This window comes from Chryseobacterium sp. UF-290 (assembly GCF_058245615.1).
The window spans coordinates 288,357-340,553 of the sequence record NZ_JBSICB010000005.1 but is presented as its reverse complement, the minus strand read 5'-3'; the positions used below and the strand labels follow the sequence as shown (position 1 = coordinate 340,553).

At 37.3% G+C, this 52,197-nt stretch carries 45 protein-coding genes and 2 tRNA genes (1 of these 47 cut by a window edge); 27 read left to right on the top strand and 20 right to left on the bottom strand.

The features are described from left to right. Positions 1-71: 71 nt before the first annotated feature. A tRNA-Met gene (locus tag AC4IF5_RS08650) sits at positions 72-144 on the top strand. Positions 145-182: 38 nt separating this feature from the next. Beyond that, positions 183-255: transfer RNA gene (locus AC4IF5_RS08645), tRNA-Met, on the top strand. A gap of 58 nt (positions 256-313) precedes the next feature. Here AC4IF5_RS08645 and AC4IF5_RS08640 read toward each other — a convergent pair. The 3 genes from AC4IF5_RS08640 to AC4IF5_RS08630 all read right to left on the bottom strand — a co-directional run bounded on the left by AC4IF5_RS08640 (position 314) and on the right by AC4IF5_RS08630 (position 2,595). After that, entirely contained in the window at positions 314-559 is a 246-nt protein-coding gene (locus AC4IF5_RS08640) for an Ada metal-binding domain-containing protein (protein WP_490733576.1), read from the bottom strand. Positions 560-715: 156 nt separating this feature from the next. Then, positions 716-1,429: a 2OG-Fe(II) oxygenase gene (locus AC4IF5_RS08635; RefSeq protein WP_490733574.1), complete on the bottom strand. Its 714-nt coding sequence runs from the start codon at positions 1,427-1,429 to the stop codon at positions 716-718. Positions 1,430-2,013: 584 nt separating this feature from the next. Then, on the bottom strand, positions 2,014-2,595 hold the full coding sequence (locus AC4IF5_RS08630) for a hypothetical protein (protein ID WP_490733572.1): 582 nt from the start codon (positions 2,593-2,595) through the stop codon (positions 2,014-2,016). Between the two features lie 505 nt (positions 2,596-3,100). Between AC4IF5_RS08630 and AC4IF5_RS08625 the strand changes: the two genes are divergently transcribed. The 3 genes from AC4IF5_RS08625 to AC4IF5_RS08615 all read left to right on the top strand — a co-directional run bounded on the left by AC4IF5_RS08625 (position 3,101) and on the right by AC4IF5_RS08615 (position 6,272). Next, complete coding sequence (locus tag AC4IF5_RS08625; RefSeq protein ID WP_202838784.1) at positions 3,101-3,466, top strand: BlaI/MecI/CopY family transcriptional regulator; 366 nt, start codon at positions 3,101-3,103, stop codon at positions 3,464-3,466. A gap of 6 nt (positions 3,467-3,472) precedes the next feature. Further along, the gene (locus AC4IF5_RS08620; protein WP_490733571.1) at positions 3,473-5,320 is read left to right on the top strand and encodes a M56 family metallopeptidase; all 1,848 of its coding nucleotides are present in this window, start codon (positions 3,473-3,475) and stop codon (positions 5,318-5,320) included. A gap of 61 nt (positions 5,321-5,381) precedes the next feature. Then, positions 5,382-6,272 carry a GLPGLI family protein gene (locus tag AC4IF5_RS08615; RefSeq protein WP_490733569.1) on the top strand — a complete coding sequence of 297 codons (891 nt, stop codon included), beginning with the start codon at positions 5,382-5,384 and terminating at the stop codon, positions 6,270-6,272. 162 nt (positions 6,273-6,434) lie between these two features. On the opposite strand, the gene fsa is transcribed toward AC4IF5_RS08615, so the two are convergent. After that, positions 6,435-7,088 (bottom strand): fructose-6-phosphate aldolase, encoded by a 654-nt coding sequence (fsa, locus tag AC4IF5_RS08610; protein WP_490733567.1) that lies wholly within the window; start codon positions 7,086-7,088, stop codon positions 6,435-6,437. Positions 7,089-7,316: 228 nt separating this feature from the next. On the opposite strand from fsa, the gene AC4IF5_RS08605 reads away from it, so the two are divergent. Then, entirely contained in the window at positions 7,317-7,823 is a 507-nt protein-coding gene (locus AC4IF5_RS08605) for a YdeI/OmpD-associated family protein (RefSeq protein WP_490733565.1), read from the top strand. A 118-nt stretch (positions 7,824-7,941) separates the two neighbouring features. Here AC4IF5_RS08605 and AC4IF5_RS08600 read toward each other — a convergent pair whose 3' ends face one another. Then, a complete protein-coding gene (locus AC4IF5_RS08600) occupies positions 7,942-8,490 on the bottom strand; it encodes a tetratricopeptide repeat protein (protein ID WP_490733563.1) in 549 nt (182 codons plus the stop codon). Between the two features lie 187 nt (positions 8,491-8,677). On the opposite strand from AC4IF5_RS08600, the gene pepE reads away from it, so the two are divergent. The 3 genes from pepE (at position 8,678) to AC4IF5_RS08585 (ending at position 12,171) form a co-directional block, all read left to right on the top strand. After that, positions 8,678-9,370: a dipeptidase PepE gene (gene pepE, locus AC4IF5_RS08595; RefSeq protein WP_490733561.1), complete on the top strand. Its 693-nt coding sequence runs from the start codon at positions 8,678-8,680 to the stop codon at positions 9,368-9,370. A gap of 253 nt (positions 9,371-9,623) precedes the next feature. After that, positions 9,624-10,997, top strand: a complete 1,374-nt coding sequence (gene dacB / locus AC4IF5_RS08590; protein ID WP_490733559.1) for a D-alanyl-D-alanine carboxypeptidase/D-alanyl-D-alanine endopeptidase — start codon at positions 9,624-9,626, stop codon at positions 10,995-10,997. Between the two features lie 7 nt (positions 10,998-11,004). Then, on the top strand, positions 11,005-12,171 hold the full coding sequence (locus AC4IF5_RS08585; protein WP_490733557.1) for a sensor histidine kinase: 1,167 nt from the start codon (positions 11,005-11,007) through the stop codon (positions 12,169-12,171). Positions 12,172-12,425: 254 nt separating this feature from the next. Here AC4IF5_RS08585 and AC4IF5_RS08580 read toward each other — a convergent pair whose 3' ends face one another. The 5 genes from AC4IF5_RS08580 to AC4IF5_RS08560 form a co-directional block, all read right to left on the bottom strand. After that, the gene (locus AC4IF5_RS08580) at positions 12,426-14,282 is read right to left on the bottom strand and encodes a M61 family metallopeptidase (protein WP_490733555.1); all 1,857 of its coding nucleotides are present in this window, start codon (positions 14,280-14,282) and stop codon (positions 12,426-12,428) included. 138 nt (positions 14,283-14,420) lie between these two features. Beyond that, on the bottom strand, positions 14,421-16,052 hold the full coding sequence (locus tag AC4IF5_RS08575; RefSeq protein ID WP_490733553.1) for a M1 family metallopeptidase: 1,632 nt from the start codon (positions 16,050-16,052) through the stop codon (positions 14,421-14,423). A 142-nt stretch (positions 16,053-16,194) separates the two neighbouring features. Then, positions 16,195-19,158 (bottom strand): reprolysin-like metallopeptidase, encoded by a 2,964-nt coding sequence (locus AC4IF5_RS08570; RefSeq protein WP_490733551.1) that lies wholly within the window; start codon positions 19,156-19,158, stop codon positions 16,195-16,197. Positions 19,159-19,426: 268 nt separating this feature from the next. Beyond that, complete coding sequence (gene tatC / locus AC4IF5_RS08565; RefSeq protein WP_490733549.1) at positions 19,427-20,251, bottom strand: twin-arginine translocase subunit TatC; 825 nt, start codon at positions 20,249-20,251, stop codon at positions 19,427-19,429. 193 nt (positions 20,252-20,444) lie between these two features. Further along, positions 20,445-21,404 carry a KpsF/GutQ family sugar-phosphate isomerase gene (locus AC4IF5_RS08560; protein WP_490733547.1) on the bottom strand — a complete coding sequence of 320 codons (960 nt, stop codon included), beginning with the start codon at positions 21,402-21,404 and terminating at the stop codon, positions 20,445-20,447. Positions 21,405-21,562: 158 nt separating this feature from the next. Here AC4IF5_RS08560 and recQ point away from each other — a divergent pair, with 158 nt between their 5' ends. From recQ to AC4IF5_RS08520, 8 genes are all read left to right on the top strand, one after another. After that, a complete protein-coding gene (gene recQ / locus AC4IF5_RS08555; protein ID WP_490733545.1) occupies positions 21,563-23,767 on the top strand; it encodes a DNA helicase RecQ in 2,205 nt (734 codons plus the stop codon). 273 nt (positions 23,768-24,040) lie between these two features. Continuing rightward, positions 24,041-25,120 (top strand): glycosyltransferase, encoded by a 1,080-nt coding sequence (locus tag AC4IF5_RS08550; protein WP_490733543.1) that lies wholly within the window; start codon positions 24,041-24,043, stop codon positions 25,118-25,120. A gap of 127 nt (positions 25,121-25,247) precedes the next feature. Next, entirely contained in the window at positions 25,248-26,381 is a 1,134-nt protein-coding gene (locus AC4IF5_RS08545) for a helix-turn-helix domain-containing protein (protein WP_490733540.1), read from the top strand. Positions 26,382-26,444: 63 nt separating this feature from the next. After that, entirely contained in the window at positions 26,445-27,086 is a 642-nt protein-coding gene (locus AC4IF5_RS08540; protein ID WP_490733538.1) for a DUF2306 domain-containing protein, read from the top strand. 310 nt (positions 27,087-27,396) lie between these two features. Then, the gene (locus AC4IF5_RS08535) at positions 27,397-27,747 is read left to right on the top strand and encodes a hypothetical protein (protein ID WP_490733536.1); all 351 of its coding nucleotides are present in this window, start codon (positions 27,397-27,399) and stop codon (positions 27,745-27,747) included. Positions 27,748-27,871: 124 nt separating this feature from the next. Then, entirely contained in the window at positions 27,872-29,275 is a 1,404-nt protein-coding gene (gene lpdA / locus AC4IF5_RS08530) for a dihydrolipoyl dehydrogenase (protein WP_490733534.1), read from the top strand. Positions 29,276-29,728: 453 nt separating this feature from the next. After that, positions 29,729-30,523, top strand: a complete 795-nt coding sequence (locus AC4IF5_RS08525) for a helix-turn-helix domain-containing protein (protein ID WP_490733587.1) — start codon at positions 29,729-29,731, stop codon at positions 30,521-30,523. A gap of 703 nt (positions 30,524-31,226) precedes the next feature. Then, positions 31,227-33,395, top strand: a complete 2,169-nt coding sequence (locus AC4IF5_RS08520; RefSeq protein WP_490733532.1) for a S8 family peptidase — start codon at positions 31,227-31,229, stop codon at positions 33,393-33,395. 371 nt (positions 33,396-33,766) lie between these two features. Here AC4IF5_RS08520 and AC4IF5_RS08515 read toward each other — a convergent pair whose 3' ends face one another. Continuing rightward, a complete protein-coding gene (locus AC4IF5_RS08515) occupies positions 33,767-34,213 on the bottom strand; it encodes a hypothetical protein (RefSeq protein ID WP_490733530.1) in 447 nt (148 codons plus the stop codon). Positions 34,214-34,338: 125 nt separating this feature from the next. On the opposite strand from AC4IF5_RS08515, the gene AC4IF5_RS08510 reads away from it, so the two are divergent. From AC4IF5_RS08510 to AC4IF5_RS08485, 6 genes are all read left to right on the top strand, one after another. Next, complete coding sequence (locus AC4IF5_RS08510; RefSeq protein ID WP_490733529.1) at positions 34,339-35,163, top strand: CvfB family protein; 825 nt, start codon at positions 34,339-34,341, stop codon at positions 35,161-35,163. 308 nt (positions 35,164-35,471) lie between these two features. After that, the gene (locus AC4IF5_RS08505) at positions 35,472-36,065 is read left to right on the top strand and encodes a TetR/AcrR family transcriptional regulator (protein WP_490733528.1); all 594 of its coding nucleotides are present in this window, start codon (positions 35,472-35,474) and stop codon (positions 36,063-36,065) included. Between the two features lie 89 nt (positions 36,066-36,154). Beyond that, the gene (locus tag AC4IF5_RS08500; RefSeq protein ID WP_490733526.1) at positions 36,155-37,507 is read left to right on the top strand and encodes a TolC family protein; all 1,353 of its coding nucleotides are present in this window, start codon (positions 36,155-36,157) and stop codon (positions 37,505-37,507) included. Between the two features lie 9 nt (positions 37,508-37,516). Further along, positions 37,517-38,578, top strand: coding sequence for an efflux RND transporter periplasmic adaptor subunit (locus AC4IF5_RS08495; RefSeq protein ID WP_490733524.1), 1,062 nt, complete (start codon positions 37,517-37,519; stop codon positions 38,576-38,578). A 7-nt stretch (positions 38,579-38,585) separates the two neighbouring features. Further along, positions 38,586-41,771 carry an efflux RND transporter permease subunit gene (locus AC4IF5_RS08490; RefSeq protein WP_490733522.1) on the top strand — a complete coding sequence of 1,062 codons (3,186 nt, stop codon included), beginning with the start codon at positions 38,586-38,588 and terminating at the stop codon, positions 41,769-41,771. A gap of 338 nt (positions 41,772-42,109) precedes the next feature. After that, positions 42,110-43,108, top strand: coding sequence for a hypothetical protein (locus tag AC4IF5_RS08485; RefSeq protein WP_490733520.1), 999 nt, complete (start codon positions 42,110-42,112; stop codon positions 43,106-43,108). Positions 43,109-43,296: 188 nt separating this feature from the next. On the opposite strand, the gene AC4IF5_RS08480 is transcribed toward AC4IF5_RS08485, so the two are convergent. The 9 genes from AC4IF5_RS08480 to AC4IF5_RS08440 all read right to left on the bottom strand — a co-directional run bounded on the left by AC4IF5_RS08480 (position 43,297) and on the right by AC4IF5_RS08440 (position 49,438). After that, positions 43,297-43,743, bottom strand: coding sequence for a KTSC domain-containing protein (locus AC4IF5_RS08480; protein ID WP_490733518.1), 447 nt, complete (start codon positions 43,741-43,743; stop codon positions 43,297-43,299). A gap of 159 nt (positions 43,744-43,902) precedes the next feature. Further along, the gene (locus AC4IF5_RS08475) at positions 43,903-44,247 is read right to left on the bottom strand and encodes a hypothetical protein (RefSeq protein ID WP_490733516.1); all 345 of its coding nucleotides are present in this window, start codon (positions 44,245-44,247) and stop codon (positions 43,903-43,905) included. 100 nt (positions 44,248-44,347) lie between these two features. After that, the gene (locus AC4IF5_RS08470; RefSeq protein WP_490733515.1) at positions 44,348-45,112 is read right to left on the bottom strand and encodes a hypothetical protein; all 765 of its coding nucleotides are present in this window, start codon (positions 45,110-45,112) and stop codon (positions 44,348-44,350) included. Between the two features lie 321 nt (positions 45,113-45,433). Continuing rightward, positions 45,434-45,901, bottom strand: coding sequence for a DUF2750 domain-containing protein (locus tag AC4IF5_RS08465; RefSeq protein ID WP_490733513.1), 468 nt, complete (start codon positions 45,899-45,901; stop codon positions 45,434-45,436). Between the two features lie 126 nt (positions 45,902-46,027). Next, positions 46,028-46,609: a GDP-mannose pyrophosphatase NudK gene (gene nudK, locus AC4IF5_RS08460; RefSeq protein WP_490733511.1), complete on the bottom strand. Its 582-nt coding sequence runs from the start codon at positions 46,607-46,609 to the stop codon at positions 46,028-46,030. A 37-nt stretch (positions 46,610-46,646) separates the two neighbouring features. Next, on the bottom strand, positions 46,647-47,555 hold the full coding sequence (locus tag AC4IF5_RS08455) for a TIGR01777 family oxidoreductase (protein ID WP_490733509.1): 909 nt from the start codon (positions 47,553-47,555) through the stop codon (positions 46,647-46,649). A 30-nt stretch (positions 47,556-47,585) separates the two neighbouring features. Beyond that, a complete protein-coding gene (locus AC4IF5_RS08450) occupies positions 47,586-47,930 on the bottom strand; it encodes a hypothetical protein (RefSeq protein WP_490733507.1) in 345 nt (114 codons plus the stop codon). A gap of 7 nt (positions 47,931-47,937) precedes the next feature. After that, a complete protein-coding gene (locus AC4IF5_RS08445) occupies positions 47,938-48,531 on the bottom strand; it encodes an HPP family protein (protein ID WP_490733505.1) in 594 nt (197 codons plus the stop codon). Between the two features lie 10 nt (positions 48,532-48,541). Next, positions 48,542-49,438: an arginase family protein gene (locus tag AC4IF5_RS08440; protein WP_490733503.1), complete on the bottom strand. Its 897-nt coding sequence runs from the start codon at positions 49,436-49,438 to the stop codon at positions 48,542-48,544. Between the two features lie 269 nt (positions 49,439-49,707). Between AC4IF5_RS08440 and AC4IF5_RS08435 the strand changes: the two genes are divergently transcribed. From AC4IF5_RS08435 to hisS, 4 genes are all read left to right on the top strand, one after another. Beyond that, the gene (locus AC4IF5_RS08435; RefSeq protein WP_490733501.1) at positions 49,708-50,733 is read left to right on the top strand and encodes a methyltransferase; all 1,026 of its coding nucleotides are present in this window, start codon (positions 49,708-49,710) and stop codon (positions 50,731-50,733) included. 159 nt (positions 50,734-50,892) lie between these two features. Beyond that, entirely contained in the window at positions 50,893-51,225 is a 333-nt protein-coding gene (locus tag AC4IF5_RS08430) for a single-stranded DNA-binding protein (RefSeq protein WP_490733499.1), read from the top strand. Positions 51,226-51,239: 14 nt separating this feature from the next. Then, a complete protein-coding gene (locus AC4IF5_RS08425) occupies positions 51,240-51,695 on the top strand; it encodes an HRDC domain-containing protein (RefSeq protein WP_490733497.1) in 456 nt (151 codons plus the stop codon). A gap of 122 nt (positions 51,696-51,817) precedes the next feature. Next, positions 51,818-52,197 carry the start of a histidine--tRNA ligase gene (gene hisS, locus AC4IF5_RS08420; protein WP_490733495.1) on the top strand. The gene runs 970 nt beyond the window's last position, so 380 of the gene's 1,350 nt are visible here — the first part of the coding sequence; its start codon is at positions 51,818-51,820; its stop codon lies beyond the right edge, outside the window.

Sequence of the window (52,197 nt, the reverse complement as noted above, 5' to 3'; positions counted from 1 at the left end):
CGAAGGTCATCGGTTCGAGTCCGGTTCCCGCTACTAAGCAAGTGTTGTCGGTAAACACTCTAAAAATACACCGCGGGATGGAGCAGTAGGTAGCTCGTCGGGCTCATAACCCGAAGGTCATCGGTTCGAGTCCGGTTCCCGCTACTAAGCAAGTGTTGTCGGTAAACACTCTAAAAATACACCGCGGGATGGAGCAGTAGGTAGCTCGTCGGGCTCATAACCCGAAGGTCATCGGTTCGAGTCCGGTTCCCGCTACTAAACGAGAGAAGCAATATAATATGCTTCTCTTTTTTGTTTTAGTTCATCAGGTACTTCAATACTCATTGTTTTTCCATTGCCTATACGCTTCTCTCATACAATGCCCGCAAGGACGGTAATTATTTTGTATGGCTTCTTTCTCATCCTTAAAGAAAACCCGGTTTTCCCTTTTCATTCTTTTTCCTGAAGTACAATTGAGCAAGCCGTATATTTTTAGTTTTTTATTTCCTCCGAAACGGATTTCCCGGCTGTGGATTTTACTTTTCAGCTCAATGGAGGATATTTGTAAATGCTGTATCATGTTTTTTAGGAAAAGAAGATGGAGGCTGGAAGCCGGAAGCTTATTGAGGTCTTAAGAGATAATCGGGGTTGGCCTTTTATTAATGATTGCTGAAAAATATTTCCAAAAATAACGAGTAAAAGCCTGCTGTCCGACAGTAGCTTCCAGCTTACTGCATTAGTTATTGGCATCATGGAAAATAATCCCCAGAGCATAGCGGCTTCCTTCACGGATTTCACTTACGCCATGTTTCATATTGACCCTGTAATAGCCCTTAGTCCCTTTTTCTGGTTTAAAATGTGTAGTGAAAATAATGACATCTCCCTTTTGAGGTTTTAAAACAACAGCTTTTGACTGGGCTCTCGGAACCTGCTGGGTAAGGATAAATTCTCCCCCTGTAAAATCTATATCAGGCTCACTCAGCATTAAAACGATCTGAATGGGGAAATAGACCTCTCCATACAAATCCTGATGTAAGGTATTGAAGCCTCCCTTTTCATATTTTAAAATTAAAGGGGTTGCTTTCTGCTGGCCGTTAATATGACATTGTTGTAAAAATTCAGCATGTTCTGGTGGAAAAGAAGTGGTAATGTGCAAAGCTTTAAACCATGAATTGGCAATAGCAGCCAGATAGGGATAGATATTGGTTCTTATCGTTTGAATTAGTTCAGGTAAAGGATAATTAAAATATTTATATTCACCCAGACCAAACCGGTGGCGTGCCATTATAACTGTTTTGCGGTACAGATCAGGATGATGATACCCTGATTTCAATATTTCACATTCATCACCGGATAATAAATCAGAGATCACAGCATAGCCGCTCTGATGCATTTCTTTGGTAATACGTTGCCAGTCTGTATTTTTTATTTTTTGAAGGAGATCTGCCATTATTTGTTTTTATACTGCAAAGATCTGAAGTCACCGATAAGTATAAAATCCGAAACGTGCGGTATTAAGGAAATCTGAGGCTGGAAAATAAAAGTTATTGAGGGGTGAAAGAATAGCTGCAACCAGGTTTTACTTATTTTGAAAGAAGCTTGTTATCATTGGTGGAAGTTAATATAAGAACATTGGAATGATGATCGGTTGTGTTTGCCGGAAAATACAAAAGTCATTGCTGGTTTATAAAGGCTGAATCAATTGGGGCCATTAGCTAAGAAAACTAGCTTCAAGCATTCGGACTTTTTCTTAAAGTAGAATTATTTCTACAACAATAACCACTTAATTCTACGCTTATTCTTTTATGGGACAAAAGCATAGTTCTATTTTTGTGAATCTCTTACAGGTCATGGGTAGGACAGTTGGCCTGTAGAGTATATGCAAAAAAATCTCCGTCCTATTTTCTACTTTTTCCCTAAGTTTTATGATTAGTACCACAAAACTGCTTTTTTTGACGGAGGTTTTTTGCTTTAAATAAAAAGAGAACTGCCATCGCAGTTCTCTTTTTTATTTTTTTAGATGTGACTTATATATTATTGGGCCAACTGAGCATAAGGAGTCAGTTGATTGTCATCAGACATGGTCTGTCCCAAAAATTCTCTTTTCTGATCTGCTTTCATTCTTGCAGAAGCGTCACTAGCATTAAAGTAAGCTTCACTTAATTTGGTAGCGATATCAGCAGGCTTAAAATCAAATTTAGTATCACCTTCCACTCCCAGATATCCGTTCTTTCTGGTCAGGTTTGTAATGTAGTTACTGTAATTGATAAGGGTATTTCTCAGATATTGAGTATGGTAGTCCATACATTTCTTAGCTTTTTTTGAAGAGTTGTTCAGGATACAGCTTTTCATATTATTTCTGTACAGGAACCATTCAGATTCAAGGATACCGTATTCTTTACCCACAACAATTTTCCCGTTGGTAAGAATATTATTATCGCTTTCTTTTGTCGCAATGGCCTGAAGATGCTGGATGACCAGGGGAACGGTGGCTTCGATCTTTGATTTTGTATCTTTTAGTATGCTAAGGTCAGCAGCCGGAGATTTTTTCTTTTGTGCTGTAGTAACGTTAAAAATGAGCAGTAATAGTACAATCAATAAATTATATCTTTTCATGAGAAATTTTTAAAGCACTAAAATAAATATAATTTCCCGGTTAAAACAAATTCATTTTAATTTTATTTAATAAAAATTAACAAATTTACAATACAACTTATTCATTGTTGTATAAATGGTGAGTTTAATGTCTTTATTTAAGTAATTTTTGTAATTGAAATTATGAATGAATCACCAGATTCATGTTCTTATCCTGACTGTTCTCTAATCCTGTTTCAAACAAATGTCTTATCCGAACTGAAATTAAATAGGCTTAAAAATTAATGTTATTAAGTGATTTTCTGTTAATTAAGCAGGAAATAATTTCATTTCTAAAAAAAATAACATATTTTAACTGTTTTTATTTATTTGATTTTCAAATAGTTATGTTTATAGCTTGGGTTATCACTAAAAAAATAGTTGTTTGATTCAATTTTATTTCTACATTTGTATAACTAATTTCTTAGTGATATGGATTTTAATGGTAAAAAATCTTTTATCACATTAATGATTAAATGAACAGGATATGAAAATTCAGACTTTAACAAAAGCAGAAGAACAGGTAATGCAGTATTTATGGAAAATCGAAAAAGGATTCCTTAAGGACGTTCTTGATCTTTTTCCGGAACCGAAGCCGCATACAAACACAGTCTCTACCATTTTAAAAGTATTGAAGGATAAAGAGTTTGTAGACTATCGTGTCCATGGAAGGCAGCATGAGTATTTCCCGCTGGTTTCCAAGGAACAGTATTCAGGAAAGACAATGAAAAGTCTTGTAAAAAACTATTTTAAAGGCTCTTATAAAAGTGCCGTCTCGTTTCTGGTAGAAAAAAATGAAATGACGGTGGAGGACCTTGAAATGCTATTGGATGAACTCAAAAACAAAGACTAAAGAGCCATGGAAGCAATACTTTTATATTTTGGGAAAATAATTTTATGTTCCGGTGTAATGTTTCTGTATTATCAGTTGTCTTTAAAAGACAAGACATTCCATCATTATAACAGATTTTATTTGTTGTCTGCCATGCTGATATCGCTGTTGCTGCCGCTTATCAAGGTAGATGATTTCACAATAGAAGTGAACAGTGATATTTATATGCTTCTTGACAGGATTCAGAATTTTAATACAGAAAAAAATATAGACAATGGTAACCTTTATTTTAACATTATTTTTTCAGCTCTGGGACTGGTTTCTTTCTATTTTTTAGGAAGATTGGCTTATGGGATCTTTAAGATCCAGAAGTTTAAAAAACAGTTTCAGAAAGAGAGTTTTGACGGGATCAACTTTTACCGTACAGATCTGACCGAAGCCCCCTTTTCCTACTTTAGAAATCTTTTCTGGAAGAATTCGATTACACTGAATTCTGATCTTGGAAAACAGATCCTAAAGCATGAAATGGTCCATATTGAACAGAAACATTCCTTTGATAAGATCCTTATTGAAATCACTACCGCTGTTTTCTGGTTCAATCCGTTTTTTCATATCATTAAAAGAGAAATTAATCTAATCCATGAATATCTGGCTGATAAAAAAGCCGTAAAACATTCGGACACCAAAGCATTTGCGCAGATGCTTTTAGCAAGCCACTTTTCCGGAACACAGTTGCCTGCTGCCAGTCCGTTTCTAAGTTCAAACCTTAAAAAAAGACTTAAGATGTTACAAAAACCCAAAACCAAGTTCGGATATGCGCGAAGAATTTTTGCATTGCCGGTTTTATTTTCAGTAGCCTTTGCCTATCTGGTGAACGCCAAAAATAAAGAAATTGAAAGAAACAATCTGGCTATAGAGAAAGCTGTTTTCCAATCTGTAAAAGGTACGATAAAAGATACGGTTTCACCCGGTAAGCTTAAAGATACGATGATCTCACGGAAGATCAGGAAATTCGGAGATGAAAAAAAGATTGCCGATTTAAGTAAAAAGATCGAAGAAAAAAGTAAAGCTTTGAAAACACTTAAGCCGGAAAGCAAAGAGTTTGAAAAGAAAGTAAATGAGATCGGGGACCTTTCCGAAGAGATCGGTAAAATTGCGAGCTCAGATGACTTCATAAAAAGGTCGATGACCATCAGAATGAATGGAAAAGATATGAATATCAATGATTTCTTTAAATCCGATGAATGGAAAAAGCAGGTAAAGGAAATCGAAAATATGAATATCGAAATCCCGGAAATGAATTTCGAATTTGATGTGCCATCTCCTCCTCCGGCACCTAACTCTCCAAAAGCACCCAAGGTAAAAGTTTATACATTTAAAGGGCTGCAGGATATGAAATGGACTCCGGAATCTGAAGTGGCTTACAGATCTGCCAAAAAAACGGAAGAATCTGCAGCAACGGCCAAAAAAAGAGCGGAGCTCGACAGAAAAAGGGCTAAGCTGGAAGAAAAGAGAGCAAAGCTTGAAGGGGAAAGAGCGAAACTGGAAGCTGAAAGAAGAGCCTTGGAAGGAAATAACAGAAATGTATATTTCTATAAAAGTGCTACCAACTTTAACAACCAAGGTGCTGAAACTCCGCATATGTTGATGTATGCAGATCATATCAGAAAAGATAATAATGGAAATATCACGATGAATGGAGTGAAAAACTTCAGATATAATGGAGATGATATGAAAATTTATATCAACGGCAAGGAATCCACAAAAGAAGAAATGAAGGCATTGAAACCGGATGAAATAGCTTCTGTTCATGTCAATAAAAATTCTGATAATGGTAAGGTGAGCGGAGAGATAAAAGTTCAGACAAAGAAATAAAGTTCCACTAAGCTTTGTCAGTTTATATTGGCAAAGCTTTTTATTAACATAGAATAAAATTATGAAAAGAAATTATTTGATTTTATTAGTCTTTTTAAGTGTCTTCGCCAATGCACAGGTCAACAGATTCTTTTATGACTATAAATATATTTCGGATTCTACCAGTAAAGCGGATGTGAAAAGTGATATCATGCTTCTGGATATTGATAAAAGCGGATCCAAATATTACAGCCGTGAAAAATTTGTTTCCGACTCAACGACAAAAGCAGATATTGCCAAGCAAATGAAAGGAGGGTTCGGAGGAAGTATTAATATCAGGAAAAATATGAAGCCGGGAACGATTTTTACAACGGTCATAAAAAAGTACCCGGAGTACAGTGTTTCTTTTTCTGAAAAGATAGGGAATACAACTTATAAAATAGCCGAGGATCAGAAACCTGAATGGAAAATTCTGCCTGAAAAGGAGAAAATTGGAGAATACAATACCCAGAAAGCAATTACCAATTATGGAGGCAGAAGCTGGACCGCCTGGTTTTCTACAGATATCCCATTCCAGGACGGCCCCTATAAATTCTATGGATTACCGGGACTTATCGTTAAAATTGAGGATAAAACAGGCTCGCATGTTATGACTTTAATTGGAAACAGGAAAACGGAAGCTGCAGCAGAAGAAGATATTCAGATACCGGGTCTCACGATGATTGGCTTAGGAGGGAAAGAAATAGAGGTCAGCAAAAAGCAGTTTAAAAAAGCATGGAAGGATTATCTTGCTGATCCTACAAAAGATATGAAGCAAACTATGAGCACTCTTCCTGCAGGTGCTGTTGTACAAATGAAAAACCAGGATGGGAAAAGTATTGACGTGAATGAAATGTACAGGAATATTGAAAAAAGAGCCAAAGAGGAACAGTTAAAAAACAATAATAAGATAGAACCGGAACTGTATAAGTAATAAGCCGTGTTCTGTTTGAAAAATACAGTATGATTATTGATCATGCTGTATTTTTTATATTATCTTAAGATTTAAAACACATGTGGTGGCAGTGGGGGTCGTTAAAAAATATATTCCCGGAACGAAGTTCCGGGAATATTATATTAAGCTGCTTGCCAGTTCTTATGCTAATTTCTGAGAATCCGCGATAAACTGTGCCAATCCGCTGTCAGTCAAAGGATGCTTTAATAAGCTCAAGATCGGAGGAAGTGGAGATGTAATAACATCAGCTCCGATTTTAGCACAGTCGATGATGTGCATTGAATGACGGATAGAAGCTGCCAGGATTTCAGTTTCGAACATATAGTTATCGAAAATTAATCTGATCTCCTGGATAAGGTTTAAACCGTCAGTAGAAATATCATCTAATCTTCCAAGGAACGGAGAAACATAAGTTGCTCCTGCTTTTGCCGCCAAAAGAGCCTGTCCGGGTGAGAAAATAAGCGTACAGTTGGTTTTGATGCCTCTGTCAGAAAAATATTTTAAAGCTTTGATCCCGTCTTTGATCATTGGGATCTTTACTACGATATTTTCGTGGATTGCAGCCAATTCTTCTCCTTCTTTGATCATTTCTTCATAAGTAGTGGAAAGTACCTCTGCAGAAATATCACCTTCTACAAGTTCACAGATCGTTTTGTAATGGTTTTTGATTGCTTCAGCACCCTGAATACCTTCCTTAGCCATTAATGAAGGGTTGGTCGTTACACCATCTAAAATTCCAAGGTCTCTTGCTTCCTTGATTTGCTCTAAATTAGCTGTGTCAATAAAAAATTTCATTTTGATAAATAGATTTATTTCTGCAAAGATAAGGGTTTTAATTGAGTTCTTGAGTATGATTTTTGGGTGGCGGGATTCGGGTTTGAGACTAATAGAGTGGGAGCGTTTGAGCGTTTTAGAGTTTGAGAATCAGGGAGTGATTAAAAAAAATTGCTCTAGTTGAACAACAATAATTAATTTTGCTTCTGGCTTCTGGCTTCTGGCTTCTAGCTTCTAACTTTTGTCATTATGAAAAATAACAGTTTCACCGCTACATTGGAAATCATCGGGATCAATCCTTTTGTTTTCGTTCCTGAAGAAATTCTGGATAAGATTTTTGAAGATTCAAAAAGGAATAAGAGCCCTATTCCGGTAAAAGGGAGCATCAATGGAAAAGAATTCCAACAGAACCTGATGAAATATTTAGGAGAATGGAGGCTGTATGTGAATGCAATAATGCTGAAAAATTCACCTAAAAGAATTGGGGAAGCTATTGAAGTGATGCTGGAATATGATGATATGGACAGAAGCATTGCCATTCATCCTCAACTGGAACAGGCTATCAAAGAAAGTACCCTTGCTACAGCCAATTTCGGGAAGCTGACCCCCTCCAGGAAACATGAGCTCATCCGCTACATCAATAACCTGAAAACGGAAGCCGGCATTCAGCGGAATATTGAAAAGATCATCCGGCATCTGCATGGTGAGACGGATTTTTTTGGGAAGAAGATAGAGGAGGGTAAGAATAAAGAATAAAGAGCAAAGACTTCAGGTGGGAGGCTTTAGAGAATGCTAAGGGGGAAATGTGAGATCAATTATAATGAATGATTCAGAAACAATAAAAAATCCGGAAAAAAACTTCCGGATTTGGTTTTTATGAATTTAAAGCTTTGCTGAGTTTTATAGCATCCTCGTTGGTAGGATCATATTGTATTGATTTGGCAATATGTTCTTTTGCTTTGGCAGGGTCGGTTTGCTGCTCTGTAAAGGCAATATAGAAATAGGCATAGGCCAGGTTCTTCTTATTTTGCTCCACTTCTTCCGGTTTTACTGTGGCAATATATTTTTCATAAGCGATCTTTGCATTGGCATCATCTTTAGCAGCCTGATAGGCGTATGCCTGACTGTAATAAGATGGAGCCCAGTCCGGTAGCAATACAGATATTTTTTTCCAGGTATCAATTGCATTTGTCCAGTCTGAAGCTTCCTGATATGCAGCAGCTAATTTTGCTAATGATTCAGTATCGTTCGGATTGGCCTCAATTTGCTTTTTAAGACCTTCAATAGTCGGGTTTGCCTGACTTGTAGCAGCCGTATTATTTACACTGTCTGTCTGAGTCGTCTGAGCATTTATAAAACCTGCACTTCCCACAAGTATCAAACCTAAAAATAGATTTTTAATTTTAACGTTAGCCATTTTCATATTCTTATTTTTAAAATTCTGGAATCTTAAAATTCAATAATAATTCCACAAAAGCTCAAATTTTAGAAGCTTTAAGTTTTTTTAGAAAATATTAACGGGTTCCGTGTTTTTTTTAGTTTAATTTTTGATTCTTGATGTTTGGGTTTATCTTTGCTTTCAACTTTTTTTATAATCAATATAATTTTATATGAATATCATATTAGCCTCAACATCCACAATTTTTGGTGGTGAATATCTGGAATATTTAAGAGAAGAATTAATCCAATTATATACAGGAATTGACGAAATTGTTTTTATTCCTTTTGCAAGACCCGGAGGTATTTCCCATGACGATTACACCGCAAAAGCACGTTCTTTTTTCGAAACGATCAATATAAAAGTGAGAGGACTTCATGAATTTGAAGATAAAACGGCTGCCTTAAACCAGGCGAAAGGCTATTTTGCAGGAGGCGGAAATACATTTTTGTTGGTTAAAACCCTGCATGAAGAAGGGCTGATGTCTGTTTTAAAAGAAAACGTATCCAATGGAAAAGCTTATCTGGGATGCAGTGCCGGAAGCAATATCGGAGGACAGAACATGAAAACCACGAATGATATGCCGATCGTTTATCCGCCAAGTTTTGACTGTATGGGGTTGGTTCCGTTCAATATCAATCCGCATTACCTGGATCCGAATCCTGATTTGAAACACAATGGGGAAACCAGAGAAACCCGTATTAAAGAATTCCTGACCCAAAATGACATCAAAGTGATAGGCCTCAGAGAAGGAAACTGGATCAGAAGGATGGGTGAAACGATTACCGTTGAAGGAAGTGAGCTTACCAGGATCTTTGAAAAAGATAGAGAACCTTATGAGATAGAGGCCGGAAGTTTACTGTAGTGAAGCCGAAGAAATTGACCGGTTTATAGATGTAATCTTAGGTTCCGGATGAAATGACTTGATGCCTGAATCATTATCCGGATCAAAAAAATCAATTATTGATATCATGATCTCCGGAAATAGGAAAAGATACATTTTTAACTATATTTGATACGATTTTAAATATAAAAATGCTCAGGGACTGGCTCTTGCAGGCCGGCTGTAATAAGCAGAATCCCAAACCATCAGCGAAGTAGAACCAAACTACAATGTAATGAAAAAAACACTTGCAGGACTCATGCTCTCAGTACAGGTTGTCTCTGCTCAGAATATAGCTCAGAAATTAGATAAAGTAACCAAAGATCTTATGGACTCTTCAGGAGCGGTTGCTTCCAGTCTGTCATTTTATGTTTCGGATGAAAATGGCAACTTTATATATGAATACCAGGGAAATAAAGGACTTTCTACCGCTTCTACGCAAAAGATTTTTACGGCCGGAGCGGCTTTGGAAGCTTTAGGAAAAAACTATACCTATACTACCACTTCAAGCTATTCCGGAAGTATATCAGGAGGAACTTTAAACGGGAATCTTTTCATCAGTTCCAATGGAGATCCTACGTTGGGAAGCTGGCGGTATGATGCTTATAAACCTGAAAGCTTTAAAAAGAAACTGGTGGAAGCTCTGAAAAGTTCGGGAATTAAAAAAATATCCGGTGATCTGGTGATTGATGATTCTTATTTCGACCATCAGACAATTCCGGGAGGATGGCCATGGGATGACCTTGGGAATTATTATGGTGCCGGGGTCTGGGGGATCAACTGGAGAGAAAATCAGTTTGATATCAATATCAACGGAACAGATTTTAAAAGCTTTTCTTATCCTCTGGAAGGGGTACAATGGCTGAATGATCTGAAAACAGGCGGAAGTTCAGATCAGAGTCTGATCTTTACAGCTCCTCATTCCAATGTAGCTCTGATCAACGGGATGCTGCCCGGAGGAAAAACGGTAACCGTTTCCGGCTCTACCCCTAATCCTCCCTTACAGCTTGCAGCAGAAGTAAAGCAGTGGCTGAAGGAATCCGGTATTGAACTTTCCGGAAAAGCAGTGACCAATTCACAACTTGAAATAGAAGGAAAACAGGTATTAGAAGCGCCAAAGAGCAATATAATCCTGACCTATCAGTCTCCAACTCTGGATAAAATTGTTTATTGGTTTTTAAGAAAAAGCGTTAATCTTTATGGAGAAACTTTAATTAAAACTTTGGGCAAGGAGAAAAAAGGAAATCCGAGCTTTAAAAGCGGTATTGCTTACCTGAAAGAATTCTGGAAATCCAAAGGAATCAATTCCAATATGATCAATTTTGCAGACGGAAGCGGTCTTTCTCCACAGAATTACGTTGCCGCAAAAGCTGAAGTGCAGGCTCTTTTATATGCAAAAAAACAGTCATGGTTTGAAGCGTATTATGATGGCTTTCCGGTGCAGGACAATGGTATGAAGATGAAAAGCGGTACCATGAGGGACATTAAATCTTTTGCAGGCTATCATACTGCAAAAGATGGTAAAAAATATGTATTTTCGATTATTATCAACAACTATCAGGGTAGCGGAAGTGCAGAGCTGCAGAAAATTCTGAATGTTTTAAAATAAAATACGTTTGAGAAAATCCATACTTACCAGGCTGAATAACTGGATCATTTTTGTTGTCATGACTACTTTGGTAATTGCCATCGTAGTGGCTTCAACATCGCTTATTAATTTTCTCAGAAAAGAGGAGATTAAAAGGATCAGTCTCCTTTCCAAAGCGATAAGGATACAGCAGGAGGTCAAGACTCCGGATACGGACGTTCTGGATCTGCTGCCGGATATTCTGAACATTAACAATACCATTCCGTTCGTTGTAACAGATAAATACAGAAATCCGATTCTGGATCTGGGATATTACAGGAATATTCCTGAAAGCACGATAAAAGACCCCGAAAAACTGCAGGCTCTGATGAGAAATATGGAAAAGAATTATGATCCGATTGAAATCAAAGTGCCGGATGGTAATAATCAGTTTGTATACTATGATAATTCACGGCTGCTCAATAACCTGCAGTATTCTCCTTATATCTTAGGATTTTTTATTTTATTGTATTTTGGTTTTTCTTTCTGGTTTTTCAGGACGATCAAAAAGACGGATGAAGGTTATCTTTGGGCTGGCTTAGCTAAAGAAACAGCGCATCAGATTGGGACTCCCTTATCTTCAATGATCGGCTGGATGGAAATCATGAAACTGGATAATCCCGAATCTGAAGGGGTAAATGAGATAGAAAAAGACATCGAGAGACTGAGAACGATTTCTGAAAGATTTTCAAAGATAGGCTCAGTTCCTGAGCTGAATGATATGAATTTCAATGAGACAATTCAGGAAAATTATGATTATCTGAAGACCAGGATTTCCAGAAAAATCAACTTTACATTACATCTTCCTACCTATATACTACTGGTACCTCATAACAAGATCCTGATGAGCTGGGTGATCGAAAACCTGGTGAAAAACGCTGTGGATGCCATGAAAGGAGAAGGTTCTATAACCATGTCCGTATTTGAAAGAAACAAAAATATTCTTGTAGAAGTAAAAGACAATGGAAGCGGGATGACAAAACAGCAGGCCAGAAATGCTTTTAAACCTGGATATTCTACCAAAAAACGAGGCTGGGGATTAGGGTTGTCATTGGCAAGAAGAGTTATTCATGAGTACCATAACGGGGATATTAAAATATCGCAGACTGAAGTAGGAAAGGGCAGTACTTTCAGAATAGCGATAAAAAAAATATAAAATAACGTGATCTGAAGTTCCATTCGTGAGCAAAAAACTGAAGTTTTCCGACTGTAGTTTGATACAATCTAAAAATCTATATTGACTTTCTCTTTATTTTATAATGAAACAGAAATAGTTTAAACCTTATAGGTTTCTAAAACCTATAAGGTTTTTATTTTTATGGCATTACTAACGAACAAACATTTGCATTAGTGCTGAAAAATAGGCATAAAAAAGGCTGAACTTTATAGAACAGCCTCTTTTTTTCAATTTTATTTTTTACCAGTGAGCCACTGGGTTTGCAGCTTCAATTCTTCCGGACTTGGGCTGGCCTTAAATACAGGCGTTTCCAATGTTATTTTATCAAGGATTGCTTTTCCTTTCAGGTTCATTTTTTCTTTCTTTCCGGCATTGTCTCTTAAGATCGTTACCGTTACTTCCTGTCCATCCTTAATGGTGTGGGTATAACTAATAAAATCCTGTATTTTTTTAATGTCTACATTTTTCCCATCCAAAGCAAGTACCTGGTCGGTGATTTTAAACCCAATGCTTTTTGCGAAAGGCGAAAGGGCTGAATTTTCATCAAAAGCAAACGCGTTGTTCTTCTCATCAAAACCGGTCTGGTTAGGATCTTTGATAAACCAGAAAATAGGATTGCTTTCCTGCTTCTGTATATCTATTCCTACCATATTGAGATATTCAGCGTAAGGAGTAGGCTGATTTCCGGCAATATATTTATTGTAAAAGTCTTTTACCTGAGGGTATCCGGTTACGGTAACCAGCTCATCGATCAGCTTATCATCTTTGAAAGGCTTGTTTTCACCGAACCTTTGAGAAAGCTTTCTGATCATATCACGATATCCCATTTCTCCTTTGGAAAGTTTTCTCAGCTCAATATCAAGACACATGGCCAGAAGCGCTCCTTTTTCATAAACATTTCTGTACTGGTCCTTATAAGGTTCCTGCAGTACGTTTTTACTCATTACTGTAAACGGCATGGTATCGTCATAGTTCTTGGAGTTGGCAATTTTCTCACCAATTCTTTGAAGGAAATGCTCTTTATCGATAAGACCTTCCTGGATCTGGAATAAATTGGCGAAATACTCCGTTCCTCCTTCATACATCCACAGATGCTGGGACATTTTAGGGTTGGCATAATCGAAATAATGAATTTCTTCAGAATGGGTCTTCAAAGGATTTACGGTATGGAAAAACTCGTGGGAAACTACATCCGTAATTGTATTGTCAATAGCTTCTTTCGGCATGCCTTCGGGAAGGACCACGCTGGTAGACTCATGATGCTCTAATGCTCCAAATCCTTTGATTCTGGGTCCGTCTCCTCCTGCAAGGTAGAGCATGATCGCATACTTTTTATTGGTATTCATATCCCCTAAGAATTTCTTCTGGGCAATAACCATTTTTTCAAGATTATCTTTAAAGTCTGCCGCTTTATATTTTCCTGTCGGGGAATATACTCCAAGCACAAGCTCCATTCCTCCTGCATTGAAGGTAATGTAATCAGGCTTTGTATACATTAATGGCGAATCGGTCACTTTAGCATAATTGGCTAGGGTATAGGTATCCGTAGATTCGGATTTATCCTGATCAACCAAAGCTGTCGTACCATAGAAATCAGCAGGCTTCTGGATGATCAGCTGATAAGGAACATCCTGCATATTATCAATATACCCAATGAATCCGTGAGTATTGATCATATAGACTTTTCCCTGTTCAATATCTGTCCCTGACGGAGAAAACACTGCTTTATGTTTTGATGTATCCATTTCCTCATCAAAACTGTCATTCACCAGATAAGAGATCTTGCTCAGGTTCTGGGCATTCTTCAGTGAATAGGTATTATCATTTACTTTGGTATAAGTAAGCTCTTTTCCTTTGTTATCATAGAATTTGATTCCCTCTATGAATCTTCCGTAATCATCTACGGAATAAGTACCGGGAACTGTTTTCGGAAAATGAAATTTGATGTCACCGGATTTCATTTTCGGAAACTCCATAGTAACGGCAACCTTATCGTCTTTTACATTGACAAGGTCAATGGTTGTTTTGATGGACTGTGCATTCGCTAAAAAAGCAGCAAAAAGTCCCAAGCTAATTGCAATTTTTCTCATTAGGTTTAAATCTTATAGTTAAATAGTTGCTTTTTTTCTCATTTTGTTACGAAAAAAATATTAAACTTTTCTTAAAAACTTGAAATAAAACAGTAAAGGACAAATTTGCTGACTGCGAATTTGTCCTTTACTGTTTTATTATTGAACGTTCTTATAGTTGATATAATAGTTCTGGTTCCATTCAACCGGAGTATTTTTTTTAAGCGTTACAGTCTGCCAGTTTTCACCTGGAGTGATCGTTTGGTCACCGTTGATAATGACAGGCAGTTTAAGATTTTTTACTACGTCTGTATACCGGAATTTCAAAGTATTGCCATTTTGAGAATATTCAAGAGTAGGAATCTTTGTGGTTCTCAGATACTGGTCAAAAACACTTGAAAAATCGATTCCTGATTTTGAGGATATATAATCTTCAATCTGCTGGGTCGTAACGGTCTGATGATAAAAATCTTTACCAAGTCCTCTTAAAATCTGTCTGAATTTTTCATCATTATTGATGACCTGTCTTATCGTATGAAGCATGCTGGCTCCTTTGGGGTACATATCTCCGCTGCCTTCATTTCTTACCCCGTATTTTCCGATAATGGGGACATCATTCTGAATTTTGTGTCTGATCCCTACAGCATAGAGGTCTGCGGACTTTTTATCCATATATTTTTCTGTGAAAAGAACTTCGGAGTACATGGTAAAGCTTTCATGAATCCACATGTCTGCCTGATCTTTTGCGGTGATATTATTGGCAAACCATTCGTGGCCGCTTTCATGGATGATGATATAATCCCAGTTAAGACCGATTCCTGTTTTGGAAAGATCCATTCCACGGTAGCCGTTCTGATAACCGTTTCCATAAGCAACGTTACTCTGATGCTCCATGCCCAGATATGGGGAATCAACAAGCTTGTATGAATCTTCATAGAACGGATAAGGGCCAAACCAGTATTCAAACGCCGAAAGCATAGGTTTTACCTGCTGAAACTGTTTTTTAGCCTTCTCGAGATTATAATCAAGCACCCAGTAATCCAGATCCAGTTTTCCCTTTTCGCCATCAAAAGTATCTTTAAAATTCACATATTTACCAATATTAGGAATGATGGAATAGGCGTTGATCGGATTTTTGACTTCCCAGGTATAAGCGGTTTTGCTGCCCTCCGTTTTTTTGTTGATAAGCCTTCCGTTTCCTACTCCTACCAGATCATTGGGCGTGATGATTTTCATGACAATGCCATTATCCGGCTCATCGCTCCATATATCTTTGGTCGGAAGCCAGATAGAAGCGCCGATTCCTTCATCGGCAACACTCATCCAGGGATTTCCTTTTTCATCTTCAGTAAAGACCCAGCCGCTATCCCAAGGCGCATTTTTAGCAATTGTAGGATTTCCGGAATAGGTGACATCAATGGTGTATTTTTCTCCTTTTTTGAACTTTTTATGTGCCGTTACAAAGATAAAATCGCCATCCTGTTTATAGCTTGCAATAGGAAAACTACCTGTCACCTTATCTGCTTTCATAGGCTGCTGCAAATCGATCTGGAATATAGGATTGGTGACATCTTTAATAATCTCAAAGCTTATTGTATTGCTTCCTTTAATGCTTTTCTTTCCGAAATCAGGTTCCACGGAAAGATCATATTTCTTGACATCCCAAAAATTCCGGTATGAAGTGTTGGAACCTTTTAAAGTATCCTGTTTGGTGAAAACCTTATCCTGCTCAAAAAACTGTCCGAAAACGAGCCCCGATGCAAATAAAAGTGTATATGATAGCTTTTTCATTTTTAAACTATATTAATAATCTTTTCAAAAATATAAAATTAAATTAACAGCCTGCCCGCTGAAAATAAAAAATGGTCACTGATTATTAAGAGATATAAAAAAGCCCGGCAAAATAACCGGGCTTTAAATAAATTCTAATGTTTTATTTTTTGATGAATTTCAGATTTGAAGTTGTTCCTTTATCTTCAATTGAAATAATATAAGCTCCTGTGCTTAGCCTTGAAACAGAGATCTTATTATCTGTAATCTGACCGCTCATCACTTTCTGTCCTGCCATATTGGTAATTGTAAACAGTGCTTTGGATGAAACCTGAGTTACATTTAATACATCACTTACCGGATTAGGATAGATTTGAATCGATGCTTTATCTTTTACTACATCATTAGTAGAAAGTTGCTGCTGGATCAGTACTGGATAATCCTCAACTTCACCATATTGCAGACTGCTGCATCCGCTGTTTGGCTGGACATCATAGCCTAATGCAACCCTCATGATAACATTTCCTCCTGTATAGGCATCTGCAGGTACCGAGAAGGTTCCGGAAACAGGAGTGATAATGTTAGGGGGACCAGTATAGATAACTTCAGAAGAAGAAAAGACTCCATCTCTGTTGAAATCAATCCATGCGGTTACTCCATCGTTATATTGGCTTGGACTCGTCCAAGCTTTGGTGATGCTGATTGAATTTCCTGAAGAGCCCAGCGCAAGAGTAATCAATTTCGAAGGATCAGAAGTATAATCAGTATAAGGAGTATTGCTGCTGCTGTTTGAAACAGGACTCATTCCTACCGGAGTTACGGTAACATTGGAGATATATTCATCAGCTGAATTTGTTCCCGTAATATTACACTTGGCAAATGAAAGAGTCGTGAAATTTGTTGAAGCCGAATAACTTCCTGTTGTTGCTCCGCAGACATTAGCGATCTGCACTTCATATTGAGTAGATTCAGTAAGTCCGGAAATGTTGTAAGCATTTGTTGATACAGGAACTGTAGTCCAGGTTGCTGTACCTGTTTTTCTGTACATTAAAGAATAGGTAGCTCCCTGAAGGGCTGTCCATTTTACAGTTGCGGAAGTTCTTGTAATTCCTGTTACTGTAATTCCTGTCGGAGCTGCTGTAGTACAGGCATCCGCAGATGCGGAAACAGTAGCATTTCCTATGGCGTAAAATACGTTATCAATAGCACTTACTCTTATTTTTACTGCAGAGTTGGTTGCCAGTGAAGTAAATGAATAGGGCTCAGCTCCGTCATTGGGAGTAGAAGGAGTGATTACCGTCCATGTGGCCCCATTATCTGTTGTATAATCTATTTTGACATTCTGTACATTATAAGGAGCGTTATTGGTATTTACCACATCCCATGTAATTGCTCCCGGTGTATTATTATAAACTGTAGTTGAAGTTAGCTTAAAAGGTCCTTCATTTCCTATGTCGACCTGCATCAAACCGCTTTGAGTTTGCTGTTGGTTAACATTCGGATTATTATCTCTCACGGTTACCTTAAAGTTCATGGTTCTGGGTACATTGGCTACGGTTTCCCAATCTGCGGTACTGGTAAGAGTACCGTTAATAACGTTTGATAATTTAGGGAAATAACGTGTTGGAGATGTTGTAGGCATTATTGATCTGAAATTAGCCCCGTTATTTCGGGTTGCGCTCACCGGTCCGAAGGCGGAAGCGGTCAGATCATACTGTTCCCAGGTATAGGTCATTGGATCATTTTGAGCATCTGTTGCAGAAGCCGTTAGGACAAAAGCCGTTCCTTTCGGAATTATTTTACTGGCCATTGGCTGTATTACAGGAGGCGTATTGGCGACCTGAGTAATGATACCACAGTCCTGAGAATTGGTATATACACCTACTTCTTCAATGTTCTTGGTATGAAAATAAGCATCAGAATGCATCTGAACATTATAGTTGGTGATTCCGGCATATCCCATGATGGTAGACCCTGAACCAGGTTCCATATGAGCACCGTGAAGGGCAATAGACATGGTGTGAGCCGCGCCAAACTGGTGTCCTATTTCATGGGCTACAAAATCTATATCATAGTTATCTCCGAACGGCTCATCCGGTGTGGCAGGAGAAGTAATTCCTGCTCCTTTTGAGGTAGCATCACTATTGTTAACAGGATTTCTGCATACGTTCCCTACGTCCCCGGCACTTCCGCCACCTCCTCTGTGGCCAAAGAAATGCCCTATATCATAAGCTGCGTTACCTACACCTGCCGTATTGGTAAGTGTTTGCTGAAGCTGAAGATTCCATGAGTTTGGTGCGCTATAGGTACCATTTGGATTGGTTATAACATTTGAATACGGATCAGTGGCAGGATTAGTAAATATAAGTTGTGGTAAATCCTGAACAATCATATGAATACCGAAGTCCTTCTCAAATACACCATTTACACGGTTCATCGTAGCGTTGATACGGGCGGCAGCCTGTGGAACACCACCTGCAAGTTGGGTGTATTCCCCGTTTACAGAGATCGCAATTCTGTAGGTTCTGTATTTTTGCTCATTATTTTTATGAAAACTTCCTAAGCCATTCAGTATGTTTTTTGACTGTAACAGCTTACTCATTTCCTTCTTTGAGCTTTCAGGCTCTGAAGTTCTACATTCAAACGGATCCTCATGTGATTTGTTGGATTTAAAAAAGACTCCATAGATATCTTTCTCCTTATTTACAGGCTCAATGAATTCAAACTTTCCGGTATTGGCATCAAAAAGCATAGACTGAAAGTCATTAGGAGCCGTACTGAATCTGATCTGTTTGTTAGGATTATCCAATCCGATACCAGCGTATGCGCCCAGTTCATAACGGTCTGCCATAGATTTTTCTACTACCGGCGAACTGTAAACAGAAAACCGTTCAACTCTGCCGTCTGTCGTAGGTAAGGAAACTACTACAGGATTTCCTCCTTTTCCTGCTTCCGGAGCATTTTTCAGTTGATCTCTCAATGAAGCAAGGTCAAACTTGTAGGCATATAGAACCTTAACTTCTTTTCTTATGGGAGTGACCTTTTCAGATACCGGCTCCCAACGTTGGGCCTGTAAACCCGTTAAGCCTAAGGCTAATGCACAGACAAAAATAATTCTCTTTTTCATATTGATTTGAATAAATGTATTGATGGATATAAATATAGTACTTTTATTATTGTTTTTTTAAATAAATTATACTAATTATTCCTAATTCTATATTTTATATTAAATTGTAAAGTTATTATTCGAGGATTGTTCCTTATTCCAGCAGTAAGAAAATCGATAAGTTGGGCATACAAAAAATGCTAATCTCCGTTGGAAGATTAGCACTATATTTAGTTCTGTCAAAAAAAGACTTTATAAAAATATCTATTCTTTATTATAAAAACTTCCTTTACTGCGCAGCGGGAAGATTGCTATTGCTTTTCTGTACCTTTTTATAGGTGAAAGTACACATCATAATACTGAACTCATACAGGATAAGCAGAGGGAATGCAGCCATAAGCATGCTTAAAACATCTGCGGGAGTGATGATGGCAGCTACTACCATGATCAGAACGATCGCATGACGGCGATATGTTTTCATAAATGTAGGGGTAAGAATCCCGATACTGGTAAGGAAATAGATCAGAATAGGAAAAAGGAAAATGACACCCATTCCCAGGACCACCTGCAAAAATAGAGTTGTATAGTCGCTTAAATCATAAAGTGGCACGATAATGTCTGAAATTTTAAAGATCACCCCGAAATTGACTGCAAATGGAAGAATTAAAAAGTAACCACATAAGACCCCTGTCATAAAAAGCATCCACACGGCATTGATAATATAAATGGAATTCTTTTTTTCTCTCGGATGTAAAGCAGGACTGATAAATCGCCACAGCTCCCATACGATGTAAGGAAATGCTGCCACCATTCCTCCAAAAATAGAAACAGCCATCATGACATTGAACTGCTGATACAGCCTTTGTACACGAACAGGAAAATCCTTTGGAAGGTGAATACTGTCTTCTCCTAAAATCATTCTCGAAAAGTGATTAACAAGCCTGAAAGTAGGAAAATCATTTCTTGTGGGACCAAAAAAGATATGGTCCATGATCCAGTTGATATTGAGGCCAACCGCAAAAGCAGCAATTATAATCGCAATAATCGAGCGGATAAGATGTCCTCTTAATTCACCAATATGCCCCAGAAAGGACATGTCTTTACCATCACTCACAGAATATATTTTTAAAGGCACAAATTTATGAAATATTTGATTAAAAGCCCGACCTTTAGAATTTAAAATTATTTCGGTCTGTATAAACTGAAGTCACATTCTCTTTCCTTAACGTCCATTTCTGTTAAGAGTTCTGCTGCAGTCCCGTTTATTATTCCGGACATGTATTTTCAGAAAGTTACTAATGAAGATATTAGTTGATTCCTTCGTCCAGCAGCTTATGAAGATCGATGATTCCGAAGTATTTTCCGTTTTCAGTCACTACAAGCTGTCCGATATTATTTTCTTTCAGGATCTTCATCGCCTGTTTGGCAAGCGCTTCTTTCTCAATGGTTCTCGGATGGGCAGACATAATATCTTTAGCAAGAACTTTGCTGATATCTTCTCCTTTCATCAGCATTCTTCTCAAATCTCCGTCTGTGATAACCCCAACGATCTGATCGTCATTGGTAACGACTGTGATTCCATGGCTTGAAGCACTGATAGAGATAATAACATCTCTTATGGAAGCGTCTTCTGTAACCTGAGGCTTTTGTGAAGAAAGGAACTGTTCCACTTTAGAGGTCAGGTTTTTTCCTAAACTTCCTCCCGGATGGAACTTGGCAAAATCATTCGCTTTAAAATCATTAAGCTCCATTAAAGCTACTGCCAAAGCATCTCCCAGCGCCATCTGGATGGTTGTAGAGCTCGTAGGTGCCAATTTGTTGGGACAAGCTTCCACATCTACATGAGTGTCCAGGATAATTTCGGAGAATTCAGCCAGTTTACTGGTCTTATTTCCTGTCATTCCGATCAGAGCGGAAGAATAATCTTTCAAATAAGGAACAAGGTTCGTGATCTCAGGAGAATTCCCGGAATTGGAGATGCACAGAACCACATCCTGCTTCTGGATCACTCCCAGATCTCCATGAATGGCTTCAGAGGCATGTAAAAACTGTGATGGTGTACCTGTAGAATTTAATGTCGCTACGATCTTGTTGCCAACATGGGCCGATTTTCCTATTCCTACTACGATCAGTTTCCCTTTTGCTGAATGGATGATCTCTACAGCCCGGGCAAATTGGTCATCAATTCTGTTTTTTAATTTTTCAAGTTCAGAAATTTCTATTTCTAAAGTACTTTTAGCAATTGATATAATGTTGGTTCTATCCATTTTATGAAGATAAGGCATACAAAAAAGTTCTTAAAAAACGTTATATTTTAAAAAGAATATTTAATATAAATTTTATTTTTTATAAATTCGTTCGCTTTTATTTTAAGCAGAATTTTTATAACTTTGGGTTAGATGCAAATTTAGCAATAGAAAATTAGATGAGCGCAAAAAAAGCCAATTTATCAGGCGAATTGAAAAAGTATTTTGGATTTTCTACATTCAAGGGACAGCAGGAACAGATCATAGACAACCTATTAAACGGGAAGGATATATTTGTATTGATGCCTACCGGAGGTGGAAAATCATTATGTTATCAGCTTCCGGCACTTATTTCGGAAGGTACGGCTATAGTCGTTTCGCCCTTAATAGCGTTGATGAAGAATCAGGTAGATGCGGTGAATGGCCTTTCATCTGATGATGGGGTAGCACATGTACTGAATTCATCATTGAATAAGACGCAGACCAAACAGGTCTTTGACGACATTAAAAGCGGCAAGACCAAGCTTCTGTATGTAGCTCCTGAATCATTGATCAAAGATGATTATCTGGACTTTTTGAAAGAAGTAAAGATTTCTTTCTTTGCTATTGATGAAGCACACTGTATTTCTGAATGGGGACATGATTTCAGACCGGAATACAGAAATCTGAAACAGATCATAGATAAGATCGCTGACGTACCGGTAATCGCTTTAACGGCAACTGCAACGCCTAAAGTTCAGGATGATATCCAGAAAACTTTGGGAATGACGAATGCCATGGTATTCAAAGAGAGTTTCAACCGTCCCAATCTATATTATGAAGTATGTCCGAAGATCAATGTAGACAAGGAAATCGTTAAATTTATCAATCAGCATAAAGGAAAATCAGGGATCGTATATTGCCTGAGCCGGAGAAAAGTTGAAGAATTTGCCCAGCTTTTGCAGGTCAACGGAATCAATGCGCTTCCTTACCATGCCGGTCTTGATCAGAAAGTAAGAGTGGCCAATCAGGACAAGTTTCTGATGGAGGAAGTGGATGTGATCGTTGCTACAATTGCCTTTGGGATGGGAATTGATAAGCCGGACGTCCGGTTTGTGATCCATTATGATTTTCCAAAATCGCTGGAAAGTTACTACCAGGAGACGGGAAGGGCAGGAAGAGATGGCGGAGAAGGCCATTGCCTCGCATTCTACGATCCTAAAGATATTGAGAAATTAGAGAAATTTCTGGCACAAAAACCCGTTTCTGAAAGAGAGATAGGCTTACAGCTTTTAAATGAAGTCGTAGGCTATGCTGAAACTTCAATGAGCAGAAGGCAGTATATCTTATATTATTTTGGAGAAAATTTTGATCCGGTGAACGGAGACGGGGCGAAGATGTGTGATAATTCATCCAATCCTCCGAAGTTAAAAGACGCGACGACCGACTTAAAAAAGGCTCTGGAACTGATCAATGATACAGGAGAAAAATTCAAGGCTAAGGACCTGATCTCTGTCATTGTAGGAAAAGAAACTGCGGTAACGAAATCTTATAAGCTTGAGCAAAGCGCTCATTTCGGATTTGGGAAGGAAGAAAAAGATAATTACTGGAAAACGATCCTGAGACAGGCAACCGTTCAGAATTTTTTACAGAAAGATATTGAAACGTATGGCGTTTTGAAGATTACGGAGAAGGGTAAAAGTGTTCTGAGTGGTGAATCTCAAGATTTGTTTTTAATAGCAGAAGACAGAGAATTTGATCTTACGCAGGCCAAAGCAGACAGTGATCAGGTACAGCAGCAGGCTGGCGGCGGTCTGGACCAGAATTTATTTAACCTTTTAAAAGAGCTAAGAAAAAAAGTAGCCAAAAAGCATGGAATCCCGCCATATACAGTGTTTATGGATCCCAGTCTGGAAGATATGACGGTTCAGTATCCGATCACTGTGGATGAGATCACTAAAATTTATGGAGTAGGGGAAGGAAAAGCTAAAAAATATGGGAAGGAATTTGCTGACTACATCAAAACATACGTTGAGGATAACAATATAGAACGTACTCAGGATATGGTATTGAAGCAGGTGGCGAACAAATCGAGCCACAAGGTTTTCATTATCCAGAGCACTGATAAAAAGATTGACCTTGAAGATATAGCCAGAGCTAAAAACCTTTCTATGGATGAACTTTTGAAAGAAATGGAAAGGATTGTTTACCAGGGAACAAAGCTCAATATCGATTATTATATTGAAGACAATTTTGATGAAGATATTGTAGACGGCTTTATGGAATTCATGAACGAATCTGAAAGTGACAGTATGAAGGTATTGCTGGATGAATTTGGTGATGAATTGTCCGATGAAGAGGTAAGAATGTTGAGAATCAAATTTATCAGCGACGTGGCGAACTAAAAAATATATTAAAAATAAATAAAGAAGGGGCCTTTTTATAAGGCTCTTTTTTATGAATTATATACTTGTCCGTTACCAGTTTATCGAAGATAAAATCATTACGTTTTAAAACTTTAAGCTGACAAACTTCCTTACGCCTTTGTGCTTCCAACAGGAAAGTTCCATTTTAAAGGAGAAATAGCTTTATGAATAAGGTTTGAAAACCTTCATTTTTTGCTCTCAATGACAAAGGAATATTTGATTCGTAATAAAACTTTTTAGTAACTTTAACTGATGAAAAAAATATCTGTCATATTTATTCTGCCGGACCTGGAAACCGGAGGAGCAGAAAGAATTGTTACTACTATTGCGAACCATCTTTCCCGAGATCGGTTTGAGCCTAAGATTTTGCTGTTACGTAAACAGGGCGGATATCTCGATTTTCTGAAAAAAGACGTAGAAATTATTGACATCAATACCGAAAGGATCAGGCACTCACTGAAACCTATTTTAGGGGAAATCTACAGAAGAAAACCCGATATTGTATTTTCCGGATTTGGTGAGGTCAATGCTTACTTATCATTATTTATAAAGCTTTTTCCAAGGACGAAATTCATTGCCAGAGAAACCAATGTGGTTACTCAGCATGTTACCAGAAGGGAGATCAAGTTCTTTTATAATTTTTATAACAACTATCAGCGGATTATTGCGCAGAGTGATGATATGATGAAAGATCTGGTCGATAATTTTAATATCAAGAAAAAGAAAATTGTCAAGATCAACAATCCTGTCGATTTCGATTTTATTGATGATAAACTGGCGGTTTCTATCAGGCCGGAATGCTTCAAGTACAACTATAAAAATGTGGTGGCTATTGGTAACTTATCTGCCAGAAAAGGATTTGATAACCTGCTGAAAGTTTTTTCAAGGCTTAAAAATGAAAATATCCTGCTTCACATTCTGGGAGACGGAAAGGACAAAGAGGTGCTGCTTCAGATGAAGGGGTTTTTAGGGTTGAAAAATGTTATCTTCCATGGCAGACAGGAAAATCCCTATCAGTTTCTGAAATATGCTGACCTGTTCATTCTTTCTTCAAGGTATGAAGGTTTTCCCAATGTGCTTTTAGAGGCCGGAGCTTGTGGAACTTATTCTTTGGCCAATAACTGTCCCGGAGGAATTAATGAGATCATTCAGCAGGATGTGAATGGTGAAATCTCCAATATTGAAAATTATGAGGATTTTTCACAAAAGATCATGCATGTTCTTCAGGCAAATTATGATAGGGAAGCTATCAGAAATTCCATCAGATCCAGATTTTCAAAAAATATTATTTTGGATAAATATGAGAAAGTGCTGTTGGACCTTACAAAATAATATGAATAAGTTTGAAGAACTGAAACGGAACGGCTATATCAAAAAGATGAACGCTAATGTTACTGCCATAGCTACAGGCTGGATTGAAGGAATTTCAGTATTCAGAACGATTACTTAATGATAAGACATGATATGGGAGAATCTTTCTTTTTCGGGGATTGTTGTTGCACTTATGTGTATTGCCCTGCTGCTTTCCAAAAAGAAAAATGTTTCTTCTGATTATTACCTGATTATTTGGCTGTTGGTTTGTGCCGCAAACCTGGTGTACTATTTATTTCCATTTTTACTCCCTGAAAAATTTCAGTCTTTTGGCTTTGCACTTCCTGTGCTTAGTATGGGAATGCTTTATCTGTATGTAATTTCGATTACTTTTAATATAGAGTTTCGTTCAGGCTATTTGATCAGGCATTCTTTGTTCTATATTTTTTACAGTTTACTTTTTATTGGTATTTCAGCCTTTTATAGTCAGATAGGATTTAAAAACAGCATTCCTTATTGTATTGAAGAAAATCGGAATGGTGTTTTGGATCTGATGACATTTCCAATGGCAGTGGTGCCGGTCGTTTATATTGTTTTATGCTTTCTGGCTTTAAGGAAATATCAGAAAATGCTTCCTGAATACTATTCGGCGCTCGAAAAAATTAATCTTAACTGGCTGAAGTATATTATACTTTCCCTGATTATACTTTTTACCGGTGTTTTCTTTATGATTGCCTTAGGAACGAGAACTGATGTGATTCCTGCGGGTGAAATATTTCAAATTGTCGCAGCTGTACAGAGCGGATATGTATGGTGTATAGTGTTCTTTAGTTTACGGCAGAGTATTGTTTTTAATCAACCTGTATTCCTCAATAGTTCAACGGTAAATGAAAATACGGAAAAAGAAATTGCTCAAAATGACAGCAGGTTACAGGAAATGTCTCATCAGCTATTGGAATTCATGGAAACCAACCGGCCTTATTTGAATGAAGACCTGAGTCTGCAGAAATTATCTTTACTAATGGATAGGTCTACACACCATCTTTCACAGGCTATTAATCAGGGGCTTAATACGAACTTTTACAGATTTGTAAACACTTACAGAGTAGAGGAGGTAAAGAAAAAACTGAAAAATCCCGAATTTGATAAATTATCCATTTTAGGAATTGCATTTGAGTCAGGCTTTAACTCCAAATCAACTTTCAACAAGATTTTTAAGGAAGAAACCGGAATGACTCCCTCTGAATATAAAAGGTCCGGATCCGCTGAAAAAAAGTCCTAACCGATCATTTAGGACGATCGGACCATTCTTTTATGGGATTTTTGCCATCAAAAAAGTATGGATATGCCTCTTCATTTAAGTAACATTATTGTGCATGTCATCAGTGGAACCCTTGCACTTATTGTCGGATTTCTGATCCTGTTAAAAACAAAAGGAACATCTCTGCACAGAAAATTAGGGTACTTTTTTATATATTGTATGACCATTGTTGTCGTGACAGGCGCTTTCGGAGTGATTGTATTTAAGAGGAACCTGTTCCTTCTCCTGATTACGGTTCTGGCGGCTTACAATACCTATTCCGGCTTCAGAATTTTAAAGGAAAAGTCAAACCGTTTTTACATGAAAGATCTGTTAGCTATGCTGGCAGCCTTGACAATAGCATTGGTATTTATATATTATCTTAAATTCATTGGCTTTTATTGGAATCCGGTGGTTATTTATTCAGGAGTAGGATATTTGCTCATAGTAGTTTCCTATGATGTTTTTCGTTATGTTATTCCGGTATCCCGGTATGGTAATTTGTGGCGCTATGAGCATTCCAGTAAAATGATAAGTGCGATGGGAGCGCTTCTGTCTGCTTTTATAGGCACTATTTTGCCGGATTTTAAACCTTACAGTCAGATTCTTCCCTCTCTGTTTATGACGCTGGTCATGATCTTTTTTAATATTAAAATTTATCTCCGGATAAAGAAAGTAATGTCATAAAATCATCATCATTTCATAGATCAGAATCAGATGTTTTTTATTATTTTTAACCTGAGTTCGGGATAAGAAACAAAGGTTTAAGTCAGGAAGCTGGAAGAGGGAAGCTGGAAGTTAATATTGGACAAATAATTTCTGATAGTTATCATAAAACTTGATGAAGTACTTCTTAAAACAAGAATGAAATTGATCTTCAGCTGTTTTCAAACCTCAATAACTTCCTTCTTCCAGCCTCCAGCTTCCAAATCTTATTTTCAAACAAAGTGCCTTATCCCGAATTCAGGTTATTTTTATATAATAAGATTAAGTTAATATGAATATGATTGACAGAATAGGATGTACCTGCAATACCCCCCCTTTTTATTATCAGGGTTTTACAAAAACAAGGTTGGGAATAGATATGACTAATGGCAGATATGGAGAAGTCAGCATAGAAGAATGTACAGGATGCGGACAAAAATGGTTACATTATTTCGTAGAATATGAATCATTCTCTAAATCAGGAAGATGGTATAGAGGGATTGTTTCAGAAGAAGATCTTCTGGAAATCACTCCGGAAAATGCCATTCAGTATATTGAGCGTCTCGATTGGTATATCTTTGGAGGTTCTTATTTCGAAAGTTCCGGAACTATAGGAAGCGGGCAGGCAAGAGTAGATTTATAGCAGCTTTCGTGTATTTAAAATTTTTTGATTTTAAAATTGATAAAACTCACTTTGGTGCTTGGTAATTTATATGTAAATTTGTGAGAATTAAGATAGATAATAATAAACAAATTCATACAATAACATGAGTCAATTCGATGTTACCGTAATAGGTTCCGGTCCTGGTGGTTATGTAGCTGCGATCCGTGCAGCACAGTTAGGTTTCAAAACAGCAATTATTGAAAAATATTCAACTTTAGGCGGAACTTGTCTTAACGTTGGATGTATTCCGTCAAAAGCGCTTCTTGACAGCTCTGAGCATTTCGAAAATGCAAAACACAATTTTGCAGGTCATGGAATTATCATCAATGAACCGCAAGCTGATATTGCCAGAATGATCGAACGTAAAAACGAAGTTGTAGATCAGACCACTAAAGGGATCAACTTTTTGATGGACAAAAACAAAATCACTGTTTTTGAAGGATTGGGAAGCTTTGAATCTGCTACCCAGATCAAGATCACTAAAAATGACGGTTCTTCTGAAACTATAGAATCCAAATATACAATCATTGCAACAGGTTCTAAGCCATCTACTTTGCCTTTCATCTCTTTAGATAAAGAAAGAGTGATCACTTCTACAGAAGCTTTAAACCTTAAAGAAATTCCTAAGCATCTGGTTGTAATCGGAGGAGGAGTTATCGGTCTTGAATTAGGTTCTGTATACTTAAGATTAGGAGCTCAGGTAACTGTAGTTGAATTTATGGATAAGATCATCCCTGGAATGGATGGCGCCTTAAGTAAAGAATTGACTAAGGTTCTTAAAAAACAAGGAATGAAATTTATGCTTTCAACAGCGGTTTCTGCTGTAGAAAGGAACGGAGATACTGTAAAGATCACCGCTAAAGATAAAAAAGGAGAAGAGGTAGTAGTAGAAGGAGATTACTGTTTGGTTTCTGTAGGAAGAAGACCTTATACAGACGGTCTTGCTCTTGAAAAAGCAGGAGTGGAACTTGATGAACGAGGAAGAGTAAAAGTAAACGACCATCTTCAGACCAATGTTGCCAATATCTATGCGATCGGAGACGTGATCAAAGGGGCGATGCTTGCTCACAAGGCTGAAGAGGAAGGCGTTTTCGTTGCTGAAACATTGGCAGGGCAAAAACCGCATATCAACTATAACTTAATTCCTGGTGTTGTTTATACATGGCCTGAAGTGGCCGGAGTAGGTAAAACTGAAGAGCAGCTGAAAGAAGAAGGAGTCGCTTATAAAGTAGGTTCTTTCCCAATGAGAGCATTAGGGAGAAGCCGTGCAAGTGGCGATACTGACGGTCTTGTTAAGATCATTGCAGACGAAAAGACTGATGAGGTTTTAGGAATGCACATCGTAGGAGCCAGAGCTGCTGACCTTATTGCAGAAGGAGTGATTGCCATGGAATTCCGTGCAAGTGCTGAAGATATTGCAAGAAGTTCTCACGCTCACCCAACCTATGCGGAAGCGATCAAAGAAGCTGCATTGGATGCTACGGCGAAGAGACCTATTCATATGTAATATCTGATTGAAGATATACTTATTAATACAATAAAGAGAGACCACACAAAACGGTCTCTCTTTTTCTTTGCCTGTATACAGATTATAAAAAAACGCTTTTTTTATGTTTTTCGCATTATACTACATTATTAATTAATATAATAAACCTATTGTTCTTTAAAGTGATTTTTATTTTTTCTATTTAATGTTTTTTCTGATATTTTTTTAACTTTTATGCTTGATTTAATGTATTGGTTTGTAGTGTTTTATGTTAAAAAAGTATAATGTATTGTAAGAAAAGTATTAGACTAACGAAATAATTTGCACGTAAATTTGATATTAATCAATATTTGTTTAGGCCGCATATATATTGTAAGTATTTCTATAGGCCTAACAGAAATTTTAATGTCCGCTGTTTATATAATGGAAGCAATAAATTACTCAGACAAATTCAATAGCAGTGATTCAGATTGTATAGAGATTTTTGATTATGATAATTATAAAAAAATTTCTAAGCAGCACAGCGTTCTGAATAAACATGCCATCACTTTTCTGGTAAAGGGTTCGAAAAAGGTTTTTTTTAGTAATTCAACGATTTCTATCAACAATTCCGGATCCATCATGATGAAACTAGGGAATTGCCTGATGACAGAGAAGCTGTCGGATATAAATAAGCACAAAAGTGTCGTTATGTTTTTTTCCAATGATCTGTTGTTGGGATTTATCAGAAAACACAAGTTGGAAATAAATGAGCCTGCGAAATTTGATGCTGCTTTTTCATTCCGTGATGATGTGTTTATTAAACATTTTATGAACAGCTTAAGAGATATTTCAAATCTTCCTGAAACAATACGGCAGAAAATGCTTGAGCTGAAATTTGAAGAGATTATGCATTACATTATAGGATTGTATGGTACAGGTTTCCTTTCATTATTGATCTGCAACACAAGCAATGCCTCCCGGAAGTTTATTCAGACCGTTGAAAACAATAAGCTCAATAAATTGACACTGAATGAGCTCGCTTTTTTATGCGGAATGAGTGTCTCTACTTTCAAAAGAGAATTTGAAAAGCACTATTCAGAACCACCCATTAAATGGTTTCTGAATAAAAGACTGGAACATGCCTACTTTTTGTTGAACCAGGAAAGAAAGAATGCATCAGAAATTTATTTTGATGTAGGATATGAAAACCTATCCAGTTTCATCCAGGCGTATAAAGCCAGATATGGAGTCACCCCAAAACAGAATCAGAAAAGAATGAGCTTTTAGATGTATTTTTTGAACATCGTTCTACACTTTTAATGCACTCTTCCATTCTATATTTGTGTTAATATTAATTCAAAGTATGATGAATATTTGTGAATCACATCAGAATTCATGTTTGAATAATCAGAACCAATAGTGTTGGGTTTTTATTTCCGGATGTAATCTTATTTTATATCTGTTTTGTAATCACTCTCTTTTAAGAACCAAAGACTTTGATAACCATGGATGATCAGGAGTATAGTAAAAGGAAAACCTGTTTACATAATACGGTTGATATGAATAGGTCTTGAATGTAATATTTCAAAACATTGTCATCAGGATCAGTATATCTGTATTGAAATTTAATTTTAAAAGGAAAATAAAGATTTTAAATTAAGCATAATATCATCAGAATGATGAATCTGTCTTGATTTAACGGGTAATATTATTTAACGAAATCTAAAAAAACACATTCAATATAGCGTTAAATAAGAATTACTTGGATACTTTTTTTGCTCGATAACAAAAAATGAATTAGATCAGGTAGGGATTTGTAAATAAAATATCCTGCAGATATAAATGGAAATATAAAGTAGGTTCTATCCAAAAACATCAGGGGTAGCCCATTTCAAAAACTTGCTGTAAATGCGGCTACGTCTGGTATTTCTAAAGCAGATATAAAAAATATCTGTGAAGCGAAAAATACATTATAACATTATAGAGTAATATGAATAAAATTTTTATCCCGATCAGCACTTTGATCATCTCATTGGTCAGTGCTCAGAAGACCAATGAAGTATTATTGAGAGAATTTGAAAGCCAGAGACAGGCAAACCACAAAAGATATGAAGCTTATGCAGGAAAACAAAAGGCGATTGATAAAAGCTCCGAACCCTTACAAAATATTTTATCGGGTTTTATGAGAGAAAGAAGTAGCCTGGCAGGTTTTACACCATCCGGGATGCCGCTTTTTTACAGTTCCCATGATTCCAGACAACCTAAAAATTCCAATGCAGATTATCTGCAGAACGGGCAGATAAATGGATTATCGGGCTCATTCAACGGAGAAAATATAAAATATACTATTTTTGATGGAGGCAGAGTGCTGGAAACACATCAGCTGTTCGATAACCTGCCTAACCGGATTATCAATAAGGAAAATGCGGACAGTGTGGCCTATCATTTTCATTCAACAGCTGTTGCCGGCTTTATAGGAGCCAAACCCTACAATTTCAGCGGATCGTGGAGTACTAATACAGGGGTTGTTGTAGCTCAGTTTAATAACCTTAACCTTCAGGGGGTCGCTAAAAATTCTACAATGGATTCCTATTCATTTAATGAGACTACATTACCCGGAAATTCTACCCCAAATACCCTTTTTCAAAAAATAGTGGCGTCGCAGCCTAAAATCTCCAATCATTCTTATGGAATTACTATGGGCTGGGAGCAGAATCCCCAAAATGGAGCATGGTACTGGAAAGGGGATTTTATAAGCCCAGGGACATCAAGAACTTTAGAGGGTACTTATCTGGATAACGATCGAGACTATGATAAGATCGTGTATACTAACCCTTCTTATATCATTGTTAAGTCTTCCGGAAATTCTTTTGGTGATGAACCAGGGGCAAATGATTATAAATTGTATCCTAATCCTAATTTCGATGAAAACTTGCCGGTAGGAGCTGCAAACTCTCCATGGTTATTTTTCGCAGCCACAGATATCCTTCCTCCAAAAAACTGTTCTAATGGTTATGACTGCATAGGTACCGGATCTTTAGCGAAAAATATTATTGTTGTAGGATCAAACGATATCATTACTGCCAATGATGGAAGATATGTGGTGGCGGCAGATGTGGTACATTCCAGCTATAGCAGCGCCGGGCCAAGAGATGATGGAGGCATTAAGCCGGATATTACTGCCACAGGAACTGATGTTGTATCGGCAAGTGTAAGAAATGGCAATCAACAATCGTATGAATACGGAAGCGGAACGTCTTATTCTGCCCCTATTGTTACCGGAATTATAGGGCTGTGGACACAGATCAGCAAGCAGCTTTTTAATGGAGCGGAATTCAATGCCGCTTCTGCGAAAACGCTCATGATTCATTCCGCTCTTGAAGCAGGTAACATCGGACCTGATCCATGGTACGGATGGGGATTAATTGATGCGAAAAAAGGAGCTGAGCTGCTTGTAGGCAAATCTAATAATACCGTTATATTTAATGATGAGACACTGACTAATGGAACTCCTTATACAAAAACGGTAACAGCATCAGGAAGTGAGCCTTTAAAAGTTACGATCTCATGGATCGATCCTGCCTATACAAATATGCCAGCTACAGATTCAGAGGCTTATAATAACAGAAGTTCCAAATTGATCAATGACCTGGATTTGAGAATTATAGATAATGAAGACAATACTGTTTATATGCCATGGAAACTTAATGCCGGTAGCCCGCTTACCCCGGCTACAAAAGGTGATAATACAGTAGATAATGTTGAACAGGTAGTCATTAATACTCCTGCAGCCGGCAGAACTTATAGAATTGAAGTCAGCAACAAAGGAACTTTGGTGAACGATACCGGAGCCCCTGCTCCTCAGAAATATTCAATTTTAATAACCGGTTATAATGATTTTCTGGGAACGAAGGAAGCAAAAAGCTTAAATAGTAATTTAGCCGTTGTTCCGGCAATCACTAAAGACTTTGTAAAAATAGTAAAAGCGCCTGCTAAATCCGTATTTAATGTGTATGACTTTACGGGGAAGAAGCTGCAAAGCGGAACTATTAATAATGATCAGGAGCAGGTAGACCTGTCTGCTTATACTAAAGGAATATACATCATTGAAGTAAAAACAGGTAAAGAGGTTGTTTCTAAAAAAGTTATTAAAGAATAAAGAATAAAGTAAGCTAAGTTCCTGTTAGTACCAGAGGTTCTAAAATCTATGAAAAATAAAAATGAAATAAGAATCCTGAATGATCAATCTGTTTCTGTCAATTTAGGAACAGGGAACAGGAAATCATTCTCGATTATACAACCAGTCAGTGGGTAGCATTAAGTAGGAGCTATAATTCTGGGAACAAAAGTAATTGGGATCAGGCGAATCTTGCTATACACGAAGCATAAACTTCTGATAGGCTTAATGGGAACTGAACTTACAATATTTTTTACAGAGACCGGCTCATTTCGAGCCGGTCTCTTTATGGTAAATAGATGGCTTTTCTCCAATACAACTGAATTCAGTTGTAAAGCAGTCTCTGCTTTTCATCACATCATTTTCATCCTGTCATAAAATTTTGAGCCATTGGGTGCAATATTGATCTGTATTCCGAAAGTTATCCCTTTAAAATATTTTTCTCTCTGGATTGGAAAAGCATATCCGGTATTGAGAAAGATAGTATTGAATAATGAAATACCGATTCTCGGCTCCAGCGAATATTGATTTCCAGATATACCAAACAGCGCTCCATTATGAATAAAATTAATATTGGCCTCCGGAATAAATTTATCCTTCTGGTTGATTCTCGCATAAAGAACAGAGGGACCAAGAATTACAGATTTATCATTCGTTTCTCCCAATCTGAATTCCAGACCAACCTGCAGAACGTTTCTTCCAGTATAGCGGTAAGCAACATTAATTGCTGTTTTATCTAATAGTTGTGCATTGGAAACCAGATTTAAAAGAAAAAATACAAGAATAAAATACTTTTTCATAGGTAAAATACTTTATTCAAATGTACTGGTTTAATGGCTTATTGAAAAATAAAATAATTCTTAAAGACATTGAACAATTTAAAATCTTCAAATTTCCGTACCTTTGTAAGCTAATTTTATCATCAATGCAACTCGGAAAAACTCAGACTTTACAAATTTCAGAAAAAATCAATTCAGGATGGATCCTCGTAGACGAATCCGGTGAGAAAGCTTTTCTGCCTAAAATTTTCATTCAGGAAGAAAAAGAAACAGGCGAAGAGATTGAGGTTTTTGTGTATCAGGATGACGATAAATTGAAGGCAACCACTGAAATTCCGTTGGCAGAAGTAGGTGAATTTGCCGTAATGAGCTGTGTACAAAGCCTTCCAAGCGGGGCTTTTATGGATTGGGGGATTATTAAAGACTTATTTATTCCTTATAAGCAGCAGAAAACTAAAATTGTAGAAGGTAAAAGATACCTGGTCTATATCTATGTAGATGAGGACATGGAGCTGATCACGGGAACTACAAAGTTCAAGAGAAATCCGCAATATCAGGATCTTCCGCTCAAGAAAGGTGATAAAGTAGACCTGATCATGATGAATGAAAGCGAACTGGGCTGGAACGTGGTGATCAATAAGCAGTATATTGGTTTGATATACACTTCTGATGTTTTCAAAAAACTCTATCCGTTATCAGAAGAAAAAGGATATATCAAAACGATCCGGGAAGACGGTAAAATAGATGTCTCTTTACAACCGGAAGGTTTTGAAAATATAGATGAATTCAAACAAAAAATATTAGATAAGCTGGAAGAGAATTACGGACTTCTGTATGTATCGGATAAGTCTTCTCCCGAGGAGATCAAAGATGAGCTTCAAATGAGCAAGAAAAACTTCAAGAAGGCGATCGGAGGACTTTATAAAGATAAGATCATCGACATTTTTGAAGATAAGATCAAATTATTATAAAAAAGAGGTACTGTTTTATAAAAAGTACTTTTGTAAATATTTAAAAATTTATTCACTAAACGATTTTGTGTAGCTTCAGTTAATACTGGAGCTACTTTTTTATATTCCCGGATCAAAAACAACATCATTTTTTCACAGGGCTAAACCAGGCTTTTGCTTTAGTTTAAGCAGTTACTTTTAATTGTAATGATTCAAAAAATTATCTCAAAACATGATGCATATCATAATATTTCTGTTTAATATTTTTGTTTAACAATTTTGTCAAAAATATTTTTTGCTATAAATTTGCACAAATTTGTTTAACAAAAATGTCAAATCAAGCAAAAAAAGACCAAACACAGGAATTGATCAAGGAAACAGCGAAGAATTTGTTCTTTGTGAAAGGAAAATTTGATGCTACTACGCAGGAGATCGCAGATGAAGCAGGAGTGAACAGAACGCTTATTAATTACTATTTCCGTTCAAGAGATAAGCTCATCCAGATCATCTTCGATGAAGCTCAAAGGGTAGAGCAGGAAAAATCAAAGATCATTCAGAACTCTGATCTCCCTTTCAAGGAGAAGATCAGTAAATTCATAGAAAGCAGCCTTTCTACAAGCCTTCAGTATCCTTACCTGGAAACTTATATTGTCTCACAGATCAATAAAGGAACCTGCCAGCAGAGGGAAATTGAAGAAGACGTTCTTAAAGATCTCTACAAAGATATCGAAAAAGAAATGCAATTGGGAAATATTGAAAAAATGGCTCCGGTTCAGTTTATTCTGAACATGGTTTCACTGCTGGTTTTTCCGAGTGCCATCAGACCTTTGTTTATGGAGAATCTGCTGATCAGCGATGAAGAATATGATAAGATTATTTCGGAAAGAAAGGAGATCATTATCAATATGTTATTTAAAAATTAAAAAAAACTAAAGTATTTCTTAGAGTGATTCGTCAGTTAGAAATAAATAATGACTAAAGCTAAATAAAAAAATAAACGAAGTATAAAATTATGAAAAGAAAACGTATAACTGCTAAAAAGCTAAAAATTGGGATAGCTGCAGCATTTATGATTTTCGGCTTTTCATCAGTGTCTGCCCAGCAGCAGGTTTCTCTGCAGGAAGCGATCAAACAGGCACTTCAGAATAAAGCAGAAGCCAAGAAGGCTGCTTTACAGGTAAAAAAAGCCGAATATAAGATTGATGAAGCAAGAGCCGGTGCCCTTCCTCAGATCAGTGCTACTGCCGGACTTACATACAATCCAGTTATTCAGGAATCTTTATTGGAATTTGGAGGCGAAAGAATCAAAGCCCAGCTAGGACAACCTTGGAGTTCAAGTGCCGTTGTTCAGCTTCAGCAGGCTCTGTTTGACCAAAGAGTTTTTACAGGACTTAAAGCCGCAAAATCTACCAGAGAATTTTACATACTGAATGCTGAATTGACGAATGAACAGATCATTGAAAATGTAGCAACAGCTTATTATCAGGTGTTTGTACAGGAGGAAAACCTTAAAACAGTAACGGCCAGCTATGCCAATACTGAAAAAGTAAGGAATGTGATTAAAAGCCTGGTGGATAATGGTCTTGCAAAATCAATAGATTTGGATCGTACCAATGTACAGCTTACTAATATCGGTTCAAACAAGCAGCAGCTAATCAACTCTGTTGAGCTTTCAAAAAATGCATTGAAGTTTTATATGGGAGTTCCTATCGCGACAGATATCGAGCTTGAAGAAAAAACGATTGAGCCAAAACCGGAATTGATAGCAAGTAATGTAAATCTTGATAACCGTACAGAGATCAGAGTTCTGAATAAAAACAGAGAACTTCTTCAGTTTAACAAAAAAGCTACGGAAGCCTATCTTTATCCTACCGTTAACCTTACGGCAAGCTACGGTTGGGCAGGTATGGGGAAAAAATTTCCTTTAACCAACGGACTTAATAATGGTGTACTCTGGAGTGACTATTCAGCCATTGGATTGAATGTGAATATTCCTATTTTCACAGGTGGAGCTACAAAAGCTAGAATTCAGCAGGCAGAAATTGATATTCAGGATATAGATCAGGATATTCAAAAGACACAGCTGAGTCTGGATCTGGATTATAAAAACGCAATTACCAATATGGAAAATGCAATTATCAATATCCAGAGTATGAAAGATAATGTTGACCTTGCGGAAAGAGTTCAGAAAAATACCCAGTCAAACTATCAGTATGGATTAGCAACGCTTACGGAAGTGCTGGATTCTGAAAATGCTTTAACACAGGCAAAACAGAATTATTCTAATGCATTGTTGGATTACAAACAGGCAGAGATCAAGCTGATAAAAGCGAAGGGCGAACTAAACACACTACAAAACTTATAATAAACTAAAATGAAAAAAACTTTAATATATATCATCGTAGCTGCTATACTCGTAGGTTTAGCCGCTTACAAGATTGCCGGTAACAAAGAAAAACAGACTCAGGAAGTAAAGGAGGTTGCCAAGCAGGTAGATAAGATCAACGTAAATATTGTAACCGTTACAAGAGAAAATATTGATACCGATTACCTGGCCAACGGAACTTTCATTCCTAAGCAGGAGATGAATCAGTCTGCTGAAATCTCAGGACGTATTGTAAATGTTTTGGTAAAAGAAGGTTCAAGAGTTGGGGCAGGGCAGATTTTGGCAACCATCAAAAGAGACGCTATCGAAGTTGACGTTACGCAGGCTCAGAATAACTTACAGAATGCTATCATTGATAACCAACGTTACGAAAACGCATACAAAACAGGAGGAGTTACCAAGCAACAATTGGACAATTCAAGACTTCAGCTTAAAAATGCTCAGGCAGCTGTTAAAGCTCAGGGCGTTAAAGTAAATGATACAAGCATCCGTGCAGGGATCAGCGGAACGATCAACAAAAAGATGGTTGAGCCGGGAACAGTGGTTTCTCCGGGAACGGCACTTTTTGAAATCGTCAATATCAACAGCCTGAAGCTTTCAGTATTAGTAGATGAAAGCCAGATCGGAAAAATTCAGTTAGGTCAGGAAGTTCCTATTAAAGTGAATGTTTTACCGGAAGACTCTTTCGTAGGTAGAATTACATTTATTGCTCCTAAGAGTGATGCCTCTTTGAATTTCCCTGTTGAGATAGAAGTTCAGAACAGAGGAAACTTAAAAGCAGGGATGTACGCCACTGCTAAATTCAGTACAAATAATGGTGCGGAAACTCAGAATATGCTGACAGTTCCTGCGGAAGCGTTTGTAAACGGGGTAAGTTCAGGACAATTATTTGTTGTTCAGAACGGTGTTGCCAAATTGATCAAAGTAACCATTGGAAAAGTTTACGGAGATAAAGTTCAGGTATTAAGCGGATTGAATGGAGGAGAGCAGGTAGTAACCAGCGGACAGATCAATCTGGACAACGGATCTAAAGTGAACATTATAAAGTAGAAGATTTATGAAGTTAGCAGAAATATCGATTAAAAGACCATCGCTGGTAATTGTATTATTTACAATTCTGACGTTGGGAGGTATCCTGAGTTATACGCTCATGGGATACGAATTGATTCCGAAGTTTGAAACCAATATGGTAACTATTTCTACGGTATATCCGGGAGCTTCACCGGCAGAGGTGGAAACTTCCGTGACCCGGAAGATCGAGGATGCCGTAGGTTCTTTGGAAAACGTAAAAAAAGTAGAATCTTCTTCATACGAAAGCTTATCGGTAATCATGGTTCAGCTGAACGACGGAGCCGATGTGGACTATGCTTTGAATGATGCTCAGAGAAAGGTAAACGCTATCCTGGCAGACCTTCCGGATGATGTAAAGGCACCGTCACTGAATAAATTCTCTTTGGATGATTTGCCCATTATCACGATGAGTATTTCGTCTGATAAGCTGAACAGTAAGGACCTTTATGACTTATTGGATAAAAAGATCGAGCCTATTTTCTCCCGTGTAAACGGTGTGGCACAGGTTGATCTTGTAGGTGGACAGGAAAGAGAGATCCAGGTGAATCTGGATGAGAAAAAGCTGCAGGGGTACGGACTTTCAATAGGTGATGTACAACAGGCAATTCTTTCCTCGAATCTTGACTTCCCTACTGGTAGCCTGAAGACCAGAACGGCAAAATCTACCATCAGATTATCAGGAAAATATAAATCAATAGAGGAAATGAACAATCTTGTCGTTTCCAATAGAAATGGAGCTCAGGTACGTTTATCTGATATCGCGACCGTTTTTGACTCTCAGAAAGATGTTGAAAAAGTAGCGAGATTCAATCAGTTCCCAACGATCCTGATGCAGGTTAAAAAGCAATCTGATGCGAACGCTGTAGCGGTATCTGAAAGTGTTCAGAAAACAATTGCAACAGTAGAAGAAGCTTATAAAGTTCAGGGTGTAAAAGTAAAAATTGTAAATGATACCACAGAATTTACCCTTGAATCAGCCAACCACGTTATTTTTGACTTATTCTTAGCGATTATTCTCGTGGCTATTGTGATGTTATTATTCCTTCACAGTATCAGAAACGCGTTTATCGTAATGGTTTCTATCCCGGCTTCATTGGTAGCAGCATTCATTGGTATGAACCTGATGGGGTATACTCTGAATCTTATGAGTTTACTAGGCCTGTCGCTGGTGGTAGGTATTCTGGTGGATGATGCGATCGTTGTACTGGAAAACATTTACCGTCACATGGAGATGGGGAAAAGCAAGATCAGAGCGGCTTATGACGGAGCTTCAGAAATCGGGTTTACGGTTGCTGCGATTACGTTGGTAATTGTGGTGGTATTCTTACCGATTGCGATGAGTTCGGGTCTTGTAGCGAACATTTTGGCTCAGTTCTGTGTCACGGTAGTTATCGCGACCTTATTATCATTGCTGGCCTCATTTACCATCATCCCTTGGTTATCATCAAGATTTGGTAAACTGGAGCATTTAACAGGTAAAAACTGGTTTGAGAAATTTATCCTTTGGTTCGAAGGCCTAATTGATAGATTTACACACTGGATCACAGGAATTCTTGAATGGTGTCTGAAAACGACATTGAGAAGAGTTTCAACAGTGGTCATTACGTTCATCGTTTTGATCAGTTCATTCATGCTGGTGGCATTCGGTTTCATTGGAGGAGAGTTCTTCCCGCCGATTGACCGTGGTCAGTTCTTAGTACAGATGGAGCTGTCAAAAGATGCCACTGTTGAAAAAACAAACCAACTGACATTAGACGTTGAGAAGTTTTTAAGAAATGATAAAGATGTTGTAGACCTTATTACAACGGTTGGACAGCAGTCAACAGGTTTTGGAGGAGCTCAGGCAACGACATACCAGTCTGAAGTTCAGGTAAATTTAACGGATAAGTCTGAACGTTCTGAAAGCACCAACATCAAAGCGGCAAAAGTAAAAAGAGCATTAGAGGAGAAATTCACAGGTGTTGAATTTAAAACAGCTCCAATCGGTATCATGGGTGCGGAAAATGCTCCGATCGAAATGGTAGTGACTGCTCCTGATAACGCTACCGCGGTAAAAGAAGCAACAAGAATCCTGGAATTATTGAAAAAGGTTCCCGGAGCAGTAGATGCTGAATTATCAACCGATTCCGGTAACCCGGAAGTACAGGTGACGATCGACAGAGATAAAATGGCTTCTTTAGGCTTGAATCTTTCAAGTGTAGGACAGACAATGCAGACAGCATTTAACGGTAATACAGATGGAAAATTCAGAGCCGGAGAATATGAATATGATATCAATATCCGTTTTGGAGATGTCAACAGACAATCTATTGATGATGTGAAGAACCTTATGTTTACAAACCCTCAGGGGCAGCAGGTTCGTCTAAGTCAGTTTGCGGATGTGAAAATGGGTTCAGGACCTAGTTTACTTGAGCGTAGAGATAAATCCCCTTCCGTAAAAGTAAGAGCGAAAGCAGTAGGTAGACCGGTAGGTGACGTAGCGAATGAGTGGGCAAACCAGTTTATGAATAGCGAGAAGAAACCTGTAGGTGTAGATTACATCTGGAGTGGTGATATGGAAAACCAGCAAGAAGGTTTCGGTACGTTAGGAATTGCGTTATTAGCGGCTATTGTATTGGTATATCTGGTAATGGTTTCGTTGTATGACAGTTTCGTTTATCCGTTTGTGGTATTGTTCTCCATTCCATTGGCGATGATCGGGGTAATGGTGATCCTTGCCTTAACAGCAAATTCATTGAACATCTTCACGATGCTGGGTATGATCATGTTGATTGGTCTTGTAGCGAAGAATGCGATCCTTATCGTTGACTTTACGAATGCAAGAAAAGCAGCAGGGGCAAACACTCACGATGCATTGATTCAAGCTAATCACGCACGTCTTCGTCCGATCCTGATGACAACAATTGCGATGATCTTCGGTATGTTACCGATCGCATTGGCAAGTGGAGCAGGAGCGGAAATGAACAAAGGTCTTGCATGGGTAGTTATCGGTGGTTTAACATCGTCTCTATTCCTTACATTGATCATCGTACCGGTAGTGTACTCTCTATTTGATTCCATTCTAAGAAGAATGGGGAAAGATAATAAAGTAGACTATGAAGCTGAAATGAAAGCGGACTATGTACACAGAGAACTAAGTGAGGACGGATATACTCCTAAGCACTTAGATTAAATGACAACCTTTAATTAACCTAAAGCGCCTCAGAAAATCTGAGGCGCTTTTTATTTATAATTCTTGATGGCTTCCAATAGTTTTTTTAGTATATATTTACTTTCCAAGGTTTTTACTTTGGATACTTTGTTAGGTGAATTTTGAAAAACAAACGTAAAATATTTTAATTCATACTTGTTTTTTTGCATTTTTGCAGATGTAACCCCAAAAATGTTAAAAGAAAAATTGAAGGACCTATAAAAATTATTGTAAAAAAAATATAAACACAAATGAAAAAATTAATTTTATTATCTTTATTGTATTGCACTAACATTGGTGCGCAGAACTTATATTGTACAATGTCAAGTTATTCTAATAATGTCATCTACGATTATATGAATAAACTGGATAATAGCAGCGGAGCACAAATGTCATCAACATATTTGTTCAGTAATGGTAGCTCAAATATTGGCAGTGCGTCATTCGATCCTCTTTCTAATACGATTTTTACCCTTAATTCAGGGGTGAATGTATTGGGGAAGTATAATGTTGGGACTGATATGTTTTCTACATTACAACTTCCCTGGCCAGCCAATAGCAGTGGGGTGTATGTAAATATTGCAATTGCTGATGAAAGATTATTCGCCATCAAGGAAAATTCGTCCAATATTGTTTCTGTATGTGAATTTGATAAAGTAACAGGAAATCTTATTTCTGAATATTTTTATACAACTCCTTCCCTTAATGGGGCTTCCGATTTTGTTTTTTGCCAGGAAACTAGTGAGCTTGTCCTTTTGGTCAATAATAAAATTGTTAAATATAATATCGTAACAGGGACTGAAACGTCATTCAATTTGCCTTCAGGAACTTATGACAGTATTGTGTCGGTCAACCAGAAATTATATGTTACGAAACAGAGTATGGTTTCAGGAAATATTGTGTTTACTATAGAATCTTATCAATTATCCACTGGTGATCTGGTCAGTTCCAATGTACTTTCAAATACCTTTACAGAAATTGATGAGGGAATCCGTAATTTGTGTTTTCTTGGAGCTACCAATGAACTTGTAGGTACCATAATTTCACAAAATGAAATCAAATTGCTAAAATTCAATATCAGTACATTTGCTGAAAGTTTAACTCATCTTTTTTGGGGACCTCCATATTTTTTAGGCGACATGGTAGCCACTACTTCTATGTCAACATTATCAACACATGAGAATTTGGGAAACAGCAAAAACAAAAAAATAAAGAATGCATATGATATGGTAGGGCAGAAAATATCTCCTGATACCAAGAATCAGATAATCATTCTCGAATATGAAGATGGAACTCATAAAAAGGTATTTCAAAAATAATGAAAATCCATCTGGCTGAATCTTAAACAGTAGTATCTCACAAACTTTATAAGTTGAAAAGTTATTTCTGAAAAATTTTGGGTACTCAAAACTCAGAAACCTTCGGAAATAATTTTTTACTTTTTTATTGGCAATAAAAAAGACTTCCGGAGTGAACCGGAAGTCTTCGCTTATTTTTATATGGAAAATTAATCTGCCATCACCTCACCTGCCTTTCTATAGACAAAACTTCCATAGATATGCCTTCTTGCAAAACGGCTTGGAGAGTCGGAATTGACCATTTTAATATAGGTATTTCTTGGAACTCCAATATATTCATAAGTTTTTCCATTCAGATGCTGAACAGTCAGAACTGATTTTTCAAGATAGAAATCCTGAATGTTTGATTTGGTAATTGTTTCCGTATATTCTTCTTTATACTTTTCCTGCGTTTCCGGATTGATGCTCACTAAAAAGTGATAGGCCTCGATCACAGATTTGCTTTTTTCTTCTGCGTCCAGTTTACCGGCTTCGTCATTGATAAATTTATCAGGATGCGTATCTTTCATTGTATTCCTGTAAATGGTTTTCAGTTCTTTTAAAGTAACATTTTTATCTACCCCAAGAAGCTTTCTGTGCTCACCAAGTCTTTTCATATGTGGATATTTATTGATTTTTTAAGGTCATATGCAATCGCTTTCTTTATCGGTATCTGTTTCCACAATACTGGTTTGGCAATTCATAATTGAATCCTTTTTTCGGGGTGCAAAATTAGGGAATTAAATCTGATAAATCATAACTTATTCATTATTAATTTATTTGGTGCTGATGTTTTTATTTTCATGGAAATATTCATAAGCATAACTTTCCAGATCTCCACCTTCTGAAATTAAATGTCCTTGCTCATCATAAATTTTGAAACTCTCTTGTGAATTTCCCATGCCTGCAGAGCCATCCAGACCAAGAAGAATAGTGTAAAAGGTATCTGTCAAAAGATCAGAAATTATATCCTTTAGCTTTTCAGTCTGAATTCCATCCAGATTCAATTGTTCAATTTTTATTGAAACCTGAGTTCTATACTCTTGCAGGCTATTAAAACTTGAAGTAAGAATATTTTGTTTCTCTAAATAAAAATTTCTTACAAACTCTTCAGTAGTCATTTTGATGGATTTTATTTCTTTAATAAAAAAACAGTACCCAACCAGGTACTGCCACTATAATCTCTAAATCTCAGAATTCCTTAATCTTTTAATTAATAATCTATGGAGTATCACAATTTCTTTTCAGCTTCGTAAATATTCTGTCAAAATCCTTATAAGCTGTTCCTTCATCTTCACGTTTCTGTCTGAAGCTGCTGTTGGCACAGTTGTGAAAGCTGAGTCCGATCATATCGATCAAAGCATAATCTTCTCTCTGGGGATCATTCATCTTTGCGTTGAACCGGGTCATTACCCCTTGCGGATCAGCGTTGTTTTTACTTTTAAGTTCGGTATAGGCTTTCCATGAAGCAAACATTTTTTCGCGGTCAGGAGAGGAGATGGCATCAATGGACTCTTTACAGGTTGCATAGAATTTGCTGTTTTTCAGTGTGGAAGGATCAGAAAAAGCGAGGATCTCTTCCTTATTCAGTTCATATTCATTTTCAAACGTATAAATGGCATTTTCGTACAGCTTTTTCCAGACAGGAAGATCGATTACCTTAAGGCTATAGAGCTCTTTTTTCCTTTCCTGGTATTGTTTTTCCAGATCTTCCAAATGAGCCTCTTTATTTTGGCGCACTTCTTCAAGACTGGATAATTTAAAGATAGGACGGGTATCAAAGTGAACCCCGTTGAATTTATATAAAAGTTTATTAACGCCGTCTATTTCTTCTTTTTCATATTTGGTAGCATCAAAATATCCTTTGTTGTCACAATTGAATGTCTGATAGCTGTAGGGAGTAAGATTACTTACTTTTGAAGGATTTTTTTGCCCCCAAACAATAACAGATAGAGCTGAACAAAGCCCGATCATCATTTTTTTCATGCACATAGTTGTTGAAAGAATCTGAATTTTCTGAATTTCGCTCCAAAATTAAGGCTTTAAATTTGAAAATTAAAGAATTACGCCAATTTTATGTAATTATTTTATCGATTTGATAATGATTTTAATTTGTGCTTTTATTTTGGTTTAAATTTTTGATAAAATTCAATGTGTTGTATGATGATTATTAGCTTGTAAACGAATTAAAATCTGTTCATTTTGAAAATTATAATAGAATAGAGATCAAGCCTTACAGGTTTTTGAGAACCTGGATTTTGTCATCTGCTGATTGGTTATTTTTCTGATCAGTAAGATGTAAGCCTGTCAGAGGTTTTCTTTTTCCAAAACTTCCCTGATCTGGTTTTCCATATCGTTTATACTTTCAAACTTTCTCAGCTCCAGCGGTTTTCCTGTATTTTTAAGCTCCTGAATAATGTCAAGGATCAATTCCAGAGGCTCTGCTTCATAGCCGAACAGATTACTGTCAAAATTAGTCCCGGCGATCAGTCCGTCACTGTTCATTCCTAAACACCAGTTTTCTAAAAACTCATTGAGGGAAATAGGAGATACTTCATAATGATTCCATTCTTTTTCTACGCAGGATTTTGCTCTTGCCGCATCTGACCAGAAACAAATGATCTGCACCGGTTCACCATCTTCATATTCTAAATCATTAGAATAGGAGGTGGCATACCCTTTTTCGTCCCTTAAAGCAAAGACAGTTCCTGTCTCACTGATCTTTTTGATGAAGTCTTTATGTCGGTCCTGAATGGTAATATGATCCTGAAGCATGTAATTAGTTATGAGTTAGAATGTAAATCTGGCATCTGATGGCTATAGCTATTTGTATCTCGGCCATGACCTAAATATAAAAAATAAAATCGTTAATGCAGCATATATTTTGCATGAATACAAAAATTACAAAATCCCTTTAATCCGTAAATGCTGCAACAGCATAATCGTTTTTGCATCTTTGATCTCTCCCGTATCAATCATTTTAAGACTTTCCTCAAAAGATAATTCCAGGACTTCTATATTTTCACCTTCCTCTTCCAGTCCGCCGCCATCGGTGATTTTCATTTCAGGGGAATACTCAGCAATGAAAAAATGAAGGATTTCCGTTACAGAACCAGGAGACATATAGGCTTCAAATATTTTTTCAACCCGGGAAATTTTATAGCCTGTTTCTTCTTCCGTTTCTCTCTTTATACATTCTTCAGGGTTGTCATTATCCAAAAGACCAGCACATGCTTCAATAAGCATTCCGGTGGTATTTCCATTGATATAGGTAGGTAAACGGAACTGCCTTGTCAGTATAACCGTGTTTGAAGAGGTGTTGTAAAGAAGAATCGCGGCTCCGTTTCCTCTGTCATAGGCTTCTCTGCTTTGGGTCTCTGAAGTTCCGTCCTTTTTTAGAACAGTATAGGTGACTTTGTTTAAAGTATACCAGTTATCAGATAAAATTTCTGTTTTTAAAATTTTAATATTAGGATTTTGCATATTGCTGTATAATCTTTTATAATTGTTTTTGTTGCTGTTACTGAGTTTTTAATAAATCTTGTAAGGCATTCTTTAGATCCGGAAACTTAAATCTGAAGCCGGCATCCTGAATTTTTTGTGAAGCTGCCCTTGAGCCTTCCAATATGGCACTGGCCAGCTCACCAAAGATCAGTTTTAAGACGAATCCCGGAACATTAGGCATCAGTAAAGGCTTGTTCAATACCCCTGCAATCTCTTTTGTCAGATCTTTATTGGTGACATGTTGTGGAGATACAGCATTATAAGAGCCTTCAATAGCATCATTTTTTAAAGCAAATGCATAGAGCGTGCAGATATCCTCAATATGGATCCAGGGCATATATTGTTTGCCACTTCCCAAAGGAGAGCCTATATAATACCGAATGGGTGGAACCATCTTTTTCAATGCGCCGTCCTTTTCAGAAAGAACAACAGCGGTTCTTACTTTAACGATTCTTTCAGCAAGATTTTGTTCCTTAAAATCATCAGCGGCCCTTTCCCATAATACGACCACTTCACTCAGAAAATCATTTCCCGGCTGATCATTTTCCGTATAGATCTTTTCGGTGGTTTCTGTACCGTAAAAATTAATTCCGGAAGCGGAAATAAAAGATTTAAGTTTGATCTTATTTTTCTTTAAAGCATTTCGAAGTAGTGCAGCCGAATCCACCCGGCTGGAGATCAGTTCTTTTTTTCTTTCCGTTGTCCAGCGCTTTTCTGAGATATTGGCACCTGCCAGATGAATGATATGAGAGACATTCTCCAGCGCTCTTTCATCAATCACTCCATTTCTGACATCCCATTCATATTCGTTGGCCTTTTCTTTTTTCCGGGTCAGGAACCTTACTTCATATTCCTTTTCTATTTTTTTTGCCAGTTCCCGGGCAATCATACCGTTAGCACCGGTGATCAGAACAATTTCTTTCATAATAATATATTTGATATGGTGTAGAGCAGATTACAGCTGGTTTCTTACAATCAGGACGAAATCATCCTCCAGGAGTTTATAGCCATAGTCATAGATGAACTTGTATTCAGAACCATTTTTATAAACCTTTAGATTGGTGAAGTAATCGAAATCAAAACCTAAGTTATCCAGCTTGGATCTGGCTACTTTGGTTTTACCGTCAGTATTGATCTCGACAAGAATTCTGTAGTTTTTGCGGAGTTTATTATTGATATTCCGCATCAGATTGGTTGAGTCCTTATTCTGTTTATTGTTATAGGCGTTCCGGCAGGCATCATTACAGAATTTTTTATCAGACCTTCCGATGATTTTTTCGCCACATTCAAGGCAGTTCATTATTTTTTCATTTTGTGTGTTGAGTGTGTCTTTTTCTTAACAGTCTTTTAAACCTGCTGTGGGAGGGATAGCTTCTGTTGGATGTTATATTATTAAAGAACAATGCCACAAGCAGCAGGATAATACACCCTGAGAGGACAGGGGAGATAACGTACCAATACCCTAATTCCGGGATTTTTCCGGTGGAGCTTACCGCAATCAGAGCAGTTGCACCCCCGGGTGGATGAAGGGTTTTCGTATATTGCATCAAAACAATGGAAAAAGCTACCGCTAATGGGGCAGAAAGCCAGATGATATCCGGAACGATCTGATAGACAGTAACCCCAACCAGTGCTGAGAGCACATGACCCCCGACCAGATTCCGGGGCTGGGCAAGAGGACTTTGAATAGCTCCATAGATAAGAACACTTGACGCTCCAAAAGAACCGATCAGAAATATATTTTCTGTTTCCGTCAGAGAATGGGACTGGATGAATGCAATAATCCCGATCCCGAAAAATGCACCTAAAAATGACCAGAAATGCTCTTTGTAATCAACCAGCGTTTCTTTATAGATCACATATTTTGAGACCCTGAACGTTCTTTTTATCGTCTTCTTCATTTAGTCTTCTTTATTTTTTTATAATCCGAGTCAAATTTTCTACAAAAGGTTGGGTATAAGTCCCATTTTCATCATAATCAGGATCGAGAATAGTGATTTGTATTCCAAAGCATTGAGGCTTTTCAATTAATGGCTCCAGCATTTCCTGGAGATCAGCATAGCTGATTCCATCTTCCATTCTGCTGTCAACGGCAGGCATGACTTCATCCTTCAATACATCTACGTCAAAATGGATAAAAAAGCCGTCCAGCTTTTTTTCATCCACCATCGTCAGGAAATCGTCAGCTGTTTTCCTGAAACCATTTTTCCTGAGACTTTCAAGATCAAAATAATGAATTCCGGAATTGATGATCTGGCTCACATATTCATCATCATCTGTTTCTGCATTTCCACAGCAGAAAATATTGTCTTCTGAAAAATAAGGTTTCAGATTGTCAATATCCGTAAATTTTTCATGACCTGTTCCGGTTATGATAGCAAGATCCATTCCTGCAGCACCTCCGGTTTCGGAAAGCTCCGGTGGAATAAAATCAGTATGCCCGTCGAGATAAAAAAGTCCGAAGTTTCCCAGCTTTCTCAAAGCAAGGGCAGTTCCTATCAGGATACTGCAGTCGCCTCCCAGAAAGATATTAAAGGAATTCTTCTCATAGCTGTTCAGGATGATTTCAGACTGCTTTTTAGCATACTCAATAATAGGCTCTGCATTTCTGACCTTTGATTCCTCGTCAAAATCCATTGTGTATTCCGGGGCATCGAGTCTGAAAATGTTGTTAGGATCAATTCTTGTATGGAAACCGAATTTCCTGAGCCAATCCGGCAGTTTTCGGACTCCGGGCTCGATCTCATGCTCTTTCTTTGTAAGTCCCAAATTGAGAGGAAACTCAAAAATATTGATGTCCCTTTTCATAGATGAATTTTGACAAATATACGTAATTATCCGTTTGTAAATGGATAGGATTAAGAGATATAAGTATTTTAAAAGAAACAAAAAGGCAATCATTGAAGAATGATAAGCCTGTTTAGATCATACTCCAAAGCAATTGAGTCACCCTATTGACAAAAGTTGGTTAATTTCAAAAACTTTAAGTATTTTTATTATTAAATTATTTCACTTAATTATGATAAATGTATTAAATTTTTAACTAAAGCAAAATAACCGATCAAAAAACTATTAGTATGGAAAAACTACAAATTAAGCCCGAATCAACTTTAAAGATGTTTGAAATATTGGGCGGAATGTGGATTGCAGGCTGTGTGAAGACAGCCGCGGAGCTGAATATTGCAGATCAATTGGCCGATGGACCAAAAACGATTGATTCATTAGCAGTAGCAACTGGTTCACTCGAAAAGCAGCTGTATCGGATCATGAGAGCGCTGAGCAGCATAGGTGTTTTTGAAGAGCTGGATCATAAGACCTTCGCGCTGAATAATTTGGGAGCAACCTTACTCACTGGAGTTCCCGGTACTGTAAAAGATTTTGTACTGGCTAATTTAAACGAACATTTTCCAGGCTTTATGGAGCTTACCTATGGTGTTCAGACGGGAAAAGTTCCTTTTGAGCATGTACATGGTATGAATCTTTGGGAATATTATAAAAAATATCCGGAACTGGCAGCTAATTTTGGAAGAGGAATGACAGGTTTGTCTAATATGGATTTGAAAGCAATTATTGATACTTATGATTTTAGTCCTTTCAAAACTATTGTGGATGTAGGTGGAGGAAACGGTATAATGATGTATGCTATGTTGGATTCAGCTCCTGACAGCTCAGGGATCATTTTCGATGAATCCCATGTTATTGAAAAGACTATTCAGCTTATTCCTGAAAATTTGAAAGAAAGATGTTCTGTAGCAACCGGTAGTTTTTTTGATAAGCTTCCGGAAGGAGCTGATCTGTACACGATGAAATGGATCATCCACGACTGGAATGATGAGGAATGCATCCAAATTTTAAAAGCATGTCATGAGGCGATGTCTAAAGGCTCAAAATTATTGATCATAGATGCTGTAATTCCGGATGATTCTCAAAATACGCCACACATATCCAAACTTTTAGATATTGTTATGATGGCTTGTATAACAGGAAGAGAAAGAACTTTGAATGAGTTTAAATTCCTGATAGAGAAAGCCGGATTGCAGTTTAATCGTCTGATTTCTATTGGTATAGAGTCAAAAAGTATTATTGAATGTGAAAAAGTATAATTTGTTCCTTAAAGATTATCCGACAACAAACGAATACAAATGAATTTAAATAATTTATAACCGACTGATGTGCGGTGACATCGCAAACTTTGCAACAGAGATTTGAGAAAGCAGTGAACGTCTCTTATCTGAATTATTAATCTTTAAAATCTAAACGTTATGTCACTAAGAAACAAAGTAACATTAATTGGTTACACAGGAAAAGAAGTTGAAATGGTAAACTTCGAAAACGGAAATGTAAAAGCAAGTGTATCATTAGCTACAAGCGATCATTACACGAATGCTAAAGGAGAGAAAGTGGAAGAAACACAATGGCACAATCTGATTGCATTCGGAAGGGTAGCGGAAATTTTTGAGAAATACGTTCCCAAAGGAAAGGAAATTGCCATTGAAGGAAAGCTTACGTACAGATCGTATGACGATAAAGACGGCGTGAAAAGATATATCACGGAAATCCGTGTAGATGAGATCCTGCTACTGGGAGGAAAATAATTCTAAAAACGCAAATGATGAAAGTGAAAGTTTTTAAAATCAGGCTTCCCGAAGAATTCCTGTACAAAGATCAGAAAATGCTGGATGATTTCCTGGAAGCCAATGAGATCATGAAAGTGGAAACCGCTTTCGTGAGTGAAGAACGCTATTGGTCTGTCATATTGTATTTTGATGACTTAAAAGTAGTTAAAAACACAGTGAAAGAGCCAAAACCGGTGAAGTACTCTGCAGAAAACGATCCTCTGAATTCTGATGAAGAAAAGATTCTGAATGCCCTGAAGCTTTGGAGATCAGAGAAAGCCAGAGAACAAAATCTTCCAACTTACTTTATAGCGAGTAATAAGGAACTGATGTCTGTAGCCAAGTACAAACCTGCTAAAAAAGAAGAGCTGCTTGAGATCAAAGGATTCGGAAAACATAAGATTGAAAATTATGGAGAAGAGATCCTGGAGATCCTTGAAAGTGTCTGATTTTTCAGAATAAATGATTATCTGACAAAAAACCGGGGGAAGAATATTTCCCCGGTTTTTTATGCTGTGTAAAATTCCCTGCAATTCCGTACTTTTGCGTATATCAAAATGACATACAAAAAATGAAGCCAAGCTTAGCAAAAGGAACGAGAGATTTTACGGCACAGGAAGTTTCCAGAAGAAAATATATCATCAATATTCTACAGAATAATTTTGAATTATTCGGGTTTCAGCCATTGGAAACGCCAAGCTTTGAAAATCTTTCTACGTTGACAGGGAAATACGGAGAAGAAGGAGATCGTTTGATCTTTAAGATTTTAAATTCAGGGGATTACACTTCAAAGGTGAATCAGGAAGACTGGGAAAATAAAAACCATCAGAAGCTTACTTCGCAGATCTCCGACAAAGCCCTTCGTTATGACCTTACCGTACCTTTTGCAAGATTTGTAGCTATGAATCATGGAAAACTGACATTTCCATTCAAACGTTATCAGATCCAGCC

Coding starts and splice junctions, on each gene's coding strand:
- AC4IF5_RS08515 (WP_490733530.1), bottom strand. CDS start 34,213: ATGAAAAAGTATTTTATTCTTGTATTTTTTCTTTTAAATCTGGTTTCC.
- AC4IF5_RS08640 (WP_490733576.1), bottom strand. CDS start 559: ATGATACAGCATTTACAAATATCCTCCATTGAGCTGAAAAGTAAAATC.
- AC4IF5_RS08495 (WP_490733524.1), top strand. CDS start 37,517: ATGAAAAAAACTTTAATATATATCATCGTAGCTGCTATACTCGTAGGT.
- AC4IF5_RS08485 (WP_490733520.1), top strand. CDS start 42,110: ATGTCAAGTTATTCTAATAATGTCATCTACGATTATATGAATAAACTG.
- AC4IF5_RS08575 (WP_490733553.1), bottom strand. CDS start 16,052: ATGAAAAAGCTATCATATACACTTTTATTTGCATCGGGGCTCGTTTTC.
- AC4IF5_RS08620 (WP_490733571.1), top strand. CDS start 3,473: ATGGAAGCAATACTTTTATATTTTGGGAAAATAATTTTATGTTCCGGT.
- nudK (WP_490733511.1), bottom strand. CDS start 46,609: ATGCAAAATCCTAATATTAAAATTTTAAAAACAGAAATTTTATCTGAT.
- AC4IF5_RS08545 (WP_490733540.1), top strand. CDS start 25,248: ATGATATGGGAGAATCTTTCTTTTTCGGGGATTGTTGTTGCACTTATG.
- AC4IF5_RS08500 (WP_490733526.1), top strand. CDS start 36,155: ATGAAAAGAAAACGTATAACTGCTAAAAAGCTAAAAATTGGGATAGCT.
- AC4IF5_RS08450 (WP_490733507.1), bottom strand. CDS start 47,930: ATGAACTGCCTTGAATGTGGCGAAAAAATCATCGGAAGGTCTGATAAA.
- AC4IF5_RS08445 (WP_490733505.1), bottom strand. CDS start 48,531: ATGAAGAAGACGATAAAAAGAACGTTCAGGGTCTCAAAATATGTGATC.
- AC4IF5_RS08605 (WP_490733565.1), top strand. CDS start 7,317: ATGAAAAATAACAGTTTCACCGCTACATTGGAAATCATCGGGATCAAT.
- AC4IF5_RS08430 (WP_490733499.1), top strand. CDS start 50,893: ATGTCACTAAGAAACAAAGTAACATTAATTGGTTACACAGGAAAAGAA.
- AC4IF5_RS08510 (WP_490733529.1), top strand. CDS start 34,339: ATGCAACTCGGAAAAACTCAGACTTTACAAATTTCAGAAAAAATCAAT.
- fsa (WP_490733567.1), bottom strand. CDS start 7,088: ATGAAATTTTTTATTGACACAGCTAATTTAGAGCAAATCAAGGAAGCA.
- AC4IF5_RS08615 (WP_490733569.1), top strand. CDS start 5,382: ATGAAAAGAAATTATTTGATTTTATTAGTCTTTTTAAGTGTCTTCGCC.
- dacB (WP_490733559.1), top strand. CDS start 9,624: ATGAAAAAAACACTTGCAGGACTCATGCTCTCAGTACAGGTTGTCTCT.
- AC4IF5_RS08440 (WP_490733503.1), bottom strand. CDS start 49,438: ATGAAAAGGGACATCAATATTTTTGAGTTTCCTCTCAATTTGGGACTT.
- AC4IF5_RS08480 (WP_490733518.1), bottom strand. CDS start 43,743: ATGAAAAGACTTGGTGAGCACAGAAAGCTTCTTGGGGTAGATAAAAAT.
- AC4IF5_RS08540 (WP_490733538.1), top strand. CDS start 26,445: ATGCCTCTTCATTTAAGTAACATTATTGTGCATGTCATCAGTGGAACC.
- recQ (WP_490733545.1), top strand. CDS start 21,563: ATGAGCGCAAAAAAAGCCAATTTATCAGGCGAATTGAAAAAGTATTTT.
- AC4IF5_RS08580 (WP_490733555.1), bottom strand. CDS start 14,282: ATGAGAAAAATTGCAATTAGCTTGGGACTTTTTGCTGCTTTTTTAGCG.
- AC4IF5_RS08470 (WP_490733515.1), bottom strand. CDS start 45,112: ATGAAAAAAATGATGATCGGGCTTTGTTCAGCTCTATCTGTTATTGTT.
- AC4IF5_RS08550 (WP_490733543.1), top strand. CDS start 24,041: ATGAAAAAAATATCTGTCATATTTATTCTGCCGGACCTGGAAACCGGA.
- pepE (WP_490733561.1), top strand. CDS start 8,678: ATGAATATCATATTAGCCTCAACATCCACAATTTTTGGTGGTGAATAT.
- AC4IF5_RS08425 (WP_490733497.1), top strand. CDS start 51,240: ATGATGAAAGTGAAAGTTTTTAAAATCAGGCTTCCCGAAGAATTCCTG.
- AC4IF5_RS08570 (WP_490733551.1), bottom strand. CDS start 19,158: ATGAAAAAGAGAATTATTTTTGTCTGTGCATTAGCCTTAGGCTTAACG.
- AC4IF5_RS08520 (WP_490733532.1), top strand. CDS start 31,227: ATGAATAAAATTTTTATCCCGATCAGCACTTTGATCATCTCATTGGTC.
- AC4IF5_RS08490 (WP_490733522.1), top strand. CDS start 38,586: ATGAAGTTAGCAGAAATATCGATTAAAAGACCATCGCTGGTAATTGTA.
- lpdA (WP_490733534.1), top strand. CDS start 27,872: ATGAGTCAATTCGATGTTACCGTAATAGGTTCCGGTCCTGGTGGTTAT.
- AC4IF5_RS08635 (WP_490733574.1), bottom strand. CDS start 1,429: ATGGCAGATCTCCTTCAAAAAATAAAAAATACAGACTGGCAACGTATT.
- AC4IF5_RS08505 (WP_490733528.1), top strand. CDS start 35,472: ATGTCAAATCAAGCAAAAAAAGACCAAACACAGGAATTGATCAAGGAA.
- AC4IF5_RS08535 (WP_490733536.1), top strand. CDS start 27,397: ATGAATATGATTGACAGAATAGGATGTACCTGCAATACCCCCCCTTTT.
- AC4IF5_RS08560 (WP_490733547.1), bottom strand. CDS start 21,404: ATGGATAGAACCAACATTATATCAATTGCTAAAAGTACTTTAGAAATA.
- AC4IF5_RS08630 (WP_490733572.1), bottom strand. CDS start 2,595: ATGAAAAGATATAATTTATTGATTGTACTATTACTGCTCATTTTTAAC.
- AC4IF5_RS08600 (WP_490733563.1), bottom strand. CDS start 8,490: ATGAAAATGGCTAACGTTAAAATTAAAAATCTATTTTTAGGTTTGATA.
- AC4IF5_RS08625 (WP_202838784.1), top strand. CDS start 3,101: ATGAAAATTCAGACTTTAACAAAAGCAGAAGAACAGGTAATGCAGTAT.
- AC4IF5_RS08455 (WP_490733509.1), bottom strand. CDS start 47,555: ATGAAAGAAATTGTTCTGATCACCGGTGCTAACGGTATGATTGCCCGG.
- AC4IF5_RS08465 (WP_490733513.1), bottom strand. CDS start 45,901: ATGCTTCAGGATCATATTACCATTCAGGACCGACATAAAGACTTCATC.
- AC4IF5_RS08435 (WP_490733501.1), top strand. CDS start 49,708: ATGGAAAAACTACAAATTAAGCCCGAATCAACTTTAAAGATGTTTGAA.
- AC4IF5_RS08475 (WP_490733516.1), bottom strand. CDS start 44,247: ATGACTACTGAAGAGTTTGTAAGAAATTTTTATTTAGAGAAACAAAAT.